Here is a 57,671-nt window from a genome sequence, read left to right as displayed (position 1 = left end):
TTCGTCGGCTTTCAAAATTATATCAAGCTCTTCGCCGTTGATCCCGCTTTCTACACCGTCCTCGGAAATACGCTGTTTTTCGCCGTGGAATATTTGGCACTGAACATCATTGTCTCGCTGACGCTGGCGGTATGGATATCGAGTCTCAAGCGCTGCAAGGCGATCTTCCGGGTGATCTTCTTTCTGCCGACCTTTACCCCGACGATCGCAGCCTCCGTGGTGTGGCTGCTGATCTTCACGCCGGGCGGGCTCGCCGACAACGTCATCCGCTGGCTCGGCCTCGGCCTGCCGAATTTCCTGCTGAGTTCGAGCTGGGCCATGCAGGCGGTCGTGCTCGTCACGCTCTGGGCCAATGTCGGCTACAACGTCGTGATGTTCAACGCCGCGCTCGACCTGGTACCGAAGCACTATCTCGAGGCGGCGATGATCGATGGGGCAGGGCCCTGGCGGCGCTTCTGGCGCATCCGGCTGCCGCTCATCTCGCCGACGGTCTTCTTCGCCACCGTCATGACGGCCATCACGTCGCTGCAGGTTTTCGACGAGATTTTCGCCATGACCCGCGGCGGCCCAGGCTCGGCGACCGCGACACTCGGCTTTGCCATCTATCAGAAGGGCTTCACCAATTTCCAGATGGGCTATGCCTCGGCGCTCGCCTGGGTGATGTTCGTCATGATCATGGGCCTCACCATCCTGCAGTTCCACATGCAGCGCAAATGGGTGCATTATGACGACTGACCCGACCTTGCGGCATTCGCATTCCGTCTCTGCAGGTCGGCGCCGCATCCTGCGGCGCATCGGCACCTTCTTCAGCTATGCCGGCCTTTCGCTGGTCGCGCTGCTCTTCCTCTTTCCGTTCTTCTGGATGGTGTCGAATGCGGTGCGCTCCAATACCGAAGTGTTGACCGTGCCGGTGCGCATTCTGCCTGAGGAATATCAGTGGGGCAATTTCGTCGAGGCGCTGGTTTCGCTGCCCTTCGGCGCCTTCCTGATGAATTCCTTCATCGTCGCCTGCGGCGTGACGGCGGTCGTGCTCGTGATTTCCTGCCTCTCGGCCTATGCTTTTGCCCGCCTGCGGTTTCCCGGACGGGAAGGGGTGCTGCTCACCTATCTCAGCACGCTGATGATCCCGCAGGTGATGCTGGTCATCCCGCTCTTCCTCCTCGTCAGCAAGCTCGGCTGGATCAACACCTATCACGGCATGATCCTGCCGGTCGCCTTCTCTTCCTTCGGCACCTTCTTGCTGCGGCAGTTCATCCTCGGCATTCCCAAGGATCTCGACGAGGCGGCGATGATGGACGGGGCGTCGCGCCTACGCATCCTTATCACCGTCATCGTACCGCTTGCCATGCCGGCAATCGGCCTGCTCTCGCTCTTCACTTTCATCGCGCAGTGGAAAAGTTTCCTCTGGCCCCTGATCGCCACCAGCGGCCTTGACAAAGCCACGCTGCCGCTCGGGCTCACTCTGTTCCAGACGCAGCAGGGCACCTCCTGGAACTACATCATGGCCGGCGCGACAATATCCATGGTGCCGGGCGTCATTCTCGCGATCGTGCTCCAAAGGGTGATCTACAAGGGGATAACCGTCGGCTCCGGATTTGGTGGACGCTGAATAAGAACAAAGACTTGATGCTGTATTATCGAGTCCGACTTGAACTGTTTCGAGTCAGCCGCGTGCGGCTGCTTTCCATCCCCTGCGTTAGTTCTCGCTTTCGCACAAAAAGTAAAATTTAACCAAGATTTGAAATAACGCCATTCTATCCGAATTGCGCAGGGGAATTCATGAAAACCGCCACGCTTGCATCCATCGCCTTGGCGATGTCGGTCACTGTCGCGAATGCGCAGACGATCGGCGTCTCAATGTCCGATCTCGATAAATTCAGAACGGCGCTGCTGAACGGCGTCGTCAACCACGGGCAGACAATATCAGGCCTCAAGCTCGTCACCGAAAACGCGAAGGGCGACAACGAGCTGCAGAAGAAGCAGGTTCAGAAGCTGATTGCCGACAAGGTCGATGCCATCATCCTGGCCGTTTCCGATGGCGATCTCGGGCCGCAGATGACCAAGATGGCGGCGGATGCCGGCATTCCGCTGGTTTACATCAATAACGTCCCATCCAATCTTCTGGATCTTCCCGAAAACCAGGTGGTGGTCGCCTCCAACGAGAAGGAATCCGGCACGCTGGAGACAAAGCAGGTCTGCGCTCTGCTCACGGGCAAGGGCCGTGTCGCCGTGCTGATGGGCGAACCCTTCCACGCGGCCGCCCGCGCCCGCACCCAGGACATCTCCGATGTCATCGCCACGCCCGAGTGTAAGGGCCTTGAAATCGTCGAGCGGCAGGCGGCCTATTGGTCGCGCGATTATGCCGACCTGCAGATGCAGGAATGGCTTTCGGCCGGCGTCAAATTCGATGCCGTTATCGCCAACAATGACGAGATGGCGCTTGGCGCGATCCGCGCCATGAAGAAGGCCGGCATCCCGATGAAGGACGTCGTCGTCGCCGGCGTCGACGCGACTGATGATGCGCTCGCTGCGATGACGGCCGGCGATCTTGATGTCACCATTCTCCAGAGCGCCGTCGGGCAGGGGGCGGCGGCAGTCGACGCGGCCGTCAAGCTCGTCAACAAGGAGAAGGTGCCGCGCGAAAACAACGTTCCCTTCGAACTCGTCACCCCTCAGAACATTGCCCAATACCTGCCGAAGAGCCAGTGAGCATAAGAGGCCTATGATGTTGCATTTCTGGAATAAATTCGGCATTCGCGCGCAGATCACCGCAGGCTTCGTGCCGCTGATCCTGCTGATGAGCCTGCTGACCGTCAGCGCGATCTCCGGCATGAACGGGCTCGCTTCGATCTTCGCCTCCTACCGCGCCACGGCCGGCCAGAGCCTCGCCATCTCGGACTACAGTGACCAGCTGCACGAGATCCAAATGTCGGTCGAAGCCTTCCGCTCCACGCCGACCCAGGCCGTGGTTGACAGTTTCCGCGCCGGCGTCAAAGCCTTCGAAGCGGACGATCCGCGCTTTGCCGGCAACAAGGACCTGCAGTCTGGCCTGGCGACGATCCGCCAGGATATCGCCGCCTATGGCAAGGCTTTTGAGCAGATCGTCTCGCTCCAGGCCCGTCGCGACCTGCTGATCTCCAAGGTCACCGAATTCGGTCCCTGGACCAGCATCGCGCTCAACGACGTCATGCGCAGCGCCTGGCGCCAGAACGACGTCGCCCTTCTGCACATGACGGCCGAGACGCTGGAAGCCCTCAACCGCAGCCTCTATTTCTCCGAACGCTTCGTGCATTCCGACGATTTCGCCGCTTACGATACGGCGCAGACAGCACTTGCCGAAGCGGTGGCGCTCAATGATGCCGCCGCCAAGGCTGCCAAGAACGAACTGCAGAAGAAGCGCCTGATGGGCGCCGGCCAGCTGATGCAGAACTACACTGCCCGCCTAGGCGACATGAAGGAGTTGCTGCAGGCCTCCGGCAATATCCGGCAGACCCAGCTTAATGTGCTCGCACCGAAGATCGCTGGGGAGTTCAGGGATCTGCAGGCGACGGTGACCGGCGCGCAGAAGACGCTCGACGGTTCGGTGGAAGCAACGGTTGCTTCTGCGACCAGCACGACGCTCGTCATCAGCGGTCTGCTGATCGTCATCGGCCTGGTGCTCTCCTATTTCGTCGGCCGGCTGATTTCCTCGGCGGTGCGCGGCATGGCGCATTCCATGGAGCAGCTTGCCCGCGGCGACGACGCCATCGTCATCACCGGCGTCGAGCACCGGCACGAACTCGGCGCCATGGCGCGCTCGCTGAAGGTTTTCCAGGAAACCGGACGCGCCAAGCTGATCGCCGAAGCCAATGCCGAGCGCGCCCGCCTTGCCGCCGAAGAAGAGCGGCTGCGCCAGGAAGCCGAGCGGCTTTCCGACGCGCAGGTGATGGAGCATGCCTTCCGCCAAATCTCGCTCGGTCTCGATGCGCTCTCGAAGGGTGATCTCTCCGTGCGCGTCGGCGAAGTCGACCATCGTTACGTCAGGATCCGCGATCACTTCAACAGCTCGGTCGCAAGTCTCGAGGAAGCGATCGACTCCGTCATCCGTGCGGTCACGACCATCCGCTCCGGCCTTGCGGAAATCTCGACCGCCTCCAACGATCTCGCCCGCCGTACCGAGCAGCAGGCGGCTTCGCTTGAGGAAACTGTCGCGGCGCTGGGCGACGTCACCCGCGGCGTCAACGGAACGGCGGAGGGCGCCGGCCGCGCCCAGGCCGTGGTGGCGACGGCCCGCACCAATGCGGAAAAGGGCGGCGAGATCGTCTCGCGAGCCATCGCCGCGATGACGGAAATCCAGAACTCCTCGTCGAAGATCGGCAACATTATCAGCGTCATCGACGAGATCGCCTTCCAGACCAACCTGCTGGCGCTGAATGCCGGTGTCGAGGCGGCGCGTGCCGGCGAGGCCGGCAAGGGCTTCGCCGTCGTCGCCCAGGAAGTTCGCGAGCTCGCTCAGCGCTCGGCCAATGCGGCACGGGAGATCAAGGAACTGATTTCCACCTCCTCGGCACAGGTCAAGACCGGCGTTGAGCTGGTGGGTGAATCCGGTCTCTCGCTCGAACAGATCGTCGAGCAGGTCACGGCTATGAACGCGACCGTCGCCGACATCGCCGTCGCCGCCCGCGAGCAGGCGGCCAGCCTGCGCGAGGTCTCGGCCGCCGGCGACCAGATGGACAAGGTAACGCAGCAGAACGCCGCGATGGTCGAGGAAACCACGGCCGCCGCCCAGAGCCTGACGCAGGAAACCGAGAGCCTCGCCGAGCTGCTGCGGCGCTTCAAGACAGGCAACGGCCGGGCATCGAACCACCGCCACTACGCGATGGCGTCGTAACGTCCTGCTAACGCAGCCAAGAGAACGCCGCCGCCTTCAAAGGGCGGCGGTCGCGTCAATGGCCTCCGGCCGCCGGACTGTGCGGCGCGCCGGCGATGCTTCGGCGAACGTGGCGGACCGCGGTCCAGACGGCGAAGAGGACCAGCGGGATGGCACCGAGAACGGCGAGTTTCGTCATATGCGGATCGACACCCAGTGCGGAGATGCTTTCGAGGCAGATCTTCGCCAGGCCGATGGTGTAGTAGGTGATGGCGATGACGGAGAAGCCTTCGACCGCCTGCTGAATATGCACCTGGACGCGCGCCCGCTCTTCCATTGAGGTCAGCAGTGAGGCGTTCTGATCTTCGAGCTGGACCTGGACAGTGGTCCGAAGGAGGTCGCCGGCGAGGCTCACGCGTTCGGCGAGTTCGTCGAGGCGGCGCTCGGCGGCATAGACCGAGCGCACAGCGGGTTGGAAGCGTCGGTCGATGAACGTACCGAGCCTTTGTCGTTGCTCGACCCGTTCTTCCCGAAGCTCCGACAGCCTGCTCGCCACGATCTCGGCATAGGCTTTCGTGGCGCCGAAGCGGTGGCGGGCGAGTGCCGAGAAGTTGAGCACATCGGAGGAGAGCCTCGTCACCTCGGATAACAGCGCCTTGTCCACTTTAACCGCACTCTGCATATGACTGATCAGGAGGTCGAGGCGCTGATCGAAGGTGGAAAGCTTTGAGACAGTCTCGCGTGCCATCGGCATGGCAAGCAGCGCCATCATCCGATATGTTTCGATCTCCAGGAAACGCCTGACCATGCGGCCGGTGCGATAGGCATTGAGGTTGCGGTTGAAGAACAGGAATTCCACGAAGCCGCTGTCCGTCAGACGGAAGTTTGAATGCACCTCCGCATCGCCCCCGCCGACTCGCGAGGCGACATAGTCGAGCTTCGGTTTTTCGAGGGGACGCCCGTCTTTTTCATCGCGCACCAGCATGCGCACCGCTGCTATGGTCTTGCCGCCGATCTGGCGGCAGCACGCCTGAAAGGCTTCCGGTGGCTGGCTGCCCGGTTCTGCCGATGCCGGCACGACGAAGGTGAGGGTAAGGAACTCGGTATGGGCTTCCCATTTCAACCGGGCGTCACCGACGCGGCCGATGCCGTGGTTGCCCTCGCCGGTCGTGGTGACATCTTCCAATCCCGGCAGGGAACCGGGCAGTGAAGGAGGGGCATTGTCGCCGATGATGGCGATGTGCCAGACGTCGGTGTCGCCATCGAAGTAAAGCGACGGGCGCGCATGGAGCTCGTTGTGAAGTTCCCTTCGCAGCGGATGCTCGGAGCCGAGTGGCATGGAGAGGCACCTCAATGGACTGGACCGCCGGTTGGTCGACGTTCGTAAGTTGAGCCTGACACCGGCGAGCCCGCCAGCCGATAACGCCTATAGCCTCTCGCAAAGCTCGTGTCACGACGCCGCTGAACCGTCCTGTCTATCAGCGCGAATCTGCCGCACCGGCTTGCCCGCCGTTGCTCAGCTTATCGGAAGCCTCCTTGCCGAAATGGATCAGCCACGACCCGTTGCGAGGCCGTGGCTGATGCGTGCGCACATTCTGCGGGAAGGCGTGACCAGATTACTTGGCGGCAAGCGCCCCGTTGATCTTGTCGACGTCGGCGCTCATGGCCTTGAAGGTGTCGTCGAGGGAAAGTTCACCGACGATCAGCTGGCTCATCCGCTGGACGATCAGCTGGTACACGGCCGAGGATCCCTTGAGACGTTCGAGGTCACGGGCCGCCTGCGGCACGCTGTTGCGGCTTCCGAGGAAGACGGCCATGGCGTCTTTGGCGTTCTTGCTCTCGAGCTTGTATTGCGGGTCCTTGATGTCAGCGCCGGTCAGGATGACGTAATTTTCGGCGATTTCGCGCTGGACCTTTTCAGAGCCGAGGAACTCGATGAACGCGGCGACGGCTTCGGGATATTTGGTGCGCTTGAAGCCGACGATCGCGGTGCCGCCCGGCATTGCGTAGCAGCCGGCATCGCCGCAAGGCGCGCTGATAGCGGTCCAATCGAAGGAGTCGGCGATCTTCTTCTGGAACGGATTGACCATCCAGTTGCCGGCGAGATAGGTCACGACATTGCCGTTGACGAACTCGTCGCCCATGTTTTTGTACTGGGTTCCGCCGGCCGCACCCCACATTTCCTTCGGGAAAGAGCCGTCCTTCGTCCAGTTATAGAGATCCGTAATGTAGCGCTTGGCTGCATCGTCCGGGAAGAAGAACTTGCCGTCCTTGACGTAGTTCGCGCCGTAGGAGAAGGCAGCACCCGAGAAGCGATGGCCCGAGCGGTCCATCGTGAAGGGGATCTGGGCGCCGGTCGCCTTGGCGACGCGGGCGGAGGCCTCGACGATCTCCTTCAGCGTGGCGGTCGGCTTCGGAAGCGGTTCGTTTGCCTGTTCGAAGAGCGTCTTGTTAACGAAGGGCAGGTTGAAGGTCTGCGAGGCAATATAGCCGTTGATCGAGTTCGGATCGTTGACGCCGGGGAAGCGAAGCGTGTTCAGGCTGTCGCCGTGCAGCTTGGCGAAGCCGTCCGGGTCCTTCATGTAGGGGCGCATGTCGAGATAATAGGGCGCAAGCTGCCAATCGGTGATCTTGGCAATGTCGGGACCCTCGCCGACAGCAAGCTGTACCGGCAGCTGCTTGGCGACTGCATCATAGCCCGAAGAGACGAAGTTGACTTTGACGTCCGGATGCGCCGTTTCGAATTCCTTGCTCAGCGCTTCCATCCGCTCGACGTAGGCTTGATCGTCATCGGTGAACAAGAAGGTGATCGTCTTGGTTTCCGCCATGGCGGTGCTGGACCAAGCGAGGGAAACAGTCGCCAACGCCAGTGCGAAAGCCCCTGATAGATACCCTTTCATTTTCATCCTCCCATGAAAACATTTTCATCAATCGCGGCCTTGGCCATCGATAGACCAATTTCATATACTTGACATTCGTCTCGTCAAGTTATTTTGTGAGGCAATAGAGATGTTTTTGAGCAGTTTTCGAGAATAACGCTCATTACATAGCGAATGAAAAGATTTTCATGCGATTGCGGAGGAGGCAGTCTGTGAACGCGGAACGCATCAAGCAACCGGACGGCATGGCGCCCGCCTACAGCGTGGCGCGGGGGCAGACGATCACCGCGTGGGCGGTTTCCGGCCTCATTGCCAGCTATTTTCCCGGCGAGCCGGCGCCTGCCGAGGACCGCGTCAACTATCGGTTCATCAACGGCTTCGTCGACGTCGGCGACCTGCCTTGCCGCAAGGCCTTTTGGTCGACAATGGTGGGGCGCGAGCTTGTCCCCGATAAAGCCTGGCCGAGCGAGAGCCTCTATCTTCCGGGTTCGAATCGCCGCGTCGAATTCACCAGCTTCTGGCATGTTCCGACGCATGTCAGGCGATGGCTGAAGGGCACCTTCAGAACGGAAGCCTCGCGCACGCTCAACCTCGCGCTCAAGACGTGCGGCGGCGTTCGCATATGGGTCAACGGCCAGGAGGCGGTGCGCTTCGAACCCTTCAGGCGCAACCTCGAGAGCGGAACCGAGATAAGGCTGCCGCTCGAAGCGGGCGACAACGAGATTCTCGTCCATACCGAAGATCTTGCCGAGCGCGACACGACCTGGTTCTTCGAACTCGAAATGCTGGACGAGGAGCCGCTCTGCGTGCTGCTGCCGGTATCGCTCGATCAGGATGAGGTGAGGGAGCTGGAAGCGCTTTCGCGAGGCGTGCGCCCCGCCCGCGACGTGTTCGTCAACCAGCCGCCGGAGATCATCTTCGATACGGCGCCGGAGCGCGACCTGCCGGTGGAGCTCAAAGTGGTCGGCCATGGCCACGAGCGACCGGTTCTCGCCCATGCGAAACTGACCCTGCACGCCGGTCAGAACCGGCTGACGGCCGTCGATGTCTGCGCCATTGCGGACGGTTATCACGGCATCCGCATGACGATCGGCTCCGGGCCGGGCTCGGTCACCCGCGTCATCGACGCCGCCTTCATGAGCAGCATCTCGCCATTGCCGGCAGAGGCATCGCTTGCCGCCCGCAAGCGGCAGGCGTTGGAATACAGCGCTCGCTTCGGCGCCAACCGCGCCGGCCGCCTGATTGCCATGATGGAAACTGGCTACGACGACCAGGAGAGCTTCGACCGCATCGTCGATGCGACGCTCGCCTCCATCGATGCGCGCGAGGATTGCTCGGATTTCATCATGGTGCCGCTCCTGTGGCTGCTCGGCGCCCATGGCGACCGCATGCCCAAGGCCACGGTCGAGCGCATCCGCCAATCCGTTCTCTCCTATCGCTACTGGGTCGACGAGCCGGGCAATGACGCGATGTGGTTCTGGAGCGAGAACCATGTGCTCTGCTTCCATACCAGCCAGCTTTTGGCCGGGCTTCTTTTGCCCGACGAGGTGTTCTCAGCCTCGGGCCGCACGGGACGGCAGCAGGCGGAACTTGCCGTCGAGCGCCTCGGGCGCTGGTTCGACAGCGTTGAGGCCCATGGTCTGGCGGAGTGGAACTCGGCCGCCTATTACCCGATCGATTTCATCGGCCTAATGGCGCTGGAGCGCTGGGCGGAGAGCGGGATCGCCGATCGTGCCCGGCGCCAGATCGATCTCATCTTCCGTATGATCGCCCTTCATACGCTTGCCGGCGTTCCGGCGGGGTCGCAGGGGCGCGCCTACGACAAGGAACTGCGCGCCGGCCCGCTGACCGAACTTGCGCCCTTCGCCCAGGTCGCCTTTGGCACCGGCTGGCTCAACAATGGCGTGGCGGCGCTGACCATGTTCTGCGCCGGTGACTATGAGCCGCCGGCCGATCTCGCCGAGCTTGCTTCGCTGTCGCGGGGAAGAAGCGTCGAGGCCCGCTACAGTCAGGGGCTGGAGAGCGGAAAGCTCGTGCTCTTCAAGAACGAGGCTGCGCAGCTTTCGACGGTCGTCGACCACAAGACCGGCCGGAAGGGGCATCAGCAGCACGTTCTGGATATCCGGCTCGCCGGCCATCCGATGGCGAGGCTGTGGGTTAATCATCCCGGCGAAGACGATCCGTGGGGCAACCAAAGACCGTCCTACTGGGCCGGAAACGGCATCCTGCCGCGCGTCGCCCAGCACCGCGATGTCGCCCTGCTGATCGAGGACACGGGCGACGCACGGCATGCCTGGACGCATGCCTATATCGGCCGCGACGGCCTCGACGATCTCATCGTCGAAGACAGATGGTTGATCGCCCGGTCGGGCAGGGGATTTGCCGCTCTTTGGGCGTCTAACGGCCTGAAACTGATAACCGATGGGCCGACCGCCGGCCGCGAGGCGCGGTCCTGCGGGTCGCTCTGCGGTTGGGCGGCCATCGTCGGATGCGGCAATGACGATGCCTTCAAGGCCTTTCTCGAACGCCTGTGCCAGACAACGGTTGCCTTCGATCCTGTGCTTCGGCGTCTTTCCCTGACGCCGCCCGGCGGTCTTGAGATCTCCCTCTCTTATGCCGACGGTCTTTCGATCGCCGGCAAGCCACGGCCGTTCACCCATGATCAGCCGCACCCCATCCTCACCCACGACAGCGCCGCGTCCCAAGCCGCCGCTGACGGGCCGTTTTACTCCTGAGAATATAGGATTTCAGCATGAATACAGCATCTGTCGACAACGCCGCTCTCCTGACGACGATCGATCGCGTGGCGACGGCTTTCAGCCGGCTCAGGGGCATCAAGGAAGGTCTCGTGACCGACAATGCGGCTTCGGGAATCCAGTTCGACGAATGGGACTGGGAAGTCGGCGTCGGCCTTTACGGCTTTCTGCGCCGTGCGATCTCCGCCAATGACCAGAAGGCGCTGCAGGAACTCGTCGCCTGGTACAGCGCCCAGATCGACCGCGGCCTGCCGCCGCGCCAGATCAACAGCACGGCGCCAATGCTGCCGCTCGCGATCCTCGTCGAGCATGTCGACCGCCCGGATTTCCGCGCCCTTGTCGAGGATTGGGCCGAATGGCTCGTCAAGGAGCTGCCGAAGACGGAAGACGGCGGCTTCCAGCACGTCGTCAAGGAACGCCTCAACGACGGCGAATTGTGGGATGACACGCTATTCATGGCCTGCCTGTTCCTCGCGCGCGCCGGCGTGCTCTGCGAGCGCAACGACTGGATCGACGAGGCCGTCTATCAGTTCGTCATCCACACCCGCTATCTCTCCGATCCCGTGACCGGGCTCTGGTATCACGGCTGGACCTTCAACGGCCGCCACAATTTCGCCAATGCCTTTTGGGCCCGCGGCAACGCCTGGATCACCGTCGCCATTCCCGAGCTCTTCGATCTCGTGCCGACGCTCGGCGAGAAGGACCGGCGGTTCCTGTCGAACGTCCTCGTCAGCCAGGTGCGTTCCCTGAAAGCACATCAGCGGCCGGACGGCATGTTCACGACTCTGCTCGACGATCCCTCTTCGCCGCTGGAAACCTCGGCCACCGCAGGCATCGCCTATGGCATTCTGCGCGCCATCGACGCCGGCATTCTCGGCGAGAGCGACAAGGTCCATGCGGAGCGCGCGCTCAAGGCCGTACTCGCCCAGATCGACGAGGAGGGCGTCGTCCACGGCGTTTCGGACGGCACGCCGATGGGCCATGACCTCGATTTCTACCGGCGCATCCCGAACCTGCCGACGCCCTACGGCCAGGCGCTGACCATGCTGCTGCTGACCGAAGTCTTCATCGAGAGCGGCCGACGCCAATGAGTACCACCTCCCGCGTCGCGATCGAGGCGTTCGACGGCGATAATACCGATGGCCTGCAGGCTGCGATCGACACTCTTTCGGCTTCCGGCGGCGGACGCCTGGAGCTCCTGGCGGGCATCCACCGCTGCCAGGGGCTCCGGCTGCGCTCCGGGGTCGATCTGCACCTTGCCGCCGGCGCGATCTTGCGGCCCGTCCCCGACTATGCGGCCTACGCGCATACAACGGTTTCGGTGATCGCCGAAAAATCCGATCGAGGCATGATCGTCGCGCGGGATGCGCGGCGCATCAGCCTGACGGGGGAGGGTCGCATCGAAGCCGGCTGCGAAAGCTTCATCACAGGAGACGACGAGACGGTGGGAACTTTCATTCCGGCCGAATTCCGTCCCCGTGTCGTCGTCCTCGAAGGCTGCGACGAGGTCGAGATCAGTTCCGTCACCATCAGCCGCTCGCCGATGTGGACGCTGCATTTCGTCAACTGCACCGATGTCGCGGTCCGCAGCGTCACCATCGAAAACGATCGCCGCCTTCCCAATACGGACGGCATCGTGCTCGACGCCTGCCGCGGCGCCGTCATTGAGGACTGTAACATATCGACGGCCGACGACGGCATATGCCTGAAGACGAGCATCGGTCCTGAAGGTGTGGCCATCGGCCGGTGCGAGAACATTCTCGTGCGCCGCTGTTTCGTTCAGAGCTTGAGCTGTGCGTTGAAGATCGGCACGGAAACGCATGGCGATGTCACCAATGTCCTGTTTGAGGATTGCAGCGTCTCGTCTTCCAACCGGGCGCTCGGCATATTTTCCCGCGACGGCGGCCGGATCTCGAATGTGAGGTTTTCCAGGATTTCGGTAGAGTGCCGGGAAACGCCGGATGGCTTCTGGGGCTCCGGGGAGGCGCTGACCGTCAATGTCGTCGACCGGATCGCCGAGCGGCCTGCGGGCGCCGTCGAAAATCTCGTCGTCGAAGACGTGACCGGCCGCATGGAAGGGGCGATCACCATAATCGCGGCTGCGCCGGCGGGCATCAGCAACGTATCCCTCGCCCGGATCGCCATCGATCAGCAGCCCGGGCAGCTCGGCACCGGGCGGACCTACGATCTGCGCCCGACGAATGCCGACCTCGCGCCGAAGGCCGATGGCGGCGGGCGTGCCAATGCCTGGACTCGGGGTTCGGACGGGCGGGTGATCGGCCTGCAGGACTATCCCGGCGGAATGCCGGCGGTCTACGTGGCCGATGTCGCCGGGATATCGATGAACAAGGTGCGGATCACGAGGCCTGGACCGCTGCCGCAAGGCTGGAACGCAATCGACGTCGTCATGGAAACGACGGCATCTGATGGGAGTGGGGCATGGCAGAACTGAAACTTTCCACCGTCAACAAGTCGTATGGCGCCGTCAAAATCCTGCATGACGTCGAACTCGACATCAAGGACGGCGAGTTCGTCGTCTTTGTCGGACCGTCGGGCTGCGGCAAGTCGACCCTGCTGCGCGTCATTGCGGGCCTTGAGGAGGTGACCTCGGGCGCAATTGCGATCGGTGGCAAGGACGTCAGCGCACTGTCGCCGGCCGAGCGCAAAATCGCGATGGTCTTCCAGTCCTATGCGCTCTATCCGCATATGAGCGTGCGCAAGAATCTAGCCTTCGGTCTGGAAAATCTGAAGTTCAAGCGGGCTGAAATAGAGGCCCGCATTGCCGAGGCGGCCAGAATGCTGGCTATCGAACCCTATCTCGACCGGCGTCCGAAGCAGCTTTCGGGCGGCCAGCGCCAGCGCGTGGCGATCGGCCGGGCGATCGTGCGCGAGCCCGACATCTTCCTCTTCGACGAGCCGCTGTCGAACCTCGATGCGGCGCTGCGTGTCCAGACCCGGGCCGAGATCACCAAGCTCCATCGTGACATCAAGACGACGATGATCTACGTTACCCACGATCAGGTCGAGGCGATGACCATGGCCGACAAGATCGTCGTTTTGCGCGCCGGTCGGGTCGAGCAGGTCGGGGCACCGCTGGAGCTCTTCGATCATCCGCGCAATCTCTTCGTCGCCGGTTTCCTCGGCTCGCCGCGCATGAACATCATCAAGGGCAGGGTCTCGGGCGTCGGCGAAAACGGCGTCGTCGTCGATGTCGGCAATGGCGGCACGATCGTCAGCAATGTCGATCCCGCCGGCATTGCGGTCGGTCAGGCGGTTGTGGTCGGTATCCGGCCCGCGCATTTCACCCGATCCGGCGAGCGGGGCCTGCCGTTCGTCGTGCAATATCACGAGGGGCTCGGGACCGAGACCTATGTCTACGGCAATCTCGCCGGGCAAGATGACCAGATCATCATCCATGAAGTCGGCCATTTCGCGCCGGTTTCGGGCGACCGTATCTTGATCGATGCAGATCCCGCCCGCGTTCATCTGTTCGATCCCGAAAGCGGCCTGGCCTTTGGCCGACGGTCCGGGCAGGGGAGGCGCTGACATGGCAGAGATCACGGCCGGTACATTGCTGTCTCAGACAGGTGAAACGGCGATGAGGGTGGTCGAGGCGCCCATGAATGCGATCGAGCGTCTGTTCGGCCGCAAGCGGATGCCATGGCTGTTCCTGGCGCCGAACCTCATCCTGTTTGGAATCTTCACGTTCCTTCCCATCGCGATCGCCGTCGGCTACGCCTTCACCGGCGGCACCAATCTCTTCGTCTCCGACCGGCCGTTCGTCGGTCTCGACAACTTCCGCACCCTGCTTTCCTGCGGCAATTACCTTCAGCCTGGAACCTGCCAGGAATCGCTGTTCTGGACGGCGGTGTGGAACACTCTTTGGTTCGTGGCCTTTAATGTCGTCGCTACATTGCTGGTGGCGCTGATCACGGCGTTGATCCTCAATCGGGCGATCTTCGCGCGTGGCTTCTTCCGGGCGATGTTCTTCTATCCCGTTCTGCTTTCTCCCGTGGTCATCGGCCTGATCTGGAAGTGGTTCCTCGATCGCAACGGCCTGCTGAACGCCTTCTTTCAGATGCTTGGCGTTCCCCCCGAGATCTTCCTGCTCGATGTTGGCTGGTCGCGCTTTTTCGTGGTCGTCGTGTCGGTCTGGTTCCATATGGGCTTTTACACGCTGATCCTGCTCGCCGGCCTCCAGGCAATCCCCAAAGATCTCTACGAGGCCGCGTCCATCGATGCCGCTTCACCGCGCCGCACACTGTTCAGGATCACGCTGCCGCTTCTTGCTCCGAACCTGCTCGTCGTATTCATCCTTCTGATGATCAAGTCGGTGCAGATCTTTGACGAGGCCTGGGTTCTGACCAATGGCGGCGGCCCGGGCACGGCCAACAGCTTCATCGTCCAATATATCTACCAGATGGCCTTCGGCAGCGATCTCCGTCTCTTCGGGCTTGCCTCCGCCGCATCGGTTCTCATGGGTCTGGTGCTTCTGGTCCTCACCCTCATACAGCTGCGCCTCGGCAAGCGAATGGAGTCCTGAGATGAGCCCGATCAGTTTTCTCTCACGCACACGCCGGGCCGGGCGCATCGATATTACCGACGTTTTGTCCTGGGTCTGGTTGATCGGCGGAACGCTAGCCGTGCTCATTCCCGTCCTCTGGGCAGGCCTTTCCTCACTGAAGCCCGCGGCCGAGATCACCCGCTTTCCACCGTCGCTGCTTCCCCGGGCCGCCGTGGAACAGACCGTGCCCGGATTCGACAAGCCGCTCAGCCTTTGGAACGTAACGATTGACGGCCGGCAACGTGAAATGGCCATGGTGCGGCGCATCGGTCTCAAGGCGCAGATGGTCGATCCTGCAAATCCGGGGCAACCGGTCGGTGTCGACGTGAAGGGGATCACGCCGGTCCAGCATCTGACGGTTGCCACCGAGAACTACACCGATCCGCTGACGCGCTTCAACTTCCTGACCTTCCTGAAGAATTCGGTCTTCGTCACCGTGGTTGCCACGCTGCTGACGCTGATCGTCAACGCCATGGCTGCTTTTGCGCTGTCGAAATACAAATTTCGGGGCGACACGACTGTGTTCGTCATCATCATCTCGACCTTGATGATCCCGCTCGCCGTCGTCATGGTTCCGGCCTATCTCGTCATCGTGGGGGTCGGGCTTGCCGATAATCTCTGGGGCGTCATCCTGCCGACCGTCGCCTCTCCGACGGCCGTGTTCCTGCTGCGGCAATACATGCTGACCATACCCGACGAGCTGATCGAGGCGGCGCGCGTCGATGCGGCGAGCGAATTCTGCATCTTCTGGCGGATCATCCTGCCGCTGACGGCGCCGGCGCTTGCGGTGCTGGCGATCTTTTCCGTGCTCTGGCGCTGGAACGATTTCCTCTGGCCGCTCATCGTCCTCAACAGCCGCGAGAATTTCACCCTGCAGGTCGGTCTCAACGCCTTCCAGGGAGAGTTCTCGGTGCAGTGGCACTATATCCTGGCGATGACCTTCCTCAGCCTGTTGCCCGTCACCGTCGTCTTCCTGTTCCTGCAGAAATACATCACCACGGGCATTGCCGGTACGGGAATGAAGTGAACGAAGCCTGGCGCAGCCCCGATTGGGGTCGAGATGAGCAAACCTCCCAAGCATTGAAGACTGCCTTCCCATCTCGCGCCAGCTGAAGCGCACCGCACCTGGTCCTGCGGTGCGCTTCAGTCCTCTTTAGAGGGAAGCGGGGCGGGTTGGCTGCCTGAGCCGCGATCACAGAACAGTTTCGAAGAGCGGGATCAGGGCTGCGCCGATCGCGCCGGGGGCGTCGATGATATTCGCCACGGCCAGCCCCGGAACGTCGCGCAATGCGCCATGCCGAGGCAGATTGTTGAATTCGGTGCGTTCGATCAGCATTCTCGCAAGTGAATGTGGAAGCTCGCCGCCAAGCACGATCAATGCCGGGTCGAAGATCGCGCAGATCGCATTGATGGCTCGGTTGTGGGCCGGAGTGACGCGGTCGATCCATTCCTCGACACCGTCCCACTCCACTAGATTTTCGTTCTTCAGATCCCTCAGGGTCAGGCCCACGCGCCCTTTGGCGCGAAGATGTTCGAGCAGCTGGTTGAGAGCGGGGCGATCGTCGTAGTCCTGACGCCCGAAGAGAACGGAGATTTCGCCGGCATTTCCGAAACTGCCGCGAAACGGCATGCCGCCGGAGACAAGGCCGCCGCCATAGCCATGAAGGTGGGCGATATAGGCAAAATCGGCAACGTCACGCCCGACGCCGAAAATTGCTTCCGCCAAGGCCGCAGTCCTGGCGACATTGTCTGCCCAGACCGGCAGGCCAAGCCGCTCCCCAAGCAATGGCGCCAGGTCGATCAGCGACCAATGGGCGAGCGGCAGGGGACAATTGAAAGCCGTATCCAGCATGCGATGGCCGGAGACTGCGAGGCCGACGCCGAGGATGTCGCGCCGCTTGGCGCTGCGCCGGGCGAGGATCTGTTCGACCGCTGCTTCGATCCGCTCCATTTCAAGGGATAGCGACGAGCCGGCCTGGGGAATTTCCATTTTGTCCAATGGTTCGCCGAAACCCATGAGGCAAAGGCCAATCGTTCCGACATTGATGGAGATGCCGAGCGTCAGACACCACTCCCTTCGCAGTGTCAGCTCCGGGCTTGGTGGACCGGGGCGCCGGTTTTCCGATTGGGAAAAGGCGACCATTCCCCGATCATGAAGCCGGCCGACGATTCTGTGCAGCGATTGCTGGGTGAGATCGAGTGGATCGGTCAGGCTGGAGCGCTCGATGCCGGGCGACTTCCAGATCAACCGCAAAAGGTCCCGTTCGTTACGGGAGGCTACTCTCGCGGGCTCTGTGTCTCGCAGGAAGTGTGGGGCGACGTGGTCCAGCGGAGCGTACTTCATTTTCCAAACATATTGATTTACACTGTAGGTGTGAAGCAGGTGGAGGGGACGCTTTGCTTCTGCGGGGCAACGAAATCATCCGTGGTTTTGCCGGTCCTGCTTAACCCATCAAGATTGGCCAGACCAGTCGCGATGATGTCAGGCGGCAGAAGAAAAGAACCGAGCGGCATGGATGCGTTAAGACGGGAGAAAATGGCAATTGCCGAGCATGGGGGGTACGGATTCGAGCCCACGCATGGAGGCACCAGCTTCGAATCAATGGTTCAGGCCTTTACGGCTGGTTACGGCGTTTTCGGCGCACAGCCGTTGAAGGATGACCGAAAATTCGCCTGGGCCGCGGATCTGAGAAGGACTGAGGCGCTCACGGTGCTTCATTCGGTCTATCAGAGTTCCTGGACGATCCGGACGCTTGATGAGTCTCCCCAGCATCTCGCGTTTTTTATGCCGCACACAGGCTCTTTTCGACTGTCGATAGGAAAGAGAACGGTCGAAAGTGGCGCCGGTTACTTTCTCATGGCCAACAATCACGAAGTCGGCGATCGTGTGGTCCAGGGAGGACCGCACCGCTCGGACGCCCTTTTTCTGGACTGGAAGGTTATGAAAAGGGTCCTCGCCTCGCTGGTGGAAAAGCCCCTATCGGAGTCGTTCGGTCTCGACCCGATCCTGGATCGCGCGACGCAGCCGGGCCAACTCATCGGCAATCTGCTCCAGACGATCGTGCAGGGCATGCGCGGCGCCGGTCCGTTGCTATCTTCGCCTCTTGCCGCAGCCGCGATGAGCGAAACTCTTGCTCACCTCGTGATCCGATTTGGCCGGCATCGGTTTTCCGATCATCTGGAAAAAAAGAAAGTATCGTTGATTGCACCTTGGCATGTCCGACGCGCTATCGACTACATGCATGCCAATATCGCGGAACCTCTCACCATGACGATGGTCGCCGATGATGTCGGGGTTTCCCTTCGTGCGCTGCAAACGGGCTTCAAGGCCTTCAGGGGAACGTCGCCGGCCGGTTACCTCCGCACGATCCGGCTGCAGGCGGCACGCGAGCAGTTGCGGGATCCGACGAACCAGCAATCCGTCCGCGAAATCTGCGCGATCTGGGGTTTTGCCCACGCGGGCAGGTTCTCCATCATTTACCGCAGCACCTTTGGAGAAAGCCCGCGCGATACACGGCTGCGGGCTGAGCGCTTGCGCTGAGGTGAGCTTAGGAGCTCGAGAGGCTGGCTCTTCCGGCATTTTAGCGCGGCGGTGCGATGCTGCCCCGCAGGACGAGATGGCAGCCGAGCTCCAGACGATGAGCCGGCCGCTGCGGATCATTGGCAATCAACCGCTGTTCGATGAGCGCGAGCGCTGCCGCGCCGAGACGGTCGGTCGGCACGCTCACGGTGGACAGCGGCGGGCGACTGAACTCGCCGGGAACGATGTCGTCGAAGCCGAGCACGGATATTGCGTCGGGAACGCGTATATCGCGATCGGCCAATGCCTTCAGGCAGCCGAGCGCCAGATTGTCGGCCGCGCAGAAGACGGCGGTTGCGCCTTTCAGCGTGGGGTCGCGATGGAGCAGCGCATTGATGGCCGCTTCGCCATGCCGGGGCTCATATCCCTCCGCCTCGATGATCATATCCTTCGGCACGGGAAGCTGTGCGGCGAAATAGGCATCGGAAAAACCGTCATACCGGCGCTGGATGGTCGTGCGGCCCTTCCAGGTCAGATGCAGGATCCGGCGGTGGCCAAGCGCCAGGAGGTGCTCGATTCCGAGCCGTGCGCCGAAGCGGTTTTCAGGTGTCACCGTATCGACCAGCATGGCGGGATCCTCGCCGTTGACGATGACGACGGGCATATCCGCCGAGGCGAGGCTGCGGATGAGTTCGGGCTGATCATCATTCAGCACCACGATGCCATCAGCGCGTTCTGATATGGCGATCTGCCTGACCTCGGCGCCGTCGATGCGCCGGCCGCTGCTGACGTAGGGCACGATGCGGATGCCGCGACGCTCGCATTCCCTGCGAAGACCATTGAGAATCGTCCAGCTCACCAGATTGAGATCGCTCTCCGGCGCGGCATCGTGAGGAATGGCGAGAAGCAGAACGTGCAAGGCGGCGATCGTCGCCTTCTTTCTCCGGCGGTCGAGATAACCGAGACGTTTTGCCGAATCCAGAACTCTTTCCCGCACTTCGATCGTCAGCGGCGCAGTGCCGTTCAGGGCGTGCGAGGCCGTGCTCAGCGACACTTCGGCATCGCGTGCGACATCTTTGAGATTGACTTTACGTTCCACTTTTTCCGCCAGGAATTCAGATCGTACCTTCGAAGCATAAGCTAACTCGATGTTTTCACATAAAGACTTTAGAAAAGCCATGTGCTTGCGTTGATATTTTCGTCATCCGCAATCAGCGACGTTCGGCAAGCAGCCCGTTGAACAGCAGGTCGAAATAGGCTCGCATGAAGGCGTCCTTGCTAGGCGTCGGCACGCGGCGATCGTCGAAGATCAACCGCAGAACCGTCGTCGTCAGAATCGGCGCGACCACGATGTCGGAGAATTCGACGGGAATTTCGCGAAATTCCCCTGACGCAACGCCTTCCAGGATGAGAGCGTCGATCCTGGCGATAATCGGCGCTATGAACTGGTCGTGGTGGCGATCGATCAGGTCGGGGAACCGCTGTCCTTCCGAAATGACCAGCCGTGTCAATTCGCGGGTTGTACGATCCTCCGCGATTTGGTCGTAAAGTAGACCGAGAATGGACATCAGCCTGTCGGTGGCGCTGCCGCCGAGGCCAGCGGTGATTTGGAGCAGTTCCTGAAAGGGGACGGAGAAGTGGCTGATCATGGCTTCGAAGAGCTTTTCCTTCGTCTCGAAGTAGACATAGACCGTGCCCTTGGTGACGCCGACCCTGTCTGCGATGTCGTCGACGCGGGCGCCGGCGAACCCGTTTCTGACGAATTCCTCGAATGCGGCATCCAGGATCTGGATGGGTCGCAGCGCCTTCTGTTCCGCGCGCGTGAGTTTCTTCTGAGCCGCCATTCGTGCCTCGCCTGCCTTGACTTGATTGCCCGCCGTCGTTGTCGTGAAAGTTTCATTGACTAATCCGTCAGTCAATTATATAGCAGCTGCCGTTGAGAGCAAGAGGTCAACCATGAGAACCATTCTGGTCGCCACAGCGATCGTATGCACGATCGGTCTCGTCTCCTGCAGCGAGCCAGGCGGGCCGAGCGAACCTGCCGCGCGGCAGGTCGGCGTCGTCGTCGCCAGGTCTGAGCCGCTGAGCGAGGGCGGTGCGCTGACGGGAGAGGTCCGCGCCCGTGTTCAGACCGATCTGTCGTTCCGCGTCAGTGGCAAGATCGTCGAGCGGCTGGTCGAGGTCGGGCAGTCCGTAAAGGCAGGGCAGCTGCTGGCGCGCATCGATCCGGAAGAACAGAAGGCCGATCTGGATGTAGCGGCCGCGAATCTTCAGTCCGCTGAGGCTCAGCAGACCCAGGCGCAGCTTGCCTTCGACCGCCAGCAGAGCCTGTTTCGAACACAAGTGACAACGCGCGCTGCGCTCGACCAGGCGCAGGAGGCGCTTCTGACCGCGCAGGCATCGACGAAGTCGGCGCAGGCGCTTTTTGAAACCGCGCAGGATACCTTATCCTACACGGAGCTGAAGGCGGATGCCGCCGGGGTGATCACCGCCCGCAATGCAGAGGTCGGACAGGTGGCGCAGGCCGCCCAGGTCGTCTTCACCCTTGCCCATGACGGCGACCGGGACGCCGTCTTCGAAGTGGTCGAGAGCGCCTTCCTGCGCCCGATCGACGGCGACGGCACTGTGGCCCTGCTGTCGAATCCCTCGCAGAAGATCACGGCGAAGGTTCGCGAGATTTCGCCGACCATCGATTCTTCCACCGGCACCATCAGGGTCAAGGTCGCGATATCGAGCGATGCTCCTATTCCGCTCGGCGCTCCCGTCGTCGGGAAGTTCAGTTATGTCCCCCAGGACGTCATCCAGCTGCCCTGGTCGGCAATGACCTCCAAGGACGGCAAGCCCGCCGTCTGGATCGTCGATCCCTCATCCTCTGTGGTCTCAGTGAGAGCGATTGAAGTCGCCGGCTACGAGACCGGCAGCTTCATCGTCAAGTCGGGCGTGTCGGCAGGCGACGTCGTGGTGACCGACGGCACCAAATTCCTCAGACCCGGTGAAATCGTGTCTTACGTCAAGGAAGCATCCAAGTGAGTATTCGTCCCAAGATAATCGCACTGATGATGGGTACGGCCCTGATCTCCTCTTGCACGAAGCAGGAGGAAAGCACTGGTGAAGCGCCCCGTCCCGTGCTGTCGATGACAGTTAGGCAGACGCCTGCAACCAGCCTCGGCCTGACCGGCACAATCGAGCCGACGATCGAGACCGAACTCGGCTTCCGGATCCTCGGGCGGATGATCGCCCGCAATGTCAATGTCGGCGACGTCGTCCAGAAGGGCGATGTCGTTGCCGCCATCGATCCGCTGGCGCTGGAACTTGCCGTGCGCAGCGCCCAATCCGACGTCGAGAACAGCGACGCCCAGCTTCGAAACGCGGTGACGACGGAACAGCGCCAGCGCGCGCTGGTGGAATCGCGCTCGGGCACGGAGGCCTCGCTCGAAGAGGCCGAACAGGCGAGACGGACGGCCGCCGCCGCCGTCGCCAAGGCGCAGGCCAATCTCGACAAGGCCAAGGAGCAGCTCGGCTATGCGCAGCTTAAGGCGGAATTCGATGGCGTCGTAACGGCAACCTCGGCCGAGGTCGGCCAGGTCGTGTCGGCCGGCCAGACGGTCGTCACGATAGCCCGGCCGGACAAGCGTGACGCCGTTGTCGACGTGCCCCAGGCCGCTGCCCAGAAACTGAAGATCGGCGCCCCCTTCGAAGTGACGCTGCAGCTCGAGCCTTCGATCCGCACGACGGGCGTCGTGCGCGAGATCGCGCCGGAGGCGGAGACCGCCACCCGCACGAGCAGGACCAAGATCGCGCTCGCCGATCCGCCTGAAGCCTTCAGGCTCGGCGCGGTCATCACAGCCTCCGCAACAATCGCTGCCGATCCCGAGATCGTGCTGCCGTCCTCGGCGATCCTTGCCGGCACCGACGGCGCCAGCGTCTGGATCGTGGACGTAGCAGGCAAGAAGGTCTCGCGCCGCCATGTGAGCATCGACGGCGACGTGTCCAATGGCGGCACCGTCCGCGTCACCGAAGGGCTCGCTCCTGGAGAGAGGGTCGTCGTGGCAGGCGTGCATAAACTTGAGGATGACCAAGCCATCAGGATCGACCAGGAGATCAGCCAGTGAAGTCCTTCAATCTTTCCGACTGGGCGCTCGAGCATCGTTCGCTCGTCTGGTACTTCATGATCGTGTTCATTCTCGCCGGCGCCTTCTCCTACCTGAACCTCGGCCGCGAGGAAGACCCGAACTTCACCATCAAGACGATGGTCATCACCGCTCAGTGGCCCGGCGCCTCCGCCGAGGAGGTGACGCGGCAGGTGACCGACAGGATCGAGAAGAAGCTCCAGGAACTGGAATCGCTTGACTACACCAAAAGCCAGACCGTTGCCGGCCAGACGACCGTCTTCGTCGAGCTGCTGCCGACGACCAAGGCTAAGGATGTCGCGCCGACCTGGCTGCGCATCCGCAACATGATCGCCGACATCAAGGGCGATTTCCCGAGCGGGGTCGTCGGTCCCTTCTTCAACGACCGCTTCGGCGACGTATTCGGCAACATCTACGCTTTCACCAGTGACGGGCTGACCCAGCGCCAGCTTCGCGATCTCGTGGAAAATGCGCGCTCCGAAGTTCTGACGGTGCCGAATGTCGGCAAGGTCGATGTGATCGGCGCCCAGGACGAGGCGATCTATCTCGAATTCTCCACGCGCCAGATCGCAGCGCTCGGCATCGACCAGCAATCGGTCATCCAGACGCTGCAGGCCCAGAATGCCGTCACCCAGTCCGGCTTCGTCGATGCCGGTCCGGAGCGCATCGCCTTGAGGGTGAGTGGACAGTTCACCTCCGAGGAGAGCCTGCGGTCGATCAACCTTCGCATCAACGACCGCTTCTTCCCGCTGACCGATGTCGCCACGATCAAACGCGGTTACGTCGATCCGCCCTCGGCGCTGTTTCGCTTCAATGGAGAGCCGGCGATCGGACTTGCGATCGGCATGAAGCAGGGCGCCAACCTGCTGGAGTTCGGCGAGGCGCTCGACGCGCGGATGAAACAGGTCGTCGCCGATCTTCCGATCGGGGTGGATGTCCACCGTGTTTCCGACCAGCCGCATGTCGTCGACGAGGCTGTCTCAGGCTTTACCCGCGCGCTCTTCGAAGCGATCGTCATCGTGCTCGTCATCAGCTTTATCAGCCTCGGCCTGCGCGCCGGCATGGTGGTGGCGATCTCCATTCCGCTCGTGCTCGCCATCACTTTCGTGGTGATGGAATATTCCGGCATTTCGCTTCAGCGCATTTCGCTCGGCGCGCTTATCATCGCGCTCGGGCTGCTCGTCGACGACGCCATGATCGCCGTCGAGATGATGGTGGCACGCTTGGAGGCGGGCGATGACCTGAGAAAGGCCGCGACCCACGTCTACACATCGACGGCGTTTCCGATGCTGACGGGAACGCTGGTGACCGTCGCGGGCTTCATCCCGGTCGGTCTCAACAGCAGCGCGGCGGGCGAATTCACCTTCACGCTTTTCGTCGTCATCGCGGTTTCGCTTGTGGTCTCCTGGATCGTCGCTGTGCTGTTTACGCCGCTTCTCGGGGTAACGATTCTGCCGAAGACGATGAAGTCGCATCACGAGAAGAAGGGGCGTTTCGCCGCTGTCTTCTCCTGGCTGCTGACGCTGGCGATGCGCTGGCGCTGGATCACCATCGTGCTGACGGTCGGCGTCTTCGCCCTTTCGGTCGGCGGCATGGGGCTGGTGCAGCAGCAGTTCTTCCCGAACTCGGACAGAACCGAGCTCGTGATCGATTGGAACCTGCCGCACAACAGCTCGATTGCCGAGACCAACAGGCAGATGGCCAAGTTCGAAAAGGAGATGCTGGCCGATAACAAGGATATCGACCACTGGACGACCTATGTCGGCCAGGGCGCGCCGCGCTTCATCCTGTCCTTCGATGTGCAGACGCCCGATGTCACCTTCGGACAGACCATCATCGTCACCAAAGGCCTCGACGTGCGCGACAAGGTGCGGGCGGAACTGCAGGATTATCTGACGAAGACCTTCCCCGGCACTGATGCCTTCGTGAAGCTTCTCGATATCGGCCCGCCGGTGGGCAAACCGGTCCAGTACCGGATCAGCGGGCCGGATATTCAGAAGGTACGCGATATCTCCCAGCAATTTGCGGGCGTCGTCGGTTCGCATCCGCTGTTGTCGAACATGGTGCTGGACTGGAACGAGCCCTCCCGCGTCGTGAAGGTCGATGTGCTTCAGGACAAGGCGCGCCAGCTCGGCGTTTCCTCCGAGGACATAGCAACCGCGCTCAACAGCATCGTCGAAGGTTCGACGGCAACACAGATTCGCGATGATATCTACCTGGTTAACGTCGTCGGGCGAGCCAGGGCATCCGAGCGCGACTCCATCCAGACCCTTCAGAATCTGCAGCTCTCCACCTCCAACGGCAAGGTCGTGCCTTTGTCGGCCGTCGCGAATTTCCGCTACGAACTCGAGCAGCCGACGATCTGGCGCCGTGACCGGCAGCCCACGATCACGCTCAAGGCAGCCGTCATCGGTTCGACACAGCCGGCCACGATAGTCGATCAGCTGAAGCCGAAAGTGGAGGAATTCCAGAAGAACCTTCCCGTCGGCTACAAGGTGGAAATCGGCGGTGCCGTCGAATCCAGCGCCGAGGCGCAAGGGCCGATTGCGGCCGTGGCTCCGCTGATGCTGTTTACGATGGCGACGATCCTGATGATCCAGCTGCAGAGCTTCAGCCGCCTCTTCCTGGTCTTTGCGGTCGCGCCGACGGCCCTGATCGGCGTGGTCACGGCGCTCCTGCTCAGCAATGCGCCTATGGGCTTCGTCGCCATCCTCGGCGTGCTGGCGCTGATCGGTATCCTGATCCGCAACTCGGTCATCCTGGTGGTGCAGATCGAGCATCTGCGCGCCGAAGGGGTCGCGCCATGGCAGGCCGTCATCGAGGCGACCGAACACCGCATGCGCCCGATCATGCTGACGGCGGCGGCGGCAACCCTCGCGCTGATCCCGATCTCGCGCGAGATCTTCTGGGGACCGATGGCCTACGCCATGATGGGCGGCATCGTCATCGGCACCGCGCTCACCCTGCTGTTCCTGCCGGCGCTCTACGTCGCGTGGTTCAGGATCCCGAAGGACGAGGGTGCTCGGGCCGAAGTCACGGCGGAGGCATGAGAGAGTCTTCGACGGCCATCGCCTACGGCCGCCGCGGCGGCCGCTGCAACACGGGCCGCGACGAAATAGGTGGGATGGCGCGGGCGATGCCATCCCACACCCGAGCGGGAAGGGCATGGCGAATGATGACGTGGACAGAACCACAGGCCGGAGAGCGTCTGGCCTTGAGGGAAACGGATCGATAATGCAGCGGCATTTCCGAGGCTTGCCAAAGGCAATACCGGCGATCATCGTCGCCATCGGCCTGGCGATGCTTGCCGGCTGCGCCACGCGGCCATCGCCTGAGGTCTTGACGCCTGTGCATCTGAGCGAGCCGGCCGGTTCGGAAACGGCTCCGGACAGGGTGGGCGTGCTCGTCGCGACCAACAGAACCCCCGATCGCGTGCGGGGCGGATTCGACAGCACATGGTCAGAGAAGCTGACCTATGAGCAGTACGCGTTTTCGGTTCCTCCCGGTAGGAAGGATACCGCGATCACCTATCCCAGGGCAAAGCCGGACCCCGAACGCCAATTTGCCGTCATCGAGCGCAGGCAGCTGCCGAAGGAGGCTTTCGTACAGCAGGCGCTCGCCGCCGTGCCGCCCGAAGGCACCGTCGGCATCTTCGTCCATGGCTACAACTACAGTTACCAGGAGGCGCTTTACCGCACCGCGCAGATCGCCGCCGACGCGAAGATCCCGGGCGCTCCGATCCTGTTTTCCTGGCCGTCGGCGGCATCCGTAGCCGGATATGTCGCCGACCGCGACGCCGCGCTTTCCTCGCGCAGCGAACTTAATTCCCTCGTCACATCGCTCTCGGCATCGGCCAAGGTGAAGCGCATCATCCTGTTCGGGCACAGCATGGGCGGTTTTCTGGTGATGGAAACGGTGCGAGAACTCAAGCTGCAGCATCGCGACGCCGTGATTGGCAAGCTGGCGGTGGTGCTCGCCGCTCCTGACATCGACGTCGATGTCTTCCGGTCGCAGCTGAAGGACATCGGTCCAATGCCGAACCCGATCTCCCTCCTGGTTTCCAGGGACGACCGGGCGCTTGTGGCCTCAAGCTTCATCGCCGGCGAACGGGCGCGCGTCGGCCGCCTCGATATCGACGATCCCGTCATCCAGAAGGCGGCCTTGCAGGCCAGGCTCCGGGTCATCGACATTACCTCGATCAAGACCTCCGACGGGTTGGGCCACGACCGCTACGCATCACTCGCGAAGTTCGGCGCCCAGCTTGCTTCCTTCGAAAGCGGCGGGCGGTCGACCGCCGGCGATGTCGGCGCCTTCGTGTTCGATGCCGCAGGCGCCGCAGTCGCAAGCCCGTTTCGCTTGGCAGGACGTGTCGTTCGCTCGCAATAGGCCGATAGCCTGTAAATCTGGTTGATCAGGATTGTGTACAATGTGACTATTAAATTGTCAGATGCCTAAATGAAGCGCAGACTTCCATCGTGGCCGAGTCGGCCACTGGGGATATGGGAGGGCATTATGAGCATTCAAAATCCGTCTCCCTCGTAGTACAACGAGGATCTTGCGCCCGCGGAGGAGCGTAAGTGGGGTGCATTCAGCATCTTCAACGTCTGGACATCGGACGTCCATAGTCTCTGGGGCTATTATCTGGCGGCGAGCCTGTTCCTGCTCTGCGGCAGCTTCGTGAACTTCGTCATCGCCATCGGTATCGGCTCTCTCGTCATCTTCTTCCTGATGAGCCTGGTCGGAAATGCCGGCGTGCGCACGGGCGTGCCCTTTCCGGTTCTGGCGCGCGCCTCCTTCGGCACCTTCGGCGCCAATGTTCCAGCGCTCGTCCGGGCGGTCGTCGCCTGCTTCTGGTACGGGGCGCAGACCGCCGCCGCATCCGGTGCGATCGTCGCCCTCCTGATCAGGAATGAGAGCCTGCTCGCCTTCCATCAGAACAGCCACCTGCTCGGCCACTCGACCCTCGAACTCATCTGCTACGTCATCGTCTGGGCACTGCAGCTGCTGATCATTCAGCGCGGCATGGAAACGGTCCGCAAGTTCCAGGATTGGGCCGGCCCTGCCGTCTGGATCATGATGCTGATCCTCGCGGTTTATCTGGTCGCCAAATCAGGCACCTTTTCCTTCGGTTCGGAGATCCCGCGCGACGTGCTGATCGAAAAGACCAAGGATGCCGGCGTGCCGGGTGAACCCGGCTCGATTGCGGCGCTTGCCGCTGTCGCCGCCACCTGGCTTACCTATTTCGCTGCGCTCTATCTGAATTTCTGCGATTTCTCGCGTTACGCAACGAGCGAAAAGGCGCTGCGGAAGGGCAATCTCTGGGGCCTGCCGATCAATCTTCTGGCCTTCTGCCTCGTCGCAGGCGTCACGACCACGGCCGCCTTCACCGTCTACGGCGAGGTGCTGCTGCATCCGGAAATGATCTCTGCGAAATTTGACAGCTGGTTCCTAGCGCTGCTTGCAGCGCTGACATTCGCGGTCGCCACGCTCGGCATCAACGTCGTGGCAAACTTCGTCTCGCCGGCCTTCGACTTCGCCAATGTCTTCCCGCGCCAGATCAACTTCAAGCGCGGCGGATATATCGCCGCGCTGATCGCCCTCGTGCTCTATCCATTCGCTCCCTGGGAGACGGGTGCGGCGCACTTCGTCAACTTCATCGGTTCGACGATGGGGCCGATCTTCGGCATCATGATGGTCGACTACTATCTCATTCGGAAGAGCCAGCTGAACGTAGAGGCGCTCTATCAGGAGAATGGCGAGTTCCGGTTCCAGAACGGCTGGCACGGCAATGCCTTCATCGCCTTTGCGGTCGGTGCGCTGTTCTCCTCGATCCTGCCGACCTTCACCTCCATCCTGCCCGACTGGTGGGGCACCTATGGCTGGTTCTTCGGCGTCGCCATCGGCGGGGCGATCTATTTCGTGCTGAGAATGGGCGCGCGGCGCACTCCGGCCTTCGCATCATGACGAAACAAAGGCGCCTGGCCATCGCTAGGCGCCTTTATGTTCCGTTTGGAAAAGGAGCCGGTCATTGGCCACGTTCAACGGCGCGCCGCCCTCTGGCGATTGGTTCGGCGTTTTTTCGGACAGTGAGGGTTTAGCCGTCCCCGTGCGGAAGCGGATGCATGTTTTAGAAAATGGCATTATGATCGGCGCAACGCCTGACCGGCGTTGATTGCGGATACGTGATCCGCGGGACGGGAGGACGGCAGGATTTGGAAAGGCTGAAGGATCTGGACAGAGTTTCCGCGCGGGCCGGCAGCGAGCCGGCGTCGCCTCCTTATGAGCGGCGCGGCGTCGTGGCCGCAGCCGTCTACGAGCATGGGCAACGTATTCGCGACATCAGGATAGAGGAAGCCGGCGAGTGGCGAAACCGCGAGAATGCCATCGTCTGGATCGGCCTGCATGAGCCGGATGAAGTGCTGCTGCACCAGATCCAGGCCGAGTTCAATCTCCATCCGCTGGCGATCGAGGATGCGGCGCAGCCCCACCAGCGCCCGAAGCTGGAAATTTACGGGGAGGCGATGTTCATCGTCGCCCGCACCGCCCATATGAAGGACGGCGAAATCGTCTTCGGCGAAACGCATCTCTTCGTCGGCCGCGGTTACGTCGTCTCCGTTCGCCACGGCGAATCCTCCTCTTATCTCGCGGTCAGGCAGCGGTGCGAGGCGACGCCCGCCGCCCTTGCCCATGGCGAGAACTACATCCTCTATTCCATTCTCGATTTCATCGTCGACAACTACATGCCTGTCATCGAGGTGGTGCAGGAAGAGGTCGAGAAGCTCGAAGACCTCGTGCTGCGCGAACAGCTGTCGAAGTCCGATATCGAGCGGCTCTACCTGCTGCGGCGAAAGCTCCTGCGCCTGCGCAACGCTGTGGTGCCGCTCGTCGACGTCTGCCGGCGATACGAGCATATCGATCTTCCCGGCATGGATCCGACGCTGCAATCGCTGTTTCGCGATGTGACTGATCACGTGCGCCGGGTTCAGGAAGATATCGATGCATTGCGCGAGGTGCTCGCCTTCGCCTTCGAGGCCAGCGTCATGATCGGCCAGACGGAACAGACGGCGATCGCCCGCAAGCTCGCCGCCTGGGCGGCGATCCTCGCTGTTCCCACCGCCATCGCCGGCATCTACGGCATGAATTTCAGCGATATGCCGGAATTGAAGTTCCAGTATGGCTATTTCGTCGTATTGGGCGTCATCGCCGTCCTGTGCCTCAGCCTTTTCGGCTTCTTCCGCCGGCGAAAATGGCTTTAGTCAGGACAGCGCTTTCAGCAGCCGATCTCGGTGTATGCCGATATAGCCGATGTCGTTCAGATACAGCCTGGCGTCTCCCGCGTCGACGTCTTCCGCGAAGGTCTCGTCGCCGGCCGCAGCCCTTGCCAACATGAAATCGGCAAGGGCTCGAAGCCGCCTGCAGATCATCTCGGGAAGCTGCCGCCGTTCTTCCATCGTCGCGCCATAGGCGTTGCAGAAGATTTTCGCCCGCCGCAGTTGGTCGTCCAGACCGAATGCCACAGAGGGATTGGCAGGATCGGAGAGGGGGGCCCAGCGATAGACCGCATAGGCGAGATCCCAGAGGCGCGGGGCGGGATGGGCAGTGTCGAAATCGATGATCCCGACAGCCTCCTGATCGACGGTGGCGACATTGTAGGGCGCAAAGTCTCCGTGACAGACGATCTCACGCGGCTCCTGCGCCGGCAGCATCCATATCTGAGCATCGTCATCCGATTCCAGAAAGCCCTGAGATGCTGTATGAAAATCGCGCAGAAGTCTCGCTGCGGAAATCAGCATGCGCTCCGATCCGACAAGGGGATCACGGAGGTCTTCGCAGACGCGCCCGGCGACGTAGCTGACGACCTCCTGATCGTCGCCGGCAATTTGAATGGGCTGCGGAGCCGCCGGGAAGCCATTGCTTCTGAGATGGCGCAAGAACCTGTGCGTGGTCGGCGTCCATGCGCCTGATGGTCTGATGACGGTATCGCCGTCGCGCCAGATCTGCCCGGTTCGCCCGCCCTCCAATAATTTCACCCATGGCCTCCTACGCAGATTTCAGTTTTTCGATATGGGCCTGAACCGTAGCGGCAAGGTTCGTTTCATGGCAGTTCCGGTAGAACGCCGCCGTGTCCGAAGGCATCCCTTCGGGAATGGCGACGACGTCTTCAAGCCGGAAACCACGTGTAGCGCCGAGTTGAGGGTCAGCCAGCTGGCTTTCACTCAGGCTGCCGACACGAACGGCCAAGGCTTCGAAATAAACAAGGTTCTCATCCACTGCCGAAGGCGAAGATGTTCTGCCGTGCGCAGGAATGACCAGTTTCGCATCAAGGTCACGGATCCGCCTGAGCGAGGAGCGGATCTGGCGAAGATCATCGGCTCTCCTGCTCCAAACTTCGGGAATGGGATATTCCACCGCGTCGACGGCCAGGCAGACGCGGAGTTCCGGAATCCAGACGGCGATATGGTCAGGCGTGTGGCCCGGCGTATGAATGAGTTCCAGCGTCAGATCGCCGCCGTTCAGGACCATCGAGCTGGAGAAGGTGATATCCGGGCCGACGAGCTCGACATTCGCGAACCGCGTTTCCTGTCTCGCCTTGTCCTTCAGGACCTGCTGCGTGGAGGCATCACGCAGACGGTCGAGCGCTGCGGCATGCGCGATGATCGGAGCACGCCCTGAAACCGCAGAGTTTCCCCAGAAATGATCCCAATCCATATGCGAATTGACGACGATCAGCGGGCGATCCTTGCCTCTGTCCCCAAGCAGATCCAGCGCCATCCGGCACAGTTCCGGCGTGCCGAGCGTATCGATCAGGACATTGAACCTCTGGGTCCGCACAAACATGGCGTCGACCTCGTCTCCCGCCCGGAGGACAACGATGCGCTCGTCAAGTCCGGGATAGGAGCACAATACTACCGCGGGGTTCATGTCCTGTTGCCTCCATTGCAACTGCATTGACTTTAGCCACTGCATCAAGTCTCGTTTGGATGCCTGCCTTTAAGGGCTGCCCGATTTCTGCTTCACCGGCACGAATATATCCCACCCCTTCATCACTGCGTTCGGGGCAGCGGTCGTGCAGATCACCATGACGCTAGGCTTCGAGCGGCCGAGGCTCTTCGGCGTCCATTGCGCCTGGAGCGGGACGGCGCATCGAGGCACCAGCACCTTCGCGTTCGGTTCCAGCACGTCCCAGCGCTCGTGCCCCTTGGCGTTCTCCTGTGCGATGAAACGCCTGGCCTCCTCGCGGATTTCGAACAGGCCGTGCTTATCAGGTGTCGAGCGATCGGTCTCGATGCTCCAGGAGGCGAGGCAGGGTATGCAAGCCGTAAGGGCGGTGATGAAGACTATTGATCTAAGCATTGATGGGCTCAACCGCTCGTTCCGGATCGGAAACAGTCAGAGGATCTTTTAGCGCGTGGCGGCGATATCTCTACCGGCAAATCGTGAGGACTTCCTTCTCTCGTTGCGCGAGATCGACCTGCCTGAAGATGTGATGTCCCATCTCGCCGCGCAGGCGCGTCCCGTCTTCCCATGTCCCATGCACCCGTGAATTGACGAGTTGAGTGGAACAACCTCCGTCAAAAGAAGTTTGCCTGAAAAGCAACACGAGGCGGCGGCCGATGTTACTCTCTGCGAAGCAGGGTGCGTTCAGCACCCCACCCCGGATCTATTATGTCAACCCGCTACTTCTCCAAGGCATCGATGCATGGCGCGAGGTTTTCGGCCATGCGGCGGATACCGGCTTTGATTATGTTCTGACGGCGCCGCTCTTCGACCGAGGCGGGGACTGCAGCGTCTTTACCTCCCGGGATTACGAACGTCTCGATCCTGAACTGCAGCTCGGAAGCGCGGTCGATGATGGGATATCGCGCCTGGCGGAGGCCGCGGAGAAGAGCGGTGTCGGCCTGATGATGGACCTGATGCTCGACGGGAAAGTCGGCGATGCGCAAGCGGGCTTTCGTCCGGTCGATCCTCGACGCTCGCCGCTCGATCCGGCGGAGCCGATGAACACGATCGGGTCCGAGCGGCAATTGCGTTTGTTGGGGGAGTGGACCGAACGGCTGTGGCGGCTGTCCGGGCTCGGCCTTTCCGGTTACCGGGTGCTCGGGATCGATCGCGCCGCGCCGGCGCTTTTCAAATCGCTGATCGCTGCGGTGCGCGAGAAGGCTGACGCGCACTTCCTCGCCTGGACGCCCGGCACCGATTTTGCGGTAAGAAGAGCGATCGCGGATGCGGGCTTCTCGGGATGCTTTTCATCGATGGCCTGGTGGGATCTCGACGAGAGATGGTTTGTCGAGGAGCATCGCGTCCAGGAGGCGCTCGGCTGGCAGGTCGCCTTTCCCGAACCGCCATTCGCCAGGCGCATTGCACACGGGACCGAGAGCCGAGAAATCCTCGAGCGGCGCGCCGTGAGAGCGCTGCGCCTTGCCGCCTCGCTCGGCGGCGGTCTCATGGTTCCCATGGGTTTCGAATATGGTGCGGCGACACCGCTTGATCCGACCCACGGCGATGGTTCCGGGCTGCGGAGGCTGCGCCATGATCTCGCCTTCGACATCTCCTCCGAGATACGCGTCGCCAATGCCGAGATCGGTAGGGCCGGCCATGCGCACGCTCCATCGCTTCGCCTGATCCGCAACGCCAATGGACCGGTGTCGGCCCTAGTGCAATCCGAGGAGCGGGATCTCCGTTGCGCATCGAATGTGCGGTTCGTCCTGATTAACAGGGACCTCAGGAGAAGCGCATCCGCCCCGATGACGGCGCTTCGCGAGGCGGCCTCCGGTTATCTGCCCGTCGCGGCCGATGGGGCAGTCCTGCGCCTGCGGGCAGGGGAGACCCGGATCGTCGAAAGCAAAGCGCCGGAACCGATCACATCCCGCCCCCCTCTCGACGTCGAGCAAGCGATCGCTTCGCCGCGGCTTGCCATCGAAAACATCATGCCGCGGGTCGATGACGGACGCTTTCCCATCAAGCGTGTGGTCGGCGAGATGGCCACCGTCGAGGCCGATATATTCGCCGACGGCCACGACCCGATCGCGGCCGTCCTGCTCTGGCGGCCGCACGACGCCATGGCCGAATGGAAAGAAACCGAGATGCAACTGGTCGAGAACGACCGCTGGCGTGCCGAATTCCTGCTGGAACGCGTCGGGCGCTATGAATTCGCGGTCGAGGCGTGGAAGAACGCCTTCGCGATCTTCCGCTACGAGCTGACCAAGAAGAACGACGCCAGGCTGGACCTGAAGCTGGAGCTTCAGGAGGGATTGAACCTCGTCCGCGCCGCGAAGACCGAAGCGCCGCCAGCAGTCGGCGCCGACTTGCAGGCGCTCATCGACAGTCTTGAAAACGCGTCGGATGCCGAGCGCACGGCAATCCTGCTCGACCCCGAAACCGCCGAGTTGATGAATAAGGCTGACAGGCGGCCTTTCCGGCTACGCTCCACGACAAGCGCCATCGATGCCGAACGCAAATCGGCGGCCTTTGCCAGCTGGTACCAGATTTTCCCGCGCTCGCAGAGCGGCGATCCGAACCGGCACGGCACCTTTGACGATGTCATCCCGAGGTTGGCGGATATCCGAGATATGGGGTTCGACGTGCTCTATTTCCCTCCGATCCATCCGATTGGAACGACCAACCGGAAGGGGCGCAACAACAGCCTGAAGGCAGCACCCGGCGATCCCGGAAGTCCCTATGCCATCGGCTCAGAGGAGGGCGGCCATGATGCCATTCATCCCGAGCTCGGCGATTTCGAAGATTTCGGCCGGCTGGTCGAGGAGGCGGGCCGGCATGGGCTGGAGATCGCGCTCGACCTCGCAATACAGGCTTCGCCCGATCATCCCTGGCTGACGGAGCATCCCGGCTGGTTCGACTGGAGGCCTGATGGCACGATCAAATATGCAGAGAACCCGCCGAAGAAATACGAGGACATCGTCAATGTCGATTTCTATACGAAAGATGCGCTGCCCTCTCTGTGGGTGGAACTCAGGGATATCGTCCAGCTTTGGGTCGACCAGGGCGTCAAGCTGTTTCGCGTCGACAATCCGCACACCAAGCCCTTCCCGTTTTGGGAATGGCTGATCGGGGATATCAGGGCGCGTCATCCCGAGGTCGTCTTCCTGTCGGAAGCCTTCACCAGGCCGAAGGTCATGTACCGGTTGGCGAAGATCGGCTTCTCCCAGTCCTATACTTATTTCACCTGGCGCAATACCAAGTGGGAGCTCGAGCAATATATGCGCGAGCTGACCGAAACGGCGCCCAAGGAATTCTTCCGCCCGCATTTCTTCGTCAACACTCATGACATCAATCCGGATTTTCTCCAGAACGCGCCCCGCCCGGCCTTCCTGATCCGCGCTGCATTGGCCGCCACGCTGTCGGGACTGTGGGGCGTCTATAACGGTTTCGAACTTTGCGAGGGGCGTCCCGACGCTAAGCGCAAGGAATATGCCGATAGCGAAAAATACGAGATCCGCGCCTGGGATTACGACCGGCCGGGCAACATCATCGCTGAAATCCGGATGCTGAACCGCATCCGGAACGAAAACACCGCGCTTCATTCGCATCTCGGGCTGACGCTGCTGAACGCCTGGAACGACAACATCCTGTTCTTCGAAAAGGCGAGTCGCGCCCGCGACAATGTCTTGCTGATCGCGATCAGCCTCGACCCCTACAATTTTCAGGAAAGCGATATCGAACTGCCGCTTTGGAAGTGGTCGTTGGATGATGGCGCCGCGCTCGACGCCGAGGATTTGGTGACGGGGCACCGATTCAGGTGGAACGGCAAATGGCAGAGAGTGAGTTTCAATCCTCAGATACTGCCCTTTGCGATCTGGCGCGTTCGCGCAGCGGAGGCATGAATGGACACGATGAATCCCGGTAGCGTCGACCCGCTGCTCTGGTACAAGGATGCGATCATCTATCAGTTGCACATCAAGTCGTTCTACGACGCCAATGGCGATGGCGTCGGCGATTTTGCCGGCCTGCACCAGAAGCTCGATCACATCGCAGCCCTCGGCGTCAACGCCATCTGGCTTTTGCCTTTCTTTCCCTCACCGCGCCGTGACGATGGTTATGACATCGCCGACTACGGCAATGTCAGCCCGGATTACGGGACCATGGAGGATTTCCGTGCTTTCGTCGATGCCGCCCACCAGCGCCATATCCGCGTCATCATCGAGCTCGTCATCAATCACACCTCCGACCAGCATCCCTGGTTCCAACGCGCACGCCAGGCGCCGGCGGGATCGCCGGAGCGCAACTTCTATGTCTGGTCGGATAGCGATCAGAAATTCCCGGAAACGCGCATCATCTTCCTCGATACGGAAAAATCGAACTGGACATGGGATTCGGTCGCCGGCGCCTATTACTGGCACCGGTTCTATTCCCATCAGCCGGACCTCAATTTCGACAGTCCACTTGTCATGGAGGAACTGCTGAAGGTGATGCGCTTCTGGCTGGAGACCGGCATCGACGGTTTCCGCCTCGATGCGATTCCGTACCTTGTCGAGCGCGAGGGGACGATCAACGAAAATCTACCCGAGACCCATGCGATCCTCAAGCGCATCCGTGCCGCCCTCGACGCAACTCATCCCGGCGTGATGCTGCTTGCCGAGGCCAATCAATGGCCCGAGGACACGCGCGAATATTTCGGCGAGGGCGACGAATGCCATATGGCATTCCACTTCCCGCTGATGCCGCGCATGTACATGGCGATCGCCAAGGAAGACCGCTTCCCAATCACCGACATCCTGCGCCAGACGCCTGAAATCCCGGAGAATTGCCAATGGGCGATCTTTCTGCGCAACCACGACGAGCTGACGCTTGAGATGGTCACCGACGCCGAGCGCGACTATCTCTGGGAGACCTATGCTTCCGACAAGCGCGCCCGCATCAATCTCGGCATCAGGCGACGTCTGGCACCGCTGATGGAGCGCGACCGCCGGCGCATAGAGCTGATGAACGCGCTTCTGCTGTCGATGCCGGGGACACCCGTCATCTATTACGGCGATGAGATCGGCATGGGCGACAACATCTATCTCGGCGACCGCGACGGGGTGCGGACGCCGATGCAATGGTCACCCGACCGCAACGGCGGCTTCTCCCGGACGGACCCGGCGCGTCTCGTCCTGCCGTTGATCGCCGATCCGCTTTATGGCTTCGAGGCCGTCAACGTCGAAGCCCAGAGCACCGACGCGCATTCGCTGCTTAACTGGACGCGCAAGATGCTGGCGTTGCGCGGCAGGCATCCGGCCTTCGGGCGCGGTTCGCTGCGGTTTCTCTCACCTGAAAATCGCAAGATCCTCGCCTATCTCCGGGAATATGACGGCGAGACGCTGATGTGCGTCGCAAACCTGTCGCGGCTACCGCAGGCAGTGGAGCTCGACCTGTCGAGCTTCGAGGGCCGCGTGCCGATCGAACTGACCGGCATGTCGCCCTTTCCGCCCATCGGACAACTGACATATCTCTTGACGCTGCCGCCCTACGGCTTCTTCTGGTTCCAACTGCAGGCCGATGCTGACCCGCCGGCATGGCGCACCGCGCCGCCCGAACAGCTTCCCGATCTCGTGACGATGGTCCTCCGCCGCGGCCTGCTCGATCTCGTCGACGAGCCCCGCCTGGGACGCGTCCTCAGCAATGAAATTCTGCCCGCTTACCTCGCCAAGCGACGGTGGTTCGGCGCAAAGGACCAGCCGCTTCAGGCGGCTCGCCTAATCTCGGCGACGCCAATTCCCTATGCCGAGGGGATCGTTCTGGGCGAATTGGAGGTGGACCTGCCGGATCACAGCGAATCCTATCAGTTGCCGCTGGCGGTCGCCTGGGATGATGCGCAACCCACCGCTCTGACGCAGCAGCTTGCGCTTGGGCGGGTTCGTCAAGGCAGGCGGGTCGGCTTCCTGACGGATGGGTTCGCGGTCGAGCCGATGGCGCGCGGCATCCTGCGCGGGCTTGCCGACCGCTCGCGCATCACCGGACGTACCGGAACGCTCGAATTTCTCGGCACCGAGCGGCTCGACCGCCTGCAGGTCACCGACGGGATGCCGGTTCATTGGCTTTCGGCCGAGCAATCGAACAGCTCGCTGATCGTCGGTGACGTCGCCATGATCAAGCTGATCCGGCATATCTTCCCGGGTGTCCATCCGGAGGTCGAGATGACGCGGTTTCTCACATGCGCCGGTTACGATCACACCGCTCCACTGCTCGGCGAGGTCGCGCACACCGATTCCAGCGGGCGCCGCTCGACCTTGATCATTGTTCAGGGCGCGATCCGCAACCAGGGCGACGCCTGGAACTGGATGCTGAACAATCTGCGCCGCGGCGCCGACGAACTCGTGCTGAACGACCCGGCGGTCGAGCCTGGCGATGACGTATTCCAGCCGCTGATCAGCTTCGTCGCCATGATCGGCATGAGGCTGGGCGAGTTGCATGTCGTGCTTTCCGGGGAAAACGCGGATGAAGCTTTCAGCCCTGTCGTCGCCCGCGACGATGAGGTCGAGGCGATCAAGAAGGCGGTGGCGGGCGAAGTCGCCTATGCCATGTCGAAACTGGCAGAACGCGAGGAAAATGCCGATCCCCCGATCGATCTGCTCGCTCGTCCGCTTCGGGAGCGCCGTTCTGAGCTCGTGGAGCTTGGCGCGAGCCTGGCGGAGAGCGCCCGCGGCACGCTGATGACGCGCACGCATGGCGACTTCCATCTCGGCCAGATCCTGGTCAGCGAGGGCGATGCCGTCATTATCGACTTCGAAGGCGAGCCCGCCAAAAATCTCGCGGAGCGTCGGGCGAAGACGGTTCCGTTGCGAGATGTCGCCGGGCTTCTGAGGTCGCTCAGCTATCTCGTCGCCACCGCCCAGCTCGACAATGACGCGGTCACCGAACACGAGAACGAGGTGCGCCGGGGCGCCATCGCCCGTTTCGGGCGCAATGCCGAGAAGGCCTTTCTCGATGCCTATTGGCAGGCGGTCTCCGCATCGAAAGCTCTCGCCACGCCGCCAGATCAACGGCGGAGGATTCTCGATGCCTTTCTTCTCGAAAAGGCCGCCTATGAAGTCGCCTATGAAGCCCGCAACAGGCCGAAGTGGCTGCCGATCCCGCTTGCCGGCCTTACCGAAATCGTATCGCGCTTAGCGGGGGTAACGGCATGAATGTTGAACGCTCTGAATTTCTCGCAGGCGTCGGGCACGATGCGCTCTGGGCCTTGATCGAGGGGCGCCACGGCGATCCATTCTCGATCCTCGGTCCGCACGAGAGCGGCGGTATGACGATCGTGCGCGTCTATCTGCCGGGCGCCGAAGGCGTCGATCTCATTGAAGCAGCCAGTGGCAGGGTGGTGACGCCCTTCAGCATCGCTCACCCCTCCGGCCTGTTTGCGGCGGCGATGGGTTCGAGGATGCACTACCGGTTGCGGATCACATGGCCGGATGGCGAGCAGATCACCGAAGACCCCTATAGCTTCGGGCTTCTGCTTGGAGAGCTCGATCTCCACCTGATCTCCGAGGGCACCCATTACAGCCTGAGCCGGACGCTCGGCGCGGTCGAAATGGCGATCGACGACGTCGCGGGCGTTCGCTTCGCCGTCTGGGCGCCGAATGCCCGCCGCGTTTCGGTTGTCGGCGATTTCAATGCCTGGGACGGGCGGCGAAACCCGATGCGGCTGCGGCAGTCCGCCGGCGTCTGGGAGCTGTTCATGCCCCGGCTGGCGCCCGGCGAAAGATACAAGTTCGAGATCATCGATCCGCATGGAAACTGCTTGCCGCAGAAGGCCGATCCGGTGGCGAGAGCGAGCGAAGCCGCCCCGTCCACCGCTTCGATCGTCGCATCCTCGACACGATTTCGATGGACGGACGACAATTGGATGAAAGGCCAGTCGCGACAGCAAAGACTGGAGGGGCCGATCTCCGTCTACGAGGTGCATGCCGGTTCCTGGCTGCGGGAGAATGGCGGGCGGTCGCTCGACTGGGTCGAGCTCAGCCAGCGGCTCGTCCCCTATGTTCGCGAGATGGGATTCACCCATATCGAGCTGCTGCCGATCATGGAGCACCCCTTCGGCGGCTCCTGGGGGTACCAACCGCTCGGCCTCTTCGCCCCGACCGGCCGTTATGGCACGCCTGAGGATCTCGCCTATTTCATCGACCGCTGCCATGGCGCCGGGATCGGCGTAATCCTCGACTGGGTGCCGGCCCATTTTCCCACCGACGTCTGGGGGCTTGCCCGCTTCGACGGCACCGCGCTCTACGAACACGAAGACCCGCGCGAAGGCTTTCATCGCGACTGGAACACGCTGATCTACAATCTCGGCCGCAACGAGGTGAAAGGCTTCCTGATCGCCAGCGCGCTTGAATGGCTCGAACGCTACCATATCGATGGATTGCGCGTCGATGCCGTCGCCTCGATGCTCTACCGCGACTACAGCCGCAACGAGGGGGAGTGGATTCCGAACCGGTATGGCGGCCGTGAGAACCTGGAAGCGGTGGAATTCTTCAAGCACCTGAACAGTATCGTCCACGAGCGCTGCCCGCATGCAATGATGATCGCCGAGGAATCGACGGCCTGGCCCGGCGTCACCAAGCCGCCGGAAGAGGGTGGGCTCGGCTTTGACATGAAGTGGAACATGGGCTGGATGCATGACAGCCTGAGCTATATCGAGAAGGACCCCGTCTACCGGAGTTACCACCACGGCACGATGACCTTCGGGATGATCTATGCCTATTCCGAACGCTTCATCCTGCCGATTTCGCACGACGAGGTGGTCTATGGAAAGGGCTCGCTGCTTGGCAAGATGCCGGGCGACGAGTGGCAGAAATTCGCCAATCTGCGCAGCTACCTCGCCTTCATGTGGGGCCATCCCGGCAAGAAGCTGATTTTCATGGGAGGCGAAATCGCCCAGCCGAGCGAGTGGAACCATGATGCGTCGATCGCCTGGGATGTGCTGGACCAGCCGGCGCATGCCGGGCTCCAGCGGCTGGTCAAGGATTTGAACGGCTTTTACAAAGACGAGGCAGCCTTGCAGTTCGGCGATTTCCACTCCGAAGGCTTCGACTGGGCGGCGGCGGATGATGCCGTCAACTCCGTTCTTGGCATGCTGCGTTACGCCCCCGATCGCTCGTCTTCGGTCCTTGTCGTCTCGAATTTCACGCCGGTGCCGCGTTACGGCTACCGGATCGGCGTGCCGCAGGACGGCGTGTGGATCGAGAAGGTCACGACAGATGCGCGCGAATATGGCGGCTCGGGCCTCGTCAACGGCGCAGTGTCGAGCGAATCCGTACCCGCGCACGGCAGGCCGCATTCGCTCTGGCTGACGCTGCCTCCGCTGGCGACGGTCTTGCTCAAATCGCCTTGATAGGGCTCCACGTCCTGCCGGTCATTCGTGCGGAGCCGGATGGATGAAGGGCCAGGGGCTCGCCTCCGATCCCTTTTCGACGGGCACTTCGATGAGGACGGGCTCGTCGAGTGCGAGCGCTGTCTCGAGTATGTTTTTCAATTCTTCGGGGCTCGTCGCCCTGAAGGATCGGATGCCGAAGCTCTCTCCGAGGGCGACGAAATCGGGATTGGTCAGATCCGAACCGAGAGTGCGGCCCTTATAGGTTTGCTTCTGGTCGCGCAGCACATTGCCGTAGGCGGAATTGTTGAACACGATGGCGACGACGGCGATCTTGTGCTGGACGGCGGTGGCAAGTTCCTGGACGCCGAACATGAAGCCGCCATCGCCCGAAACGGAGATCACGGCTTTGTCGGGATGGGCGACTTTCACGCCTAAGGCGGTGTTGAAGCCGAAACCAAGATTGTCCTGGTAACCGCATGTCACGTATTGGCGAGGGCCGTAGACTGGGAAGGCGAAGCGGGCGGTAAAGCCCATCTGGCTGATCTCCTCGACGAAGAAACCGTCTCTCGGCAGGGCCTCGCGAATGGCTTGGAGATAGCCAAGCTGCGGCTGCACCGCCGAAAAACGAGACTTTGCCTCATCATTGAGCTCGGCAAATTCGCGCGTGCGATCCTCGCGGCGGGAGCCGGCCACCGCATCGGCTAGAGCCTGCGTTCCATCTCTCGCGGCCGCGACAATGCCGAGATCAGGCTTGAGGCGGACCATTTCGGTGGGGTCGACATCGATGCGGATGATCTTGAGCCCCTTGGGCAGCCACTTCCAGCGCATGAACTGCAATTCGAGCCGGCTGCCGATCCCGATCAGCACGTCGACCTTCTTCCAATATTCATAGGCGGCGACGAAATTCAGATAAATCGGATGGTCGTCGGGGACGATGCCCTTGCCGGAGCGATGCGAGGTGACGGGCGCCTGCAGCAATTCCGCCAACGCGGCGATCTCCGCGCTGGCATCCGCCGCGCCGCCACCGACCATGATCATCGGATTGCTGGCGCCTGATATTAACGCCGCTGCTGCGGCGATCTGATTGGGGTTTACGGCCGGATGAGGCACTCTCGCGCCAACCCGAACGTCGATTTCAGGGGCGGACTGTCCGAACACGTCCCAAGGGGCTTCGACCGCTCCCGGGCCTTGGCGGCCAGAGAGCATTTTGGCGACGAGCCCAGCCATAACTGTACCGGCCTCGGACGGGTGGTTGATGCGCTCGGCCGTCTTGGTAATCCCGCGCATCGTCGCGAGCTGATCCGGAAGTTCGTGCAGCTGTCCTCTGCCTCGGCCAATCAGGTGCGACATGATGTTGCCGGTGATGCAGAGCACCGGCGCATTGGCACCGTAGGCGGTGCAGAGGGCCGCGCCGGAATTGAGGACGCCCGGGCCGGGGACGACTGTATAGGCGCCGATCCGGCCGGTGGATTTGGCATAGCCGTAGGCCATGTAGGCTGCGCCCTGTTCATGTCGGGTGTGAATGAACCGGATCTTGTCGCCGGCGTCATAAAGCGCGTCGTTGAAATCATACATATGGGCGCCGGGGATGCCGAAGATCGTGTCAATTCCGTGGGCGACAAGCGAACGGGTGATCGCCTGGCCGGTCGTTTCTTTCCTGCTCATTCGGAGGCTCCAACGGTGCATTCGGTTATGATTTCAGGCAGCCTTCGGCCCGGAGCGCCGCGACGATGGCGCCGGCATCGGCGGGCTGCATGCCGGCGAGATTCATGCGCCCGGAATCCGCCATGTAGATGCCGTGGTTTGCCCTAAGCGCGACCGCCGTTTCCTTGCGCATGGAGAGATTGGAGAACAGCCCACGTTGCCGGCTGACGAAGGCCAGCTCCGGAGAGGCAGCGGCCAGCGCCGCGCGATTGCCATTGATGCGCCGGCACATCTCTTCGAGTTCCGTACGCCATATCGCTGTCATTTCCGGGCTTTCAAGAATGGTCTTGACGATTGCGGCACCATGGTCCGGCGGCATGGACCAGTTCACGCGGGCAAGCCCCGCCATGTTGCTTTCTGCCTTTCTGACGTCATCGGCATTGCGCGCCACGACATAAAGCGCGCCGACGCGTTCGCGATAGAGGCCGAAGTTCTTGTCGCAGGAATAGGCGATCAGCGCTTCCTCGACCGCATCGAGAATCATGCGCGTCGGGGCGGCATCCTGTTCGAGGCCGTCGCCGAGCCCCTGATAGGCAAGATCGATGAAGGGCACGAGCCTGTGCGCAACGAGGAGATCGGCAATCTCTCGCCATTGCTCCATGGTGAAATCGATACCCGTGGGATTATGGCAGCAACAATGAAGCAGCACGACGTCGCCTTCCCTGGCGGATGACAAAGCGGAGACGACGCTTTCGAACGTCACCTGCTGTGACGTCAGGTCGACGAAGGCATATTCCTTTACGTCCAAGCGTGCCGAAGCGAAGATCGGCTTATGATTAGGCCAGCTCGGCGTTCCCAAGAGAACCTTTGCCGAGGGGTTTGCCGTTTGGATGAGTTCCGCGCCGAGACGGAGCGCGCCGCTGCCGCCCGGCGTTTGAATGCCGGCGAGCCGTTGGGCGAATTTCGGCGAGTTGCCGAAGATGATCGGCTCAAGCAGGCGCACGAATTGCAGATCACCCTCGGGGCCGAGATATTTCTTGCTGTCCTGCGTCTCCAGGAGAAACTGCTCCGCCGCCTTGACGGCCCGCATAACGGGCGTGCGTCCCATGGCGTCGCGATAGACCCCGACGCCGAGGTCGATCTTTCCGGGACGATCGTCGGCCTGGAAGGCCTTGATGAGTGCGAGCAGGCTATCGGCCGGCCGGCTGTTCAGTTGGTCAAACACTGTCACCTCCAGTTCCATGTCAGTTGCCGAAGATTAACGGAGCTATCGCGACGAATTTCTGCGATTATCCTCCTGCTTTGACGTAATTGTGCAGATAATCTGCGTTATATCGGTATAACGTGCAGAAACTCACCTCATTCGGGGCCGATGATCATGCTTGACCCATTTGATATCAAACTGCTCGCCGCTCTCCAGCGGAACAGCGAGCTGACGCAGGGCGAACTCTCTCGGAAGGTCAATCTCTCGGCGACTCAATGCGCCCGCCGTTTGGAAAGGCTGCGCAACGAGCAATATATTCAGAGCGTCGTCGCCATCCTCAATCCGGTGAAGCTGGGCTTCACCGTCGTTGCCCATACGCTTGTCAGCCTGCGCGCGCACACGGAAGGCGGAAACGAGAGGCTCCATCGTTTCATCGAGACCGCGCCCGAGATCCTGGAATGTTATTCGCAGACGGGTGACGCCGACTTTCTGATGAAGGTCATGACGCGCGACCTCGACCATCTTAGCCAGTTTCTCGAAAGAATGATCCGGGTCACCGACAATCTGGCATCGGTCAAATCGAGCATCGTCCTCAAGACGATCAAAAAGACGACCGCTTTGCCGCTGCAGATCGTGACCTGAGGGCAGCTCCAGTCGCTCTCACTTGATATAATGGATATGCGGGCGCGAATGATAGGGGGAGGCTTCGATGCGGGCCTCGACCGAAAAGACCTCGCGCAGCAGCGTCTCGCTCAACACCTCCTCAGGCGCGCCGGAGGCAACGACCCTGCCCTGCTGCATAATGATGAGTTGATCGCAGAACATGGCGGCATGGTTGAGATCGTGCAGCGCGACGATGCTGGTGATCGGCAGGCCGGAGACGAGCCGCATCAGGCCGATCTGGTGCTGGATGTCGAGATGATTTGTCGGTTCGTCGAGGATCAGCTCCTGCGGCGACTGGGCAAGCGCCCTGGCGATATGAGTGCGTTGCTTTTCGCCGCCCGACAGGCTCTGCCAGCGCTCGTCGCGCTTTTCCGCCATGCCGGCGCGCGCGAGCGCCGCCTCGACCGCCTCTTCGTCAGCCTTGGTCCAGCCCGAAAACATCGAGCGGTGCGGAAATCTTCCGAGCTTGACGACGTCGAGGACCTTCAGATTGGCGTTTGTCGTCGCGTGCTGCTCGACGAATGCGATGCGCCGGGCGATCGAGCGGCGGCTGATCTTGCCGATATCGCTGCGGTCGAGCGTGACGCGGCCGGAATGCGGCCGCTTGAGCCCAGCGAGAAGCCGCAGCAGCGAGGTCTTGCCGGAGCCGTTCGGCCCGAGCAGGCCGAGCATCCGGCCGGGCGGCGCCTCCATCGAAACGCCGTCCAGAATGGTCTTCCTGCCAATTTTCCAGGTGAGGTTGTCCGCCTTGATGCTCATGACGCGCGCTGGAACCGGTAGAGGATGATCGAGAAGAAGGGAACGCCGACCAGCGCCGTGACCACGCCGATCGGCAGGATCTGGTTGGGAATGAGGGCGCGCGCGGCGATGTCGGCGAGCACCATGAAGATCGCTCCCGCGATGGCGCAGGCCGGCAGCAGGCGGATATGGAGCGGCCCGACGACGAAGCGGGCGACATGCGGCACGACGAGGCCGACGAAACCGATCGAGCCCACCATGCTGACGATGGTGGCTGTCATCATCGCGGTCAGCGCGAAGAGCGCCATTCTGGCGCGGCTGACATTGACGCCGAGCGAGGATGCCGCCTCGTCGCCGAAAGCGAAGGCGTCGAGCACGCGGGCGTAGAGCAGACAGGCGGCAAGGCCGAAGCTGACGACGACCGAGACCAGCGCGAATTCCGGCCAGCGCACGCCGCTGAAGCTGCCGAGCAGCCAGAACATCACGTCGCGTGCCTGCTGCGCATTGGCAGAGGTGGTGACGATATAGGAGGTCGAGGCGTTGAAGAGCTGCGATGCAGCGACACCGGCGAGGATGGTGCGATCCGCGCCGCCGCGCGTGCCGTTCGATAGCAGCGCCACGAAGAAGAAGGCTGCGAAGGCGCCGGCGAAAGCCCCGGCCGAAAGCGATACGGCACCTGCGCCGACCCCTAGGATGACGATCGCGACGGCGCCGGTGGATGCGCCTGCGGAAATGCCGAGAACATAGGGTTCGGCAAGCGGGTTGCGCAGCAACGACTGCATGATGGCGCCTGAGAGCGCCAGGCCCGCGCCGCAGAAGGCGGCGACGAGCGCGCGGCTGAGCCGATAATCCCAGATGACAGTCTCATGGATGCGGTTCAGCTCGACCGCGGTCCATCCGAGCCGGTTGGTGACGGCCGAGAAGGTGGTCGCAAGCGGGATCGGCAGGTCGCCGATGCCGACGCTGACGCCGACGACGACCGCGATGAGGCAGAGGGAAGCCAGGAGCAGTGCCGTGACCGCTCCCACTTGCCGGAAGAGGCGGCCCGCTTCCGTCACTTCAGGAGACCAAGCGCCTTCAGCTGCTCGGCAACCTGCTCGGCGCCGTAGATCGTGCGGATGGTCGGGTTCATCGCCTGGCCGTCCATCACGACGAGCGCCTTGTTCTTGACGGCCGGGATCTGACTGACGGCCGGGTCGGTGTTCAGGAAGTTGATCTTGGCCTCAGGCTTGTCGAGCTCCCAGCGATTGCGATCGAGGCTGGCGACGACGATGACATCGGGATTGGCGGCGATGATGCCTTCCCAACCGACAGTCGGCCATTCGGCGTCAGCGGTGATCGCATTGTGGCCGCCGAGCAGATCGGCGATGAAGCCGGAGGCGCTGTTCTTGCCGCCGACATAGGCATCGGCCGACGGGCTGGGGCTGGAGAACCAGAAGACGTAGGACAGGTTTTGGCCGTCCTTGGCAACACTCCCGCGAAGCTTGGCTTCCCGTGCCTTGAAATCGGCGATCAGCGCCTGGCCGCGATCGGCGACGTCGAAAATCTGAGAGAGTTCGTCGATCTCCTTGTAAAGGAGATCCATGTTCCACAGCTCGCCGCGGCTGCCGTACTGGTCCTTGACATTCTTGGTGCTGAGGCAGGTGCTGGGCGAGAGATAGGTTGAAACACCGACCTTATCGAAATCCTCGCGCTTGGCGATCTTGCTGTTCGGGCCGACCAGGCTTGGCAGGGCGACGGCCACGAAATCGGGATTTTCGGCGAGCATGGATTCGAAGGTCGGCATCTCCACGGTCAGGAGCTTGACCTTGGCATTGGCCTCGGCGAGCTGCGGCAGCACCTTGCTCGGCCAAAAGGCGGTGCCGACCATCTTGTCCTGAAGGCCGAGCAGCAGCAGGATTTCCGCACTGTTCTGGCCGAGCCCGATCGCCCGCTCGGGCGCCTTCTTGAACGTGACCTGTGTGCCGCAGTTCTCGAAGGTCAATGGGTAGGCCGTCGACCCCGCGTAAGATGGGGGTGCGGCAAGACCGATCAGGGCGGAGAGGCCAAATGCGGCAAGAAGTGATTTGAAGCTGGTCACGTAAATATCCCGGTGCGTAAGTATCTGCGGTCGCCCTATAGCCATAGGAGCGCCTCGGAAACAAGACCAAATTTATCAACTTATCGCAGAAATCGTCAGAACGGGACATTCCTAGCGGGATGGAGAGCGCTTTGGGCCTTCACCCTATCCGTTTTCGAGAAACTCCCGGATGGCCTGCGAGAGTGCTGCCGGATTCTCCTCGGCCACATGGTGTCCACTGTCTATGCCGAAGCCGCGCACGTCCCTAGCCCAGTTGCGCCAGATCGCGACTGGATCGCCATAGATCTGCTCCATATCGTCGCGCAGCGACCAGAGGCAGAGCATCGGGCAGATTATTTTGCGGCCGGCGGCGCGGTCATCACCGTCGTGCAGATGGTCGATGCTGAGGCTGGCGCGGTAATCCTCGATCATCCCGTGGATGACGTGAGGATCGTGGATGACGTCGATGAGATCTTCATAGGCTTGGGGGCCCATTAGCGCGGGCGAAAGTTTGTCGTACCACGCGAGGGGATCGGCGGAGATCGCCCGCTCCGGTCTTTCCTTCTGGGCGAAGAAGAACCAGTGGTACCAGTCCCGCGCAAATTTCCAGTCGGCACGTTCGAGATGTTCGATGACGGGAATGGCGTCGACAATGACGAGTTTCCTTACGCGATCTGGATGGTCCATTGCCATGCGGAAGGCAGTGAGGCTCCCGCGGTCATGGCCGACCACCGCGAAGTTCTCGTGACCCAGTCGCCGCATCAGCTCGATGTGCGCTTCGGCCTTAGCTCGCTTGGAAGAATTTCTGCTGTCGGAAGCATCGCCGGGCTGATAGGAGCGGCCGAAGCCGGGGAGATCGGGGCAGACGACCGTGTGATCGGGTGAAAGCAGGTCCGCCACCTTGCCCCAGGTCATATGTGTCCTGGGGTGGCCGTGAAGCAGAAGAACGGCGGGTCCTGAGCCGCCGCGGCGGACGCGAAGCGATCCCGGCCCGACATCGACCGCCTCGAGAGAAAAGCCTTCAAACACGCTTAGCTCAGCTTTCCAACGAGCTTGGCATAGTCCGAAAATGTCGCCCCTTCGCCCTTCCTGCCGGCTTCGCCGGCAAGCTGCAGCACGCGAATCGGAAACAGGATCGCCGCGAGGTTGGCGCCGGACAACTCATGGTCGTCATCTTCCTGGATCGCCTTTTGAGCCTTCGCGAGCGCGGCATCGATTTCCCCGCGTGTGAGCAATTCCTTCTCGACGATTGCGTCGCAAATCGAGGCCATCGCCATGATCAAGCCTTTGAGCTGCAGATTGGCAGTATTCATGAGAACCCCCAATGGTAGGAAAGGATGCCTAGTCCGGCTCGACCGGCCGAATTGTGTCGACTGATACAGTTCCGTCAAGAATGCCGCGCTTGAGATCGCGCCTATTCCGGTCGATCTCGATCACAGTATAGAGCTTATCGTCGCGGAAGGCGCTGGCATTTGCCGTCGTGACGTCTTCGGCCGGTGCCGCGTCCACCTCCATGAAATCGAGTTCGCGTGCGGCGGCGACGATCCTGGCGTCGCCCGGCGTCAAGGCGGCAACCACGACGGTGCCGTGGTTCGGGGCATTACCCCATCTCGGATCGTCGATTTTGGCAATCGGCTCCAGCCGATAGATGTTGAGCATTTCTCCGCCGGCTTCCGGCGCCGCCTCCGCTGCAGCATCCTGCATCTGCGCCTGGCTCTCGACCGATCTTCCGAAGGTGGTGGCGCTGGTCGCGTTGTTGATCTCGTCTTTGCCTGTTCTTGAGACGTTCGACATGTCGCTCTCCTTGTCAGGACGGAAACGACGGCCGGCCGGAAACTGTTCCAGCGCAGGCAAAGTTTGCTGGCTCGACGTGGGTCGAGACCGGCGCTGCAACCCAGCGGCACACCCATACACTTTTTCCAGTCGTGCACTAATTACTCTCGTTCGAACAGGGGGGATTCCGTGAGCACGCAAACCGGTGAATTTTCGCGCGACGACGCTGTGGCCGAGAGCCTCAACGGGCACGACCACAAAAGCATGGCGTTCGACGATGCCAGCGCCCTTTTAGAGGTGTTGGTCGCGGTCAGACGCGGCGACTTTTCCGTGCGCATGCGCTCCGACCTGACCGGGGTTACCGGCAAGATCGCCGATGCGCTGAACGACATCATCGCCGCCAACCAACGTATGGCCCAGCAGCTCGAACATGTCGGCCAGGTCGTCGGCCGGGACGGGCGGACGAGCACGCGCGTGCGCTTCGGCCTCTCGGATGGTTCATGGTCGGAAATGGAGGGCTCGATCAACGGCCTGATCGATGACCTCCTCTGGCCGACGACGGCGGTGACGCGCACGATCACTGCGGTCGCCAAGGGTGATCTGCTGCAGACCGTGCCGCTCGATGTCGACGGGCGGGCGCTCAAAGGCGAATTCCTGCGCTCGGCCGATATCGTCAACACGATGATCAAGCAGCTCAGTGTCTTCACCTCTGAGGTGACGCGCGTCGCCCGCGAAGTCGGCACCGACGGAAAGCTCGGCGGACAGGCGCAGGTGCCCGAGGTGACGGGCGTCTGGAAGGACCTGACCGAAAGCGTCAACTCGATGGCGTCGAACCTGACGGCGCAGGTGCGCAATATCGCCGAAGTGACGATCGCGGTTGCCAACGGCGACCTTTCCAAGAAGATCACCGTCGACGTGCGCGGCGAAATCCTGCAGCTCAAGGAGGCGATCAATACGATGGTCGACCAGTTGCGCTCCTTCGCTTCCGAAGTGACGCGCGTCGCCCGCGAAGTCGGCACCGAAGGCAAGCTCGGCGGGCAGGCGTTGGTGCCAGGCGTCGCCGGCACCTGGAAAGACCTGACCGATAGCGTCAACGCGATGTGCGGCAATCTGACGGCGCAGGTGCGCAACATCGCCCAGGTGACAACGGCCGTGGCGCGCGGCGACCTGTCGCGCAAAATCACTGTCGACGTCTCGGGCGAAATCCTCGAACTCAAGGAAACCATCAATACGATGGTCGACCAGTTGAACGGTTTTGCCGGCGAGGTGACGCGCGTGGCGCGCGAGGTCGGAACGGAAGGTCGCCTCGGCGGCCAGGCGCAGGTACCGGGTGTGGCCGGCACCTGGAAGGATCTGACCGACAACGTCAATTCGATGGCCTCGAACCTGACGGCGCAGGTGCGCAACATCGCTGAAGTCTCCACAGCCATCGCCAATGGCGACCTGTCGAAGAAGATCACGGTGACGGTTTCGGGCGAAATCCTCGAACTCAAGGAAACCATCAATACGATGGTCGACCAGCTGAACGCCTTTGCCTCGGAAGTGACGCGCGTTGCCCGCGAAGTGGGCACGGAAGGCCGGCTCGGCGGCCAGGCGAACGTGCGTGGCGTTGCCGGCACCTGGAAGGACCTGACCGAAAACGTCAACTCGATGGGCGGCAACCTGACGGCGCAGGTGCGCAATATTGCGGAGGTCTCGACTGCGATCGCCAATGGCGACCTGTCGAAGAAGATCACCGTCGACGTGAAGGGCGAAATCCTCGAACTCAAGGAAACCATCAATACGATGGTCGACCAGCTGAACGCCTTCGCCTCGGAAGTGACGCGCGTTGCCCGCGAAGTGGGCACGGAAGGCCGCCTCGGCGGCCAGGCGAACGTGCGCGGCGTCGCAGGCACCTGGAAGGACCTGACCGATAGCGTCAACTCCATGGCCTCGAACCTGACCGGCCAGGTGCGCAACATCGCCGAAGTCGCGACTGCCGTTGCCCAAGGCGATCTTTCCAAGAAGATCACCGTTACGGTGTCGGGCGAAATCCTGGAGCTGAAGGAGACCATCAATACGATGGTCGACCAGCTGAACGGCTTCGCCGGCGAGGTGACGCGCGTGGCGCGCGAGGTCGGAACGGAGGGCCGGCTTGGCGGCCAGGCGAACGTGCTCGGTGTGGCCGGCACCTGGAAGGACCTGACCGACAGCGTCAATTCCATGGCTGGCAACTTGACGGCGCAGGTGCGCAACATTGCCGAGGTTTCCACAGCGATCGCCAATGGCGACCTGTCGAAGAAGATCACGGTGTCGGTCTCCGGCGAAATCCTTGAGCTCAAGGAAACGCTGAACACCATGGTGGACCAGCTGAACCGCTTCGCCTCGGAAGTGACGCGCGTCGCACGCGAAGTCGGCACAGAAGGCAAGCTGGGCGGCCAGGCGCAGGTGCCTGGCGTCGCCGGCACCTGGAAAGATCTGACCGAAAACGTCAATTCAATGGCCTCCAACCTCACAGGCCAGGTGCGCAACATCGCCGAAGTGACGACCGCCGTGGCGCGCGGTGACCTCTCGCGCAAGATCACCGTCGACGTGAAGGGCGAAATCCTCGAACTGAAGAACACCATCAACACGATGGTGGACCAGCTGAACGCTTTCGCCGGCGAAGTCACGCGCGTCGCCCGCGAAGTCGGCACCGAAGGCAAACTCGGTGGCCAGGCGCAGGTCTCGGGCGTCGCCGGCACCTGGAAGGACCTGACCGACAGCGTCAACTCCATGGCCGGCAATCTGACGGCGCAGGTGCGCAATATCGCCGAGGTGGCGACCGCGATCGCCAACGGGGACCTGTCGCGCAAGATTACCGTGGACGTGCGCGGCGAGATTCTGCTGCTGAAGGATACTTTGAATACCATGGTCGACCAGCTTCGCTCCTTTGCCGGCGAAGTAACCCGTGTCGCCCGCGAAGTCGGCACCGACGGCAGGCTCGGCGGCCAGGCCGTCGTTCCCGGCGTCGCCGGCACCTGGAAGGACCTGACCGACAACGTCAACCTGCTTGCCGCCAACCTGACGACCCAGGTCCGCAACATCGCTGAAGTGACGACGGCGGTGGCGCGTGGCGACCTCTCGCGCAAGATCACCGTCGACGTGAAGGGCGAAATCCTTGAACTGAAGAACACCATCAACACCATGGTCGATCAGCTCAACGCCTTTGCCGGCGAGGTGACGCGCGTGGCCCGCGAAGTCGGCACCGAAGGCAAGCTGGGCGGCCAGGCGCAGGTGCCGGGTGTCGCCGGCACGTGGAAGGATCTGACCGACACCGTCAACGTCATGGCCGCCAACTTGACCGAACAGGTGCGCGGTATCGTCAAGGTGGTGACGGCGGTGGCGAACGGCGACCTCAAGCAGAACCTCACCGTCGCCTCCAAGGGCGAGGTGGCAGCCCTTGCCGAAACCATCAACAACATGACCAACACGCTCGCGACCTTCGCCGACCAGGTGACCACAGTGGCGCGCGAAGTCGGCGTCGAAGGCCGCCTCGGCGGCCAGGCGAATGTTCCCGGTACCGCGGGAACGTGGAAGGACCTGACCGGCAACGTCAACCTGCTTGCCGCCAACCTGACGACCCAGGTGCGCGCCATCGCCGAGGTGGCGACGGCCGTCACCAAGGGCGACCTGACGCGCTCGATCAAGGTCGATGCGCGCGGCGAAGTCGCAGAGCTGAAGGACAACATCAACACGATGATCGACAATTTGCGCCTGACGACGGAGCGCAACACCGAGCAGGACTGGCTGAAGACCAATCTGGCGCGCTTCACCAACATGCTGCAGGGCCAACGCGACCTGACGCTGGTCGGCAAGATGCTGCTGTCGGAGCTGGCGCCGCTGGTCGGCGCCCATCAGGGCGTGATCTACCAGGTCGATGCCGACGAGAGCCAGCCATTCCTGTCGCTGCTCTCCGTCTATGCGCAAGGGGTCGAGGCCGCGCATCCGCCGCGGCTCGACTTCGGCCAGGGCCTCGTCGGCCAATGCGCGAGCGATGCCCGCCGCATCCTGGTCACCGATCTGCCCGAGAATGTCGTCCCGATCAGCTCCGGCGTGTTCACGACGCTTCCCAGAAGTGCGATCGTGCTGCCGGTGCATTTCGAGGGCCAGGTGAAGGCGGTGATCGAGCTTGCCTCTGCCGGCGAATTCACCGAGTTGCAGCTCTCCTTCCTCGACCAGCTGACGACGTCGATCGGTATCGTGCTCAACTCGATCGAAGCGACCATGCAGACCGAAGGCCTTCTCAAGCAATCGCAGCAGCTCGCCGCCGAACTGCAGACGCAGCAGCGCGAGCTGCAGCAGACCAATGAACAGCTCGGCCAGAAGGCGCAGCAGCTCGAGGAGCGCAACGTCGAAGTCGAGGCGAAGAATCAGGAAATCGAGCAGGCGCGGCGCGCGCTCGAGGAAAAGGCCACCGAACTGGCGCTGACTTCGAAGTATAAATCCGAATTCCTCGCCAACATGTCGCACGAGCTGCGCACGCCGCTGAACTCCATCCTCATCCTCGGCCAGCAGCTCGGGGAAAACCCCGACGGCAACTTGTCGGCCAAGCAGGTCGAGTTCGCAAAGACGATCCATGGGGCCGGCACCGATCTGCTCAATCTCATCAGCGACATTCTCGATCTGTCCAAGATCGAGTCCGGCACGGTCTCGGTCGATGCCGAGGAGATCTTCGTCAGCAACCTGCTCGAAGTGATGGCGCGGCCGTTCCGGCACGAGGCTGAAAACCGCAACCTCTCCTTCGCGGTCGAAGTCGGCGCCGACGTCACGAAGAGTATCATCACGGACTCGAAGCGGCTGCAGCAGATCCTCAAGAACCTGCTGTCGAACGCCTTCAAGTTCACCGCGCAGGGCGGCGTCACGCTTCGCGTTGCATCGGTGACGAGCGGCTGGTCGCCGGAGCATCCTTCGCTGCGGCACGCGCCTTCCGTCATCGCCTTCGAAGTGGTCGATACCGGCATCGGCATACCGCCCGAAAAGCAGCGCATCATCTTCGAGGCGTTCCAGCAGGCCGATGCCTCGACCAGCCGCAAGTATGGCGGCACCGGCCTGGGGCTGGCGATCAGCCGCGAACTGGCAAACCTGCTCGGCGGCGAGATCCAGCTGCGCAGCGCGCCGGGTGTCGGCAGCACCTTCGTGCTTTACCTGCCGCTCACCTATGTCGGCGCCGGCGCGGTAGCGCCGAAGTCCACTCCGGCAGCGGCGAACGTCGTCGAGTTCGCCGAGGCGGCTGCCCGTCGGGCTGAGAAACCGGTCGAACATGTCGCGGACGACCGTCACCGGATCGAGCCCGGCGACTCCGTGCTGCTCGTCGTCGAAGACGATGCGCATTATGCCCGCGTCCTCGTCGATCTCGCCCGCGACAACGGTTTCAAGGTACTGGTGGCGATGCGCGGCAGCGATGCCCTGACGCTGGCGCAGGAATACAAGCCGTCGGCGATTTCGCTCGATATTTTCCTGCCAGACATGCTCGGCTGGACGGTGCTGAGCCAGCTCAAGCAGAACCCGCAGACGCGGCACATTCCGGTGCAGATCATCAGCCTCGACGAGGACCGCCAGCATGGGCTGACCCGCGGCGCCTTTGCCTTCATGAGCAAGCCGACGACGCCGGAAGGACTGGGCAGGGCGCTGTCGCGGCTGAAGGCCTATGCCGAGCCGCGCCGCAAGCAGCTGCTGCTGGTGGAAGACAACGAAGCCGAGCGCATGAGCGTCACCGCTCTTCTTGGGCACGACGACATCGACATAACCAGCGTCGGCTCCGGATCGGAGGCGCTCGCCGTTCTCCGGCAAGGCTCTGCCGATTGTGTCGTGCTCGACCTCACGCTCCCCGACATGTCGGGCTTCGAAGTGCTGGAGCAGATCCGCGACGATGCCGAGATCGCCGAAGTCCCGGTGGTGGTCTTCACCGGCCGGGAGCTTTCGCCTGAGGAAGATGCGACACTGCACAGCATGGCTCGCAGCGTCGTGGTGAAGGGTGTGGAGTCGCCCGAACGCCTCCTAGACGAGACGGCGCTTTTCCTGCATCGGGTGGTTGCCGACCTGCCGGCCGCAAAGCAAGCGACGCTGCAGGAATTGCACAGCTCGGACGAGGATCTTGTCGGCGAGACCGTGCTGCTCGTCGACGATGATGCCCGCAACATCTTTGCACTGAGCAGCGTTCTCGAACGCCGGGGGATGAGGGTGCTGACCGCGACGACGGGCAGCGAGGCGATCGACGTCATCAACACAGAGCCCTCGGTGGCGATCGTGCTGATGGACATCATGATGCCCGGGATGGATGGCTACGAGACGATGCAGGTCATCCGCTCTGAGCCCCGCTTCCGGCGGCTGCCGATCCTGGCGCTGACGGCCAAGGCGATGAAGGGTGACAGGGAGAAATGCCTGGAGGCGGGTGCGTCGGATTACCTGGCGAAGCCCGTCAACACCGAGCAGCTCCTGTCGGCTCTGCGCATGTGGTTGCACCGCTGAGGATCCGGCCATGAACCCCGTCAACATCCTCCTCGTCGACGACCAGCCCGCGAAGCTCCTGAGCTACGAAGTTATTCTCGAAGAGCTCGAGGAAAACCTGATCAAGGCGCAATCGGCGCGCGAAGCTTTCGAACATCTGCTGCGAAGCGAGATCGCCGTGATCCTCGTCGACGTCTGCATGCCGGAACAGGACGGTTTCGAACTCGTCGGCATGATCCGGCAGCACCCGCGCTATCAGAACACGCCGATCATTTTCGTCTCCGCCGTGATGCTGGCCGAACCCGACCGGCTGCGCGGCTATGCGGTCGGCGCCGTCGACTACGTCTCCGTCCCGATCGTGCCTGAGGTGTTGAGGGCCAAAGTCAGGGTTTTTGCCGATCTCTACAGGAAGACGCGAGAACTCGAACGTCTGAATGCCGAACTGGAGGCGAGGGTGCACCAGCGCACCGCCGAGCTCGAAGCGTCGGCGGCGCAGTTGCGCCAGCTGAACGAGGAGCTCGAGCACCGCATCGACCAAAGGACGCGCGAGCGTGAGGAGGCGCTGGCGCAGCTCTTCGAGGCGCAGAAGCTCGATACGATCGGCCACCTGACAGGCGGCGTCGCGCACGATTTCAACAATCTTCTCATGGCGGTGCTCGGCAGCCTCAGTCTGCTAAAGAAGCGGCTTCCGGCGGATGAGCGAAGCGAACGCCTGGTGACGAACGCCATCCAGGCGGCCGAACGCGGGACGGCGCTCACCCAGCGCCTGCTTGCCTTCGCTCGCCGACAGGAGCTGAAGCCGCAGGCGGTCGACTTTCTCCGGCTGTTCGAAAACGTCGAGGATCTGCTCGCCAAGGCGGTCGGACCGCGGGTCGAGATCCGCAAGCGCATCCCAGCGGATCTGGAACCACTGCTGGTGGACAGCAATCAGCTGGAACTGGCGCTCCTCAACCTCTTCGTCAATGCGCGGGATGCGCTCGAAAGCGGCGGTGCAGTGACCGTCGCGGCTGCGGCGGAAGAGGTTCGGCCGGCCGGTCTTGCAGGCGGGAATTACATCAGGATATCGGTCTCGGATGACGGCGAAGGGATGGACGAAGCGACGGTTCTGCGCGCCGCCGAGCCATTCTTCACCACGAAGGGAATCGGCAAGGGCACCGGGCTCGGCCTGTCGATGGTGCACGGCCTGGCAGCGCAATCGGGCGGTTCGATCCAGATTTCGAGCACGAGAGGTAAGGGCACGACCGTCTCCCTCTGGCTGCCGGTCGCGCAGAGCATTGCCAAGGCGCAGCCGGCGGTCGTGCCTGCGGACGTGGAACCCCTGAAATCGGTCTCGCGATCGCTTGCCATCCTCGTCGTCGACGACGATGCCCTCGTCAGGACTGGGACCGTGGCAATGCTGGAGGATCTCGGACACCTGCCGCGGGAGGCGGCTTCCGCTACTCAGGCCCTGGAATTCCTCGCCGGCGGGCAGAAGTGTGATCTCGTCATCACCGATCATGCCATGCCGGGCATGACCGGCGCCGAGCTCGCGCGCCACCTTCGTTCAGCCTTCCCCAACCTGCCCGTGATCCTCGCCTCAGGCTATGTCGAGCTTGCCGAGGATCAGGGGCTCGGCCGGATGCTCAGGATGGCGAAGCCGTTCACGCAAGAGCAGCTCCAAGCGGCCATGGACGAGGCGCTGAGGAACAAGGTCGCGGCAGCGTGATGGGGCTGGAAAGGGCGGCTGCGACAATGGCGCGATATTGGCGCGGGCAGGCCACATGGATCGGCTGGGATATCTTCGAAATCTGACATCGCGGCGAGGGGACAAAGCAGGCCGCAAGTTGACGAAGGGTGTGGTGTCTGCCGATGCAGTCAGCTGACTACAGCTTAACTCACTGAGATAATTGAACATGCCGGCCGTCGCGTGGCAGATTGACACAATTGAGGATTGTATCTGTGCGCATGTTGCATCCGGGGGAGCACCGGGTTGCGAGACGGAGCATGAGCGGATCCGCCTGAATCTTTCACGATCAACGAGACCAAGCTGCGGCTAATCCGGATTTGAGCCGCCCGCTGACCAGGTCTCGCTTGCTTGACGCACCACCCAGGCGAAACTTTTTGCTCTGACAAAAGTTACTTAA

Annotated in this window: 39 protein-coding genes (1 of these 39 cut by a window edge); 23 read left to right on the top strand and 16 right to left on the bottom strand. The window is 62.1% G+C overall.

Annotated elements, in window-relative coordinates; all coding sequences use genetic code 11:
• The 4 genes from RHE_RS27995 to RHE_RS27980 all read left to right on the top strand — a co-directional run.
• On the top strand, nucleotides 1–735 hold the 3' portion of the coding sequence (locus RHE_RS27995; RefSeq protein ID WP_011428609.1) for a carbohydrate ABC transporter permease. Its footprint begins 192 nt before the window's first position; 735 of the gene's 927 nt are visible here — the last part of the coding sequence; the start codon falls outside the window, past its left edge; it ends in the stop codon at nucleotides 733–735.
• The gene (locus RHE_RS27990) at nucleotides 725–1,609 is read left to right on the top strand and encodes a carbohydrate ABC transporter permease (protein WP_011428608.1); all 885 of its coding nucleotides are present in this window, start codon (nucleotides 725–727) and stop codon (nucleotides 1,607–1,609) included. Before RHE_RS27995 ends, RHE_RS27990 begins: the two co-directional genes overlap by 11 nt.
• Nucleotides 1,610–1,779: 170 nt before the next feature.
• Nucleotides 1,780–2,709, top strand: a complete 930-nt coding sequence (locus RHE_RS27985; RefSeq protein ID WP_011428607.1) for a substrate-binding domain-containing protein — start codon at nucleotides 1,780–1,782, stop codon at nucleotides 2,707–2,709.
• Nucleotides 2,710–2,725: 16 nt separating this feature from the next.
• The gene (locus RHE_RS27980) at nucleotides 2,726–4,870 is read left to right on the top strand and encodes a methyl-accepting chemotaxis protein (protein ID WP_011428606.1); all 2,145 of its coding nucleotides are present in this window, start codon (nucleotides 2,726–2,728) and stop codon (nucleotides 4,868–4,870) included.
• Nucleotides 4,871–4,925: 55 nt separating this feature from the next.
• On the opposite strand, the gene RHE_RS27975 is transcribed toward RHE_RS27980, so the two are convergent.
• Nucleotides 4,926–6,188 (bottom strand): DUF3422 domain-containing protein, encoded by a 1,263-nt coding sequence (locus tag RHE_RS27975; protein ID WP_011428605.1) that lies wholly within the window; start codon nucleotides 6,186–6,188, stop codon nucleotides 4,926–4,928.
• A 277-nt stretch (nucleotides 6,189–6,465) separates the two neighbouring features.
• Nucleotides 6,466–7,749 (bottom strand): ABC transporter substrate-binding protein, encoded by a 1,284-nt coding sequence (locus RHE_RS27970; protein ID WP_011428604.1) that lies wholly within the window; start codon nucleotides 7,747–7,749, stop codon nucleotides 6,466–6,468.
• A 191-nt stretch (nucleotides 7,750–7,940) separates the two neighbouring features.
• On the opposite strand from RHE_RS27970, the gene RHE_RS27965 reads away from it, so the two are divergent.
• The 6 genes from RHE_RS27965 to RHE_RS27940 are packed head-to-tail and all read left to right on the top strand — an operon-like array spanning nucleotide 7,941 to nucleotide 16,075.
• A complete protein-coding gene (locus RHE_RS27965) occupies nucleotides 7,941–10,463 on the top strand; it encodes a hypothetical protein (RefSeq protein ID WP_086005050.1) in 2,523 nt (840 codons plus the stop codon).
• A 17-nt stretch (nucleotides 10,464–10,480) separates the two neighbouring features.
• Nucleotides 10,481–11,575 (top strand): beta-galactosidase BglB, encoded by a 1,095-nt coding sequence (gene bglB, locus RHE_RS27960; protein WP_011428602.1) that lies wholly within the window; start codon nucleotides 10,481–10,483, stop codon nucleotides 11,573–11,575.
• Nucleotides 11,572–12,936: a polygalacturonase PglB gene (pglB, locus tag RHE_RS27955; protein WP_011428601.1), complete on the top strand. Its 1,365-nt coding sequence runs from the start codon at nucleotides 11,572–11,574 to the stop codon at nucleotides 12,934–12,936. The genes bglB and pglB overlap by 4 nt, the downstream gene beginning before the upstream one ends.
• Entirely contained in the window at nucleotides 12,924–14,030 is a 1,107-nt protein-coding gene (locus RHE_RS27950) for an ABC transporter ATP-binding protein (RefSeq protein ID WP_011428600.1), read from the top strand. The genes pglB and RHE_RS27950 overlap by 13 nt, the downstream gene beginning before the upstream one ends.
• Before the next feature lies 1 nt (nucleotide 14,031).
• Entirely contained in the window at nucleotides 14,032–15,027 is a 996-nt protein-coding gene (locus RHE_RS27945; protein WP_011428599.1) for a carbohydrate ABC transporter permease, read from the top strand.
• Between the two features lies 1 nt (nucleotide 15,028).
• A complete protein-coding gene (locus RHE_RS27940) occupies nucleotides 15,029–16,075 on the top strand; it encodes a carbohydrate ABC transporter permease (RefSeq protein WP_011428598.1) in 1,047 nt (348 codons plus the stop codon).
• 165 nt (nucleotides 16,076–16,240) lie between these two features.
• Here the strand turns inward: RHE_RS27940 and RHE_RS27935 are convergent, their stop codons facing one another.
• Nucleotides 16,241–17,392, bottom strand: coding sequence for an ROK family transcriptional regulator (locus RHE_RS27935; protein ID WP_011428597.1), 1,152 nt, complete (start codon nucleotides 17,390–17,392; stop codon nucleotides 16,241–16,243).
• Between the two features lie 168 nt (nucleotides 17,393–17,560).
• Here RHE_RS27935 and RHE_RS27930 point away from each other — a divergent pair, with 168 nt between their 5' ends.
• Nucleotides 17,561–18,589, top strand: a complete 1,029-nt coding sequence (locus tag RHE_RS27930) for a helix-turn-helix domain-containing protein (protein ID WP_041679322.1) — start codon at nucleotides 17,561–17,563, stop codon at nucleotides 18,587–18,589.
• A gap of 40 nt (nucleotides 18,590–18,629) precedes the next feature.
• Here the strand turns inward: RHE_RS27930 and RHE_RS27925 are convergent, their stop codons facing one another.
• Nucleotides 18,630–19,667: a LacI family DNA-binding transcriptional regulator gene (locus RHE_RS27925; RefSeq protein ID WP_011428595.1), complete on the bottom strand. Its 1,038-nt coding sequence runs from the start codon at nucleotides 19,665–19,667 to the stop codon at nucleotides 18,630–18,632.
• Between the two features lie 112 nt (nucleotides 19,668–19,779).
• Nucleotides 19,780–20,412 carry a TetR/AcrR family transcriptional regulator gene (locus tag RHE_RS27920; protein WP_011428594.1) on the bottom strand — a complete coding sequence of 211 codons (633 nt, stop codon included), beginning with the start codon at nucleotides 20,410–20,412 and terminating at the stop codon, nucleotides 19,780–19,782.
• A gap of 112 nt (nucleotides 20,413–20,524) precedes the next feature.
• Between RHE_RS27920 and RHE_RS27915 the strand changes: the two genes are divergently transcribed.
• The 6 genes from RHE_RS27915 to RHE_RS27890 all read left to right on the top strand — a co-directional run bounded on the left by RHE_RS27915 (nucleotide 20,525) and on the right by RHE_RS27890 (nucleotide 29,954).
• Nucleotides 20,525–21,598: an efflux RND transporter periplasmic adaptor subunit gene (locus RHE_RS27915; protein ID WP_011428593.1), complete on the top strand. Its 1,074-nt coding sequence runs from the start codon at nucleotides 20,525–20,527 to the stop codon at nucleotides 21,596–21,598.
• Nucleotides 21,595–22,680 carry an efflux RND transporter periplasmic adaptor subunit gene (locus RHE_RS27910; protein ID WP_011428592.1) on the top strand — a complete coding sequence of 362 codons (1,086 nt, stop codon included), beginning with the start codon at nucleotides 21,595–21,597 and terminating at the stop codon, nucleotides 22,678–22,680. The genes RHE_RS27915 and RHE_RS27910 overlap by 4 nt, the downstream gene beginning before the upstream one ends.
• A complete protein-coding gene (locus RHE_RS27905; protein ID WP_011428591.1) occupies nucleotides 22,677–25,748 on the top strand; it encodes an efflux RND transporter permease subunit in 3,072 nt (1,023 codons plus the stop codon). The genes RHE_RS27910 and RHE_RS27905 overlap by 4 nt, the downstream gene beginning before the upstream one ends.
• A 184-nt stretch (nucleotides 25,749–25,932) precedes the next feature.
• The gene (locus RHE_RS27900; RefSeq protein ID WP_187331745.1) at nucleotides 25,933–27,084 is read left to right on the top strand and encodes an alpha/beta hydrolase; all 1,152 of its coding nucleotides are present in this window, start codon (nucleotides 25,933–25,935) and stop codon (nucleotides 27,082–27,084) included.
• Between the two features lie 207 nt (nucleotides 27,085–27,291).
• Complete coding sequence (locus tag RHE_RS27895; RefSeq protein WP_244425846.1) at nucleotides 27,292–28,662, top strand: NCS1 family nucleobase:cation symporter-1; 1,371 nt, start codon at nucleotides 27,292–27,294, stop codon at nucleotides 28,660–28,662.
• Between the two features lie 248 nt (nucleotides 28,663–28,910).
• Nucleotides 28,911–29,954, top strand: a complete 1,044-nt coding sequence (locus RHE_RS27890; RefSeq protein ID WP_042119996.1) for a magnesium and cobalt transport protein CorA — start codon at nucleotides 28,911–28,913, stop codon at nucleotides 29,952–29,954.
• Here RHE_RS27890 and RHE_RS27885 read toward each other — a convergent pair whose 3' ends face one another.
• The 3 genes from RHE_RS27885 to RHE_RS27875 form a co-directional block, all read right to left on the bottom strand.
• Complete coding sequence (locus tag RHE_RS27885; RefSeq protein WP_011428587.1) at nucleotides 29,955–30,728, bottom strand: phosphotransferase; 774 nt, start codon at nucleotides 30,726–30,728, stop codon at nucleotides 29,955–29,957.
• 10 nt (nucleotides 30,729–30,738) lie between these two features.
• On the bottom strand, nucleotides 30,739–31,620 hold the full coding sequence (locus tag RHE_RS27880) for an MBL fold metallo-hydrolase (RefSeq protein ID WP_011428586.1): 882 nt from the start codon (nucleotides 31,618–31,620) through the stop codon (nucleotides 30,739–30,741).
• A 69-nt stretch (nucleotides 31,621–31,689) separates the two neighbouring features.
• Nucleotides 31,690–32,052: a hypothetical protein gene (locus RHE_RS27875; RefSeq protein WP_011428585.1), complete on the bottom strand. Its 363-nt coding sequence runs from the start codon at nucleotides 32,050–32,052 to the stop codon at nucleotides 31,690–31,692.
• A gap of 260 nt (nucleotides 32,053–32,312) precedes the next feature.
• Here RHE_RS27875 and RHE_RS27870 point away from each other — a divergent pair, with 260 nt between their 5' ends.
• From RHE_RS27870 to glgB, 3 genes are read left to right on the top strand one after another with little or no spacing between them, the layout of a single operon-like run.
• A complete protein-coding gene (locus RHE_RS27870; protein WP_011428584.1) occupies nucleotides 32,313–35,540 on the top strand; it encodes an alpha-1,4-glucan--maltose-1-phosphate maltosyltransferase in 3,228 nt (1,075 codons plus the stop codon).
• The gene (treS, locus tag RHE_RS27865) at nucleotides 35,541–38,822 is read left to right on the top strand and encodes a maltose alpha-D-glucosyltransferase (protein WP_011428583.1); all 3,282 of its coding nucleotides are present in this window, start codon (nucleotides 35,541–35,543) and stop codon (nucleotides 38,820–38,822) included. It begins immediately after the preceding gene.
• Complete coding sequence (glgB, locus tag RHE_RS27860) at nucleotides 38,819–41,017, top strand: 1,4-alpha-glucan branching protein GlgB (protein ID WP_011428582.1); 2,199 nt, start codon at nucleotides 38,819–38,821, stop codon at nucleotides 41,015–41,017. The genes treS and glgB overlap by 4 nt, the downstream gene beginning before the upstream one ends.
• A 21-nt stretch (nucleotides 41,018–41,038) precedes the next feature.
• Here glgB and RHE_RS27855 read toward each other — a convergent pair whose 3' ends face one another.
• Together RHE_RS27855 and RHE_RS27850 are read right to left on the bottom strand one after the other, a co-directional pair.
• On the bottom strand, nucleotides 41,039–42,664 hold the full coding sequence (locus RHE_RS27855; RefSeq protein ID WP_011428581.1) for a thiamine pyrophosphate-dependent enzyme: 1,626 nt from the start codon (nucleotides 42,662–42,664) through the stop codon (nucleotides 41,039–41,041).
• Between the two features lie 25 nt (nucleotides 42,665–42,689).
• Entirely contained in the window at nucleotides 42,690–43,868 is a 1,179-nt protein-coding gene (locus RHE_RS27850) for an amino acid aminotransferase (protein ID WP_042120054.1), read from the bottom strand.
• A gap of 153 nt (nucleotides 43,869–44,021) precedes the next feature.
• On the opposite strand from RHE_RS27850, the gene RHE_RS27845 reads away from it, so the two are divergent.
• Complete coding sequence (locus RHE_RS27845; protein ID WP_011428579.1) at nucleotides 44,022–44,489, top strand: Lrp/AsnC family transcriptional regulator; 468 nt, start codon at nucleotides 44,022–44,024, stop codon at nucleotides 44,487–44,489.
• Nucleotides 44,490–44,507: 18 nt separating this feature from the next.
• Here the strand turns inward: RHE_RS27845 and RHE_RS27840 are convergent, their stop codons facing one another.
• From RHE_RS27840 to RHE_RS27815, 6 genes are all read right to left on the bottom strand, one after another.
• Nucleotides 44,508–45,269 carry an ABC transporter ATP-binding protein gene (locus tag RHE_RS27840; RefSeq protein ID WP_011428578.1) on the bottom strand — a complete coding sequence of 254 codons (762 nt, stop codon included), beginning with the start codon at nucleotides 45,267–45,269 and terminating at the stop codon, nucleotides 44,508–44,510.
• Nucleotides 45,266–46,306, bottom strand: a complete 1,041-nt coding sequence (locus tag RHE_RS27835) for a FecCD family ABC transporter permease (RefSeq protein ID WP_042119995.1) — start codon at nucleotides 46,304–46,306, stop codon at nucleotides 45,266–45,268. The genes RHE_RS27840 and RHE_RS27835 overlap by 4 nt, the downstream gene beginning before the upstream one ends.
• On the bottom strand, nucleotides 46,303–47,328 hold the full coding sequence (locus tag RHE_RS27830) for an ABC transporter substrate-binding protein (protein WP_042119994.1): 1,026 nt from the start codon (nucleotides 47,326–47,328) through the stop codon (nucleotides 46,303–46,305). Before RHE_RS27830 ends, RHE_RS27835 begins: the two co-directional genes overlap by 4 nt.
• A 144-nt stretch (nucleotides 47,329–47,472) precedes the next feature.
• Nucleotides 47,473–48,336 (bottom strand): alpha/beta fold hydrolase, encoded by an 864-nt coding sequence (locus tag RHE_RS27825; RefSeq protein WP_011428575.1) that lies wholly within the window; start codon nucleotides 48,334–48,336, stop codon nucleotides 47,473–47,475.
• A 2-nt stretch (nucleotides 48,337–48,338) separates the two neighbouring features.
• Nucleotides 48,339–48,620 (bottom strand): hypothetical protein, encoded by a 282-nt coding sequence (locus tag RHE_RS27820; protein ID WP_011428574.1) that lies wholly within the window; start codon nucleotides 48,618–48,620, stop codon nucleotides 48,339–48,341.
• A 28-nt stretch (nucleotides 48,621–48,648) separates the two neighbouring features.
• Nucleotides 48,649–49,101, bottom strand: coding sequence for a hypothetical protein (locus tag RHE_RS27815; RefSeq protein ID WP_011428573.1), 453 nt, complete (start codon nucleotides 49,099–49,101; stop codon nucleotides 48,649–48,651).
• A 168-nt stretch (nucleotides 49,102–49,269) separates the two neighbouring features.
• On the opposite strand from RHE_RS27815, the gene RHE_RS27810 reads away from it, so the two are divergent.
• Together RHE_RS27810 and RHE_RS27805 are read left to right on the top strand one after the other, a co-directional pair.
• The gene (locus RHE_RS27810) at nucleotides 49,270–55,569 is read left to right on the top strand and encodes a HAMP domain-containing protein (RefSeq protein ID WP_011428572.1); all 6,300 of its coding nucleotides are present in this window, start codon (nucleotides 49,270–49,272) and stop codon (nucleotides 55,567–55,569) included.
• A gap of 10 nt (nucleotides 55,570–55,579) precedes the next feature.
• On the top strand, nucleotides 55,580–57,253 hold the full coding sequence (locus tag RHE_RS27805; RefSeq protein WP_011428571.1) for a response regulator: 1,674 nt from the start codon (nucleotides 55,580–55,582) through the stop codon (nucleotides 57,251–57,253).
• Nucleotides 57,254–57,671 lie beyond the last annotated feature (418 nt).

The sequence above is a fragment of the Rhizobium etli CFN 42 genome (assembly GCF_000092045.1).
In the GTDB taxonomy this organism is placed as follows: domain Bacteria; phylum Pseudomonadota; class Alphaproteobacteria; order Rhizobiales; family Rhizobiaceae; genus Rhizobium; species Rhizobium etli.
Note: the sequence above shows the minus strand (reverse complement) of the source record. Positions and strands in the feature narration are given on the sequence as shown.

Coding starts and splice junctions, on each gene's coding strand:
- RHE_RS27990 (WP_011428608.1), top strand. CDS start 725: ATGACGACTGACCCGACCTTGCGGCATTCGCATTCCGTCTCTGCAGGT.
- RHE_RS27985 (WP_011428607.1), top strand. CDS start 1,780: ATGAAAACCGCCACGCTTGCATCCATCGCCTTGGCGATGTCGGTCACT.
- RHE_RS27980 (WP_011428606.1), top strand. CDS start 2,726: ATGTTGCATTTCTGGAATAAATTCGGCATTCGCGCGCAGATCACCGCA.
- RHE_RS27975 (WP_011428605.1), bottom strand. CDS start 6,188: ATGCCACTCGGCTCCGAGCATCCGCTGCGAAGGGAACTTCACAACGAG.
- RHE_RS27970 (WP_011428604.1), bottom strand. CDS start 7,749: ATGAAAGGGTATCTATCAGGGGCTTTCGCACTGGCGTTGGCGACTGTT.
- bglB (WP_011428602.1), top strand. CDS start 10,481: ATGAATACAGCATCTGTCGACAACGCCGCTCTCCTGACGACGATCGAT.
- pglB (WP_011428601.1), top strand. CDS start 11,572: ATGAGTACCACCTCCCGCGTCGCGATCGAGGCGTTCGACGGCGATAAT.
- RHE_RS27950 (WP_011428600.1), top strand. CDS start 12,924: ATGGCAGAACTGAAACTTTCCACCGTCAACAAGTCGTATGGCGCCGTC.
- RHE_RS27945 (WP_011428599.1), top strand. CDS start 14,032: ATGGCAGAGATCACGGCCGGTACATTGCTGTCTCAGACAGGTGAAACG.
- RHE_RS27940 (WP_011428598.1), top strand. CDS start 15,029: ATGAGCCCGATCAGTTTTCTCTCACGCACACGCCGGGCCGGGCGCATC.
- RHE_RS27935 (WP_011428597.1), bottom strand. CDS start 17,392: ATGAAGTACGCTCCGCTGGACCACGTCGCCCCACACTTCCTGCGAGAC.
- RHE_RS27930 (WP_041679322.1), top strand. CDS start 17,561: ATGGATGCGTTAAGACGGGAGAAAATGGCAATTGCCGAGCATGGGGGG.
- RHE_RS27920 (WP_011428594.1), bottom strand. CDS start 20,412: ATGGCGGCTCAGAAGAAACTCACGCGCGCGGAACAGAAGGCGCTGCGA.
- RHE_RS27915 (WP_011428593.1), top strand. CDS start 20,525: ATGAGAACCATTCTGGTCGCCACAGCGATCGTATGCACGATCGGTCTC.
- RHE_RS27900 (WP_187331745.1), top strand. CDS start 25,933: ATGCAGCGGCATTTCCGAGGCTTGCCAAAGGCAATACCGGCGATCATC.
- RHE_RS27880 (WP_011428586.1), bottom strand. CDS start 31,620: ATGAACCCCGCGGTAGTATTGTGCTCCTATCCCGGACTTGACGAGCGC.
- RHE_RS27875 (WP_011428585.1), bottom strand. CDS start 32,052: ATGCTTAGATCAATAGTCTTCATCACCGCCCTTACGGCTTGCATACCC.
- RHE_RS27870 (WP_011428584.1), top strand. CDS start 32,313: ATGTTACTCTCTGCGAAGCAGGGTGCGTTCAGCACCCCACCCCGGATC.
- treS (WP_011428583.1), top strand. CDS start 35,541: ATGGACACGATGAATCCCGGTAGCGTCGACCCGCTGCTCTGGTACAAG.
- glgB (WP_011428582.1), top strand. CDS start 38,819: ATGAATGTTGAACGCTCTGAATTTCTCGCAGGCGTCGGGCACGATGCG.
- RHE_RS27855 (WP_011428581.1), bottom strand. CDS start 42,664: ATGAGCAGGAAAGAAACGACCGGCCAGGCGATCACCCGTTCGCTTGTC.
- RHE_RS27845 (WP_011428579.1), top strand. CDS start 44,022: ATGCTTGACCCATTTGATATCAAACTGCTCGCCGCTCTCCAGCGGAAC.
- RHE_RS27840 (WP_011428578.1), bottom strand. CDS start 45,269: ATGAGCATCAAGGCGGACAACCTCACCTGGAAAATTGGCAGGAAGACC.
- RHE_RS27820 (WP_011428574.1), bottom strand. CDS start 48,620: ATGAATACTGCCAATCTGCAGCTCAAAGGCTTGATCATGGCGATGGCC.
- RHE_RS27815 (WP_011428573.1), bottom strand. CDS start 49,101: ATGTCGAACGTCTCAAGAACAGGCAAAGACGAGATCAACAACGCGACC.
- RHE_RS27805 (WP_011428571.1), top strand. CDS start 55,580: ATGAACCCCGTCAACATCCTCCTCGTCGACGACCAGCCCGCGAAGCTC.